Below are 57671 nucleotides of genomic sequence, written 5' to 3' on the forward strand. Positions count from 1 at the left end.
TGCCTTTTTCAATTTTATCGATTGTTCCCACAGACCGACTTCCTTCTAAACGAACACGGTCATTTATTTTAAAAGAAACGATTTTTTTCTCTGCTGCTTCTTTTTCAATGATATCTTGTTTAACTTTTTCTTCTTTTTTCTTTTGTCGGATAACCTCTATTTTCTTAACGGCTTCTTTTTTTATCGACTCTTCTTTCTTTTTCTTTTCTTGTATTTTCTTTTTAGATTCTTTCTTTCTCTTAGAATTTTCTATCGCAACAAGCTTTAAAAACTCAGCAATAAGATCTTTCTTTTTATTGTTTCTAAAGAATTTATCGGCTAGATCATCTAATTTCTGACCTAAATAAATATGTTTTTGATTACTATCATATAATTCTTGAAAGCCTTCTAATTTTTGCTGAACTCTGGTATTGATTTCATCTAACTTTTGTTGTTCTTCTTGAGCTTTAAGTTCTTTCTCTTTTAAGTTAGAAGTAGTTTTAGCTAGCTTAGATCGTTCTTGTTGCAACTTAGCAATACTCTTATCGAATCGTATTTTGCCGCGTTCTACTTTCTTTTTAGAACGATTGATTAAGCTGTAAGGGATACCGTTTTTTTGGGCAACTTCAAAAGTGAAAGAACTACCAGCTTCTCCTAGATGCAGTTTAAATAAGGGCTCTAATGTTTTAGAATCGAATAACATATTTGCATTGCTAATCGCTTCGGTTTCTTGAGCCATTTTTTTAAGGTTGGCATAATGCGTAGTGATGATTCCAAAAGATTCTTTTTCGTAAAAAACTTCTAGAAAAGTTTCCGCTAAGGCACCTCCCAGTTCTGGATCACTACCTGTACCAAATTCATCGATTAAAAAAAGTGTCTTATCATTACACTTTCTTAAAAAATGCTTCATGTTTTTTAAGCGGTATGAATAGGTACTTAAATGATTTTCTATACTTTGATTGTCACCAATATCGGTTAATATCTTATCAAAAAAGCATACTCGAGAATATTCGTGAACCGGAATTAATAAACCAGACTGAAGCATAATTTGCAATAATCCCACCGTTTTGAGCGTAATACTCTTACCTCCTGCATTAGGTCCAGAAATAACTATTATTCTATTGTCTTTTGATAACTTTATACTTTGTGGATATGTATTTTCATTCTTCTTTTTATTATTCAAATAAAGAAGCGGATGATATGCTTCCTTAATATCTAACTCTCTTTCATTGCTCAATTTTGGCAATACCGCATTCATAGATTTGCCATATTTTGTTTTGGCAGCAATAACATCTATATCGCTCAATAGGTTTTGATATTCGATGAGCAGTGGACGATATGGTCTAATAATTTCGGTAAGCTGCTTTAAAATGCGATTTATTTCTTCTTTTTCGTCGTATTCTAAATTATTGAGTTCACGAGAGTACCTTAATGTATTTTCGGGTTGCATATAAATGATGCTTCCCGTTTTAGAAGTACCTAAAATTGACCCTTTTACTTTTTTTCGATACATCGCATTTACAGCGAGAACCCGAATGTTATCAACTACAGATTCTTTTATATCATCTAAGTATCCATAACTTTGGTATTTAGATAAATCGCTTACAAAACTAGAATTGATTTGTGAGCGAACGCTATTAATAGACCTACGTATGCTTTGTAAGAGGGGAGAGGCGTTATCTTTAATTTCTCCAAATCTATCGATGACTAACTCTATACCTTCGATTATTTCTTTGGTAAATTCTACCTCGTTAGTAGTCTTGTAGAGCGTAGGGTAGATTTCTTTATATTTTCTAAAAAATAAAATTTGAGCGTTTGCTGTTTGAGAAATAGCAGCAATACGTCTAAAACCTAGTAGTTCCAAACTACTATCTTCTATGGTAAGAAATTTTATTTCATTAAAAATAGGATCAAATCCGTGATTAGGGATTTTAGCCTCTTGCAAATCTGAAGAAAGATATTCTTGGGTTTGATGTAACGCAAATACGGTCTCTTCTTTAGAAGTGAAAGGTTTTAGATTTAATGCTTTTTCTTTACCTAAATTGGTAATGCAATATTCTTCAACTTGACTACAAACTGTAGTAAATTCTAAATCTTTTAAAGTCTTTTCTGTAATTTTTATCATAGCAATTTTCTACTTTCGTAGTAAGGCAAATTTAACGATAATTTTATGAAGGTAAATATCCATGACAGCTGGAAAAATCAATTAAATGAAGAATTTGAAAAATCTTACTTTAAAGATCTAATTTCATTTGTAAAAAATGAATATCAAACTGAAATTTGTTATCCAAAAGGAAGTGATATTTTTGCAGCTTTTGAGTACTGTCATTTTAATGATTTAAAAGTAGTTATCTTGGGGCAAGACCCTTATCACGGAGTCAACCAAGCGAATGGCTTATGTTTCTCTGTAAAAGATGATGTAAAAATGCCACCTTCTTTAATTAATATTTTTAAGGAAATTGAACAAGATGTTGGTCAACCATTTCCAAGTACTGGAAATCTAGAAAGATGGGCTAATCAAGGCGTTTTACTTTTAAATGCCACACTTACTGTTAGAGCTCACGAAGCAGGAAGCCACCAAAAGAAAGGTTGGGAACAGTTTACAGATCAAGTTATTTCAAAGATTTCTAAGAATAGAGAAAATGTAATTTTCTTGCTATGGGGAGGCTTTGCTAAAAAGAAGGTTAAACTTATAGATACTAAAAAGCATCATATTTTAACTTCTGGACATCCTTCACCCTTAAGTGCAAATAGAGGATACTGGTTCGGAAATAAGCATTTTAGTAAAACTAATGCTATTTTAAAAGAAATGAAGCAAAAACCAATAAGTTGGTAACTACTTCACTTCGTATTTCTCTGTATCGATATTTTCATTTTTATTTCTACTGAATAAAAACAAAAAAAGATTAATAAGAAGAAGACTAAATAACACAATTGAAAATATAAACATACCTAAGTTCTTTATCTACTAGATGTAAAAAAGCTGCAAAGGTTGCGTTTATTTTATGATTTATTAATACAAAAGTAATATTAAGTTGTATTTTTTATTTAACCTATTGATTTACAAATGCTTTCGAAATTAGATTTTTGAGTAATTAGATTTAAATCTTCCAATTGATCTTGAATAATTTTAACTTCTTTAGAATTTATTTGCTTTTGACTCCATTCCGTTAGGTCTAACCATTCTAAAATATCTTCTTCGTTTTGCTGATAGTTCTTAGCCAACTGTGTACTTATTTTAGGGATGCTTTTAAAGTCTTTAGTAATTCCGTTAAGGGTATTCAGCATATTTTTTAAATCTGAAGAATTATCAGCAATAAAATCATCTTTACTAACAATAACAAAACATGGCCAAGGAGTAGGACAGTCTGTTATTCTTCTAAATGTACCGTTATCTACCAGTGGTTTTGTTGTAAAATGCTCCCACATAAAATATTGAGCATCATCGTTAGGCAAAGCTTTTACAGCACCTTCAAGGTTTTTTACTACTTCAAATTTTAGATTTCGAGTATCCCACTTTTCATTTTTAGCGTTTACATAAGTCATAAGGTGAGAACCAGAACCAAATCTGCTAATAGCAGAAGTTGTGTTTTCTAATTCATTCATATGCTCATAATCAGACTCTGCTGCGACATGAATTCCCCAAATAAGTGGTGTAGCTATATATTCTTGAATGATTTTAAAAGGTGCTCCATCTTCAATTTCTTTTATGATACCCTCGGTTAAAACAAGCGCAACATCTATCTCATCATTGTGCAAGGCTCTACTTAACTCTCCTGTTCCTCCGTAAAAATCTTGCCAAGTAACATTTATGTTTTGTTCTTTAAATAAACCTTTTTTTAAACCAATATGCCAAGGGTAATTAAAATGTTCTGGTACACCACCAACTCTTATTGACTTCATGCGGAATGCTTTTCTTTTAAATATTGATAAATTTTTGCTTGAGAATTAATTTTCTCGTCTCCTTTTTTAACTTTTACATATTCATTCGCTTCAGAGGCATCTTGTATTCTTGCTTTTTGGTTATCCTTTAATTGTATTTCAAGAATATCCTTTAATTCCTTAAATATTTGTTCATCCATAACGGGAGCAAGAACTTCTATTCTTCGGTCTAAATTTCTTGTCATCCAATCTGCACTTCCAAAATACATTTTTTCCTCTCCATTATTATGAAAAAGGTAGATTCTACCATGTTCCAAAAAGCGATCTACAATACTTGTAATATATATATTTTCACTAATTTGAGGTAAGCCTGCGATTAAGCAAGTAAAACCTCTAACTATTAGTCTTATTTTTACACCACTTTCACTCGCCTTATATAAAAGATTAATGATCTCTGGATCTTCAAGACTATTCATTTTTGCAGTGATTTTAGCTTCTAACCCTGCTTTAGCATAATCTATTTCTTGCAAAATAAGTTTTGTGAAATCTCTTCTTGTATTAAAAGGCGAAATTAACAAGTTTTTAGCTCTAGGGATGATAAGATCCCCCTCTAAAACCTTAAATACTCGTTCTAATTCTTTGGTGATTTTTTTATTTGCAGTAAATAATCCGTGGTCACAATAAATTTTACTGGTTTCACTGTTAAAATTACCTGTCCCAATATATGCGTATCTTAATTTTTCTCCATTTTCTATTCGTTCTACGAAAAATATTTTTGAATGAACTTTTATTTTTGGATAACTATAAATAACTTTAGCTCCTTTCTTCTCGAATTTTCTTCCCCAAGTAATATTATTTTCTTCATCAAAACGAGCTTTCGCTTCAATAAAAACGGTCACTTCTTTCCCTTGTTCTAAAGCTTTTAGAAGCGATGTAGTAAGTTTAGACTCATCGGCAACTCGGTAAAAAGAAATTTTAATTGCGGTGACATCATTATCATTTGCTGCTTTTTCTATAAAATTTTCTACATAAGAAAAAGACATATAAGGAAAATGAACTAATAAATCCTTTTCTTTAATTGAAGCAAAGTAATCCTGAGAATTTTCTAATTCGCGATGCGGAATAGGAGATAGAGGTTCAAATTTTAAACTTTTATTATCGGAAGGATTTGGGAAACTGAAAAAATCACTAAAATTATGATACCTTCCTCCAGGCATCATATCTATTTTTCCTAAACCTAAATGCCTTCTTAGTTTTTTCTGAAAATCTTTTGGCATTTGGGCATCGTACAATAAACGTGTAGGTTGCCCATCTGTTCGCTGAGCTAAAGAATCGTAAATCTTTTCAGCTAAAACACCATCATATTGATCATCGATATATAACTCTGCATCTCGAGACATTTTTATCTCATAAATGCCTGTAACTTCTTCATTGGGAAACACCGATGACATTTTATAGCGAACAATATCGTCTATAAATGTGATGTAAAAATCTTTCTTAGAATTAAATGTATAAAATCTACCGTGATCGTTTAATGGAATATTTACAAAACCTACTTTTTCATTTTCTTTGAAAGTCACAAAAAAATAAATCGTATTATTTTCAATAAAAATACGTTTCTCCTTTTCAAAATCTACAATTTGAGGCTGCAGAGATTTTTCAATATTATTTTTATAAAATGTATTTATTTCTTGTTTTTGGTCGGCAGAAAAATCCGTATCATTTATAAGATGAATGTTGTTTTTTGCTAATTCAGGAATAATCTGATCGTGAAAAATTTCACCAAACTCTTGTTGTTGTTGAGAAACTATGCTTAGAATTTGTTTTACTTTTTTAGAAGGTTTTAAGGCAAGCTTTTTACGTAAACTCTTTTTAATTCTTTTAATTTGCCTAAGTTGTGATACCCTAACCCTAAAATACTCATCTAAATTAGAAGAAAAAATAGCTAAGAATTTTAATCTTTCATAAAGCGGATTATCTTCATCTTCCGCTTCTTGTAAAACACGTTTATTGAAGTTTAACCAATCAAGATCTCTGTGTTTTAGATTATTAAATTCTGGGTCTAGCATAGATTATAATTTCTTCAAAACTACAAATTAAGCCCTCCTTTAGCGGCTAAAGTTCTGTTAAATAAAGCCTATTATATAGTAGCCATTTTGTTTAAAGTAAATATAATGAGGTCTTCTACGGCTTGTAAAGGATCATTACTAAAATCTCCAGTTTCTCTATTCGCTATAATTGCATTCATAGATAGCGCTCTGTGACCTAATAGCTTAGACATACCGTAAATACCACTTGTTTCCATTTCTAGATTAGTAATTTTATAATCTTGATACTTAAAACTGGTTAATTCATCTATAAAATTTTCATCTTGTAAGCTTGCTCTCAAAACACGGCCTTGCGGACCGTAAAAGCCAACGTTTGTACCTGTGATTCCTTTAAAAACCTTTTCATCTTTTGTAAAGTGATTTAAAAGGGTTTTACTAGAATTTACTACATAAGGTGTCGCTTTATGTGGATGTAAATTTAAGTGTTCTTGAAGTTTATTGGCAATACCTTTCTCTAAGAATTCATCACTCTCGTAATAGTATAGGAGTCCATCAAAACCAATCGCTTTTTCTGACGCTAAAAAAGAATTTACAGGAATATCTTTTTGAATAGATCCCGATGTTCCAATTCTTACAAAAGTAAGTTGTTGGTGTTCTTTTTTGATCTTCCTAGTTTCTAAATCTATATTTACTAAAGCATCTAACTCATTAAAAACAATATCTATATTATCAGTACCAATACCAGTTGAAACTACCGTTATTCTTCTGTTTTTATAAGTTCCCGTTTGGGTTTGAAACTCCCTTTTTTGGGTTTTAAATTCAACATTATCAAAATGTTTTGTAATGCTATCTATACGGTCTGGATCACCAACCGTAATGATGTAATTAGATATGTTTTCTGGTTTTAAATTAAGATGATATATACTACCATCTGGATTTAATATTAGCTCAGATTCTTTAATCATATTTATAATTTTAATAGCTTATGAGAGTCTTTATTGTAGAGGAAATCATATTTATAGGCTCCACCAAAAACCATATTATCCTTCATCTCTCTATAAAAGTTTTCTTCGTTATTTATAATAGACATTCCCTTCTCATTGAGAATTAACCTATCTTTTGTGTAGACCGTAAAATTACTTAACTTATCAATTAATTTTTGCATTTGTAAATCCCCATAACCATAATAGCCTTGATATTGTAAGCTATACCCTAACCATTGATGGGCAGAAGTAATATGGTAGTTATTTATTAAATTTAAAAGATTTTCTTCTAATACATTTAATCCTGTTGTAGCGTTAGGAAATCGTTCTAAATGAGCCCTTAGACAACTTGATAAATATTTAAAATTAGAATCTTTGCTAAGTAAGGGAACTATTTTTTTTGGATTTTTTTCGTTGTAAAGCGTCCAAATATGTAAAGCAAGCTCTATATCATCTTTTGTTAGTAAAATACGATTCTCGTATTCTTGCTTAACTTCTTCGGAAGTTAATTCGGCTAGACCTTTCAATTTGTTTTCGCCTTTAATTCTTCCGCTACAGATAAGGTAAATAGGAATATCAAATTCTAAATCGGATAACAACTGAATAGCTGCCAGCATATTCATGTGACAAAACAGATCATATTCAAACCACAAGTTGATTTCAGAATATTGATTATTTTCAAGAATAGAAAATTGAGATATAAATTTATCTTCATATTCACTTGGCGGAATATGATAATACTTAGATAAAAAAGCTTTTCTAACTTCTTTAAAACTTGAAGTATTAAGATGTATTTCTGTAGGTCCCTCGCAAAGCATCTCTCTCCAAACGAATTTTTTTCCGTTAAGGTTTAGATGAATTAAAGAGGTTAAAACACTATCACCATTTATGATATGTAGTGTACGAGAATTATCCACCAACGCGCTTTACTTGAAAGCCCTTTTCTTTTAACATTTCCATAATTTGGGGACGATAATCACCTTGAATAATGATTTGCTCATTTTTAGTAGATCCGCCAACACCTAGAGTTGTTTTGAGGTCTTTAGCTAAAATTTTAAAATCTTCATCGGCTCCTGTGTAACCTTCAATGATGGTAACAGGCTTACCTTTTCTTTTTTCATATTTGCAAATAAGCGGATCGTCTTGTAACCAAATTCCGTTTTGGTCCTCCTCATGATTTTCTGGTTCACTGACTTCGTGATCTGGAAAAAGATTTTTTAACTGATCTTTTAAATCCATAATTACTATGCTTTATCTTCTTTAATCAAACCTATTTCTACCAATCGCTGGTGTAAAAATTCTCCGGCAGTAATATCTTCATATTGCTTAGGGTGATTTTCATCAATACACTCTTCTAAACAATCTAATTTCATTTCACTACGAGGATGCATAAAAAATGGAATTGAATACCTAGGTTGTGACCATTGTTCTTTTGGTGGGTTGATCACACGGTGAATAGTTGATCTCAATTTATTATTGGTGTGTCTTTCTAACATATCACCTACGTTTATCACCAATTCGTCTTCTTCAGGAATAGCATCAATCCATTCTCCATCTTTTCTTAATACTTGTAAACCGCCAGTAGAAGCACCCATTAACAGAGTAATAAGATTAATATCACCGTGAGCTCCAGCTCTTACTGCGCCTTTAGGTTCTTCAGTAATAGGAGGGTAGTGGATAGGTCTTAAAATACTATTACCATTACTCGCCCAATGATCAAAATAGTTTTCGTCTAAATTGATATATAAGGCTAATGCACGAAGAACATAAATTCCTGTTTTTTCTAGCATTCTATAAGCTTCCATCCCGGTTTTATTAAAGTCTTTTAGCTCTTCAACCTGAACGTTTTCTGGATAATCTTCTATTAAATTTACATCTTCTGAGGGTTCTTGACCAAAATGCCAAAATTCTTTTAGATCGCCCTCTTTCTTTCCCTTAGCATGCTCTTTCCCAAAAGAGATATAACCTCTTTGTCCGCCTAATCCTTCGATTTCGTATTTCTCTTTAGTCTCTAAAGAAAGATCAAAAAAGGACTTTACTTCTTTATAGAGTTCACTTACAAGATCATCGCTTAAAAAGTGGTTTTTTAAAGATACAAAACCTATTTCTTCATAAGCTTTACCAATTTCGTTTACAAACTTTTCTTTACGTTTAGGATCATCAGACAAAAAATCTGAAAGATCTACACTTGGTATATTATTCATTGACATATGTATTCAAATTCTGGTTATCTAACAAAGTTAATTAAATTCTTTCATTCTTTTATAATTACTCAGTTATAACATAAAAAAAGCTTTTATAAAATATTTATTTTTAAAATTATTCGTTTTTAAAATAAATCTATTGTTGATGAAAATTATATATAAAAAAGTCTAACGTATAATTTAATTCTTTTTAAATTTGATTAACTAAAATGTAATTATAAACTATGCTTCCCGAAATAAGTTATTCTTCAACTACCTTAGATTCTAATCAACTTACTCAACTTTTCTTTAAAATGCTAAAACCTAGGCTTATTGAAGAAAAAATGCTCATTTTACTTCGTCAAGGGCGTATTTCTAAATGGTTTAGTGGGATTGGTCAAGAAGCTATATCGGTAGGAGTAACCAGTTGTTTGTTCCCTGATGAATATGTACTTCCCATGCATCGTAATTTGGGAGTTTTTACTGCTAAAGAAGTTCCGCTTCATCGCTTGTTCTCTCAGTGGCAAGGGAAAAAATCTGGTTTTACTAAAGGTCGTGACCGTAGTTTTCATTTTGGTACTCAAGAGTATAAAATTATAGGAATGATTTCGCATTTGGGTCCGCAATTAGGTGTAGCCGATGGCATCGCTTTAGCGCATCAATTCCGTAAAGAAAAAAAAATAACAGCTGTATTTACAGGTGAAGGAGGGACAAGCGAAGGTGATTTTCACGAAGCTTTAAACATCGCATCTGTATGGGATTTACCAGTGTTATTTTGTATAGAAAATAATGGATACGGATTATCAACTCCTACAACAGAACAATATAAGTGTGAAAATCTTGCTGACAGAGGTGCTGGCTACGGAATTGAATCTCATATTATTGATGGTAATAATATCATTGAAGTATATACTAAAGTTAATGAGATTGCAGAAAGCATGCGAGAAAACCCTCGACCTATTTTAATTGAGTTTAAAACATTTAGAATGCGAGGGCATGAAGAAGCAAGTGGTACCAAATATGTTCCGCAAGAATTGATGGATTTTTGGGAAAAGAAAGATCCTATAGAAAATTTTAAAAAGTATTTATTGTCAGAAGGAATCTTAACGGAAGAAAAAATAGCACACCAAGAAGACTTAATAAAGGCAGAAATTAGTGCACACCTTAAGATGGCTGATGATGAAGAGGTAATTTCTTCTACTGTAGAGAATGAGATTAAAGATGTATACCAACATTTTAATTTTACACCTACACTCCCTAAAACATCACAAAAAGAAGAAGTTCGATTTATTGATGCTATTTCTCAAGGTTTAAAACAATCTATGCAACGCCATGAAAATCTAATTCTCATGGGGCAAGATGTAGCAGATTATGGAGGGGTTTTCAAAATTACCGAAGGTTTTTTAGAAGAATTTGGTCGTGAACGTATAAAAAACACTCCTATTTGTGAATCTGGGATTGTAAGTACTGCCATGGGATTGTCTATTAACGGAATCAAATCTGTCGTAGAATTACAGTTTAGTGATTTCGTTTCTTCAGGTTTTAATCCTATTGTGAATTACTTGGCAAAAGTACATTACCGATGGAATCAAAACGCCGATGTTGTTTTAAGAATGCCATGTGGTGCAGGAGTAGGTGCAGGACCATTTCATAGTCAAACCAATGAAGCTTGGTTTACAAAAACTCCCGGATTAAAAGTTGTTTACCCTGCTTTTCCATACGATGCTAAGGGTTTGATGGCTACTGCGATTGAAGATCCTAACCCTGTACTTTTCTTTGAACATAAAGCCTTATATAGAAGTATTCGTCAAGAAGTACCAGTAGATTACTATAGCTTACCTTTTGGTAAAGCGGCACAGCTTAGGGAAGGAGATAAAGTAAGTATCATTACTTATGGAGCGGGTGTTCATTGGGCGATTGAGGTTTTAAATAAAAACTCTCATATTCAGGCAGATTTATTAGATTTAAGAAGCTTACAGCCTTTAGATAAAGAAGCTATATTTAATTCCGTAAAGAAAACAGGGAAAGTGATTATTCTTCAAGAAGACAGTTTATTTGGAGGGATTGCTTCAGATATTTCGGCGATGATATCAGAAGAGTGTTTTGAATATCTTGATGCTCCTGTAAAACGAGTAGGGAGTTTAGAGACCCCAATTCCTTTTTCAAAAAATTTAGAAGATCAATATCTCGCTAAAGCGGAATTTGAAACAGAACTAGAAAAACTAATAGCTTATTAATCCCTCAACTTTTAGGTGTTTTTTAACAAGTTTTCGTTAATTTTTCTTAATTCTAAATTTTTAACTGAAGTTCATAATTATTTTTGAACTCATAACAACCAAATATTAATTATGAAAAAAACAGTTTTATTGCTTTTAGTAGCTATCGTTGCAGTTTCTTGTGGTACTACTAAAATTGAAAGACAAGCAGAAAGAACCTTTAAAGGAGATTGGACATTAACTAGTATTACTTATCCAAATAATTCTGGATTTGTAGACGTTACTTTATTCCAAGATGCTTCATCTAAATGTTTTACCAATTCTAGTTGGAATTTTGTATCTAATAATAACCAAGGTAGCTATATGCAAAGCGGTTCTGGTTGCGATACAGCTATGAGAGAATTTGTATGGTCTGTACAAGAAATAAATCAAACAACTGGTCTTTATAACTTTACACTTAAAGTGCTAAAAGAAGGAGAAAACGCAAGAAAAGTAGATACAGGTTACCGACTAAAATTAGCAAGTCTAAGCGAAAATAACATGACTTGGGAACAAACTGTTTCTTATGAAGGAAAGCCATTCTTAATTAGAATGGAATTTATTAAAAGCATTAACCAATAAATCTCAATAAAAATTATGAAATACGTAAATAAATCTCTAGCTCTAATTGTCGCAGTTGCTTTTCTTTTAACTGGGTGTGACGCTATAAAAAATGCTAATAATACTCAAAAAGGTGGTGCCATTGGTGCCGGTGGAGGAGCTGTAATTGGCGGTGTAATAGGTAACAATGTAGGTGATGGAAATAATACTGCTTTAGGTGCCATTATAGGTGGTGTCGTAGGTGGTGCTGCAGGAGCTTACATTGGTAATAGAATGGATAAGCAAGCACAAGAAATTGAGAATGAAATCCCTGGTGCCGAAGTGACTAGAGTAGGAGAGGGAATTAGTGTAACATTTGATGAAAATAGTGGTGTTTACTTTGATACCAACAAATCTGGTGTAAATGCAAAATCTCAAGAAACTTTAAATACCCTTATCGGAATTTTTAAAGAATATCCTAATACAAACGTATTAGTTGAAGGACATACAGATAATACAGGAAGTGAAGAATACAACCTTACTTTATCGAAGAAAAGAGCACAATCTGTAACTGATTACTTAACCTCAAGCGGTCTTTCTTCTGGAAGATTTACTACCAAATGGTACGGAGAAACTCAGCCAAAATATGATAACAATACGGTTGATGGAAGAGCAAAAAACAGAAGAGTTGAATTAGCTATTGTTGCTAATGAAGAACTTAAAGAAGAAGCAAAGCAACAGTCAGGGAACTAGTAGTATATAAATTTTATTTTATCATTAAAACCCACTCATTATATGAGTGGGTTTTTTGTATCTAATTGCTTTATTTAAATTAAATGAACTCCTTTAAAATATTACTAAGACAGTTAAATAGAAATTTTTGATTAAATCTATATACGTTATAGCTTTATATTAACAAATCTTGTTTTGGTTGATCTTAAAAAGTATAAATTTTTAGAATAATATGAAACTAATGGTCAATAAAATTAATACTCTTAAAGTTTGGGGATCTTAATTTAATATTATAAAGAACTAAAATTAAAGTTGAATGCATAAAAAAGGTCTTGTAATTAACTACAAGACCTTTTCTTAATTAAATATGCGTTACAACTAATGCGTTTGCATTTTCTCTTTTCTCTTTTGAAGCTGAGTTTTTATCTCATTTGTACATTTACTAATTGCCATATCAAAATTCTCTTCATTTGCAGAGGCAAATACTAAAGGACCTGGTAAACTTAGTTTAATTTCACAAATTCTACCTTCATCTGTTGATGATGAATTTTCAGTTTTAAAGTAAACTTCAGCACCAACTAAAAAATCAAATCTGGTTTTTAATTTATTAATTTTTTCTGTTACAACTTCTTCTAAGCGTGTACTCGCTTTTACGTGTACATAATTAAAATTTATATCCATAGTTAAGTTTTTTGTTACCTCTAAGATACATCTATAATGACATTTTTCCTAACTATTTAATAGTCTTTTAGTAAAAATTTGGTAATAACCGAGAGATACTATTTCTTTTCAATTTCTCCAGTATCTGGCTTAAATAGCTTAGATATGTCGGCTGTTTTGCTAGCTTGTAAAGCTTTTTCTCCTCTAATAGCAATAGGATAAACAAGCGTCTCTGGGTGATTTTCTAAAACCTTCATTGCATCGTGATCTTCTAAACTCACTTTAGTATCGCCATACTTATTTTTGAAAGTAGGATGATCTTGCTGTATTAAATCAAAAACATTTTTACCAAGCATTTCTGCAATTTCTGCCCACTCGGTTCCTGTGATTTTAGTCTCTTTTAAATCTATCGTTAAAGCCTTTGCATCTGAAGCTTCGGCTTGTGCTCTACATTGTTTACCCAATTCACTATCAGAATGGAATAAAACGAGTAATTGTCTTTCACTTTTGGCTAGTATGCTCATATCCATATTTTGTGTTTTATCTACAATAACGTAGAAATCTTGTATCTTTCCTAAACATTTATAATACCATTAAGATTTAATTTTTACCTAAATAATATTTTAAACCTAAATTAAAGTTGTTAGAGTAGAAATTTTCTAACGTATAAAATTCCGCATTAGCGTTAATATAAAATCTAGAAGTAACAGGAAGTTTTAGATTACCAATGTAACGCTGAAAACTATCTGAGTAAGTATCTATAAAAGCGCTAGCATCCAAATTCAATTCAATGCCTGTAGTTTCATTTTTTAAAGTGTAAGTTAATCCCAATCCTCCAAATAAACGTTCTTTCGTACTCCAATAAGGATATCCATCTTCTCTGTTAGTGTTTCCTAGCGTACCCGAAATTTCTGAATAGGGTGTAAAGCTATGATCTTTTTGCCATAAAAAGCTTTTACTAAATTTTCCCGTAAGTGTTGCATCTAAAACTCCGTCACTGTAATAATTGGTTTCTAAGTTAGCAATGCCTGTATAATTTTTCTTTAGTGTGAGTTCTTCATAAATATTTAATTGAGTCTGATAAATATTTAAACTATAAGCTGGTCCGGTTATAGCAGGCTGTACTAATAATTGAGCAGAACTGTATAAACTATCTTTGGCGTAACTTACATTTACAGAGGCCATGACAAAAACGTCACTTTTTTGATCTATTTGCGCTCCTAAGCTACCGCTATAATTTATTTTACTATCTCTTTCTTTTCTTTTAAAAGAATATTCTGCTCCGTATAAATAATGATTAATATCTTCTGGATGGTTAGTTTTTAATTGATAAGCATTAAACTGAGTTACCCCAATTTTATGAGTATTTAAATTTCTATCTCTAAACCCATAAGCTAATTTATTACCCAATGTGGTGGGTTCTAACCTGTCGGCTACAAGAACCGATGTTGTTTCTATAAAATCATTTTCATTTTTAATCACTTCCCGCTTTATTTTTTTTGTTACTTGAGGGTAGAATAAATTGGGGTAATTCTTTAAAAGGAACTTTTGGTTTTTGGTAGAAGCATATATAACATCCTTATTTAAAAGTTGCTGGTACTTCAATTTTGTAGGTGAATCTGGTAAATCATTGACCCATTTCCAAGCGTTTACTATATCTCCTTCTCCTAAATAATAATCTATAAGCATAACATTTGCTTTTGTTTTATCTGGATTAGTGTCTTCCATAGATTTTATCACCAATTCTATAGCTTCAATATTTCCTAATTCTTGATACCAAATAAGTTGATCAATTACATAAAAATCTTCTACACAATTAGACCACTCTAAAGCTTTTCTATGAGTTCCTGTTTCCGCGAAAGCGTAAGCTATATCTTGTTGAAGCGAAGGGGATAGCTGTAAAGTACAAGGCTTTTTATTAATAAGCTCCCGCAGTGCTTGTCTAGGTTTGTTATAAAGTAAATATTCTACATATTTAGAATAATTGGTTTCTTTTAAGAAGTCAAATTCTCCCGTTTGAATACGCCAATTTTCAATATTTTTTTCATCAATTGTAGTGCATTTAGACCAAGCAACTGCCTTTGTATATTCTTCCTTATCGGCGTAAAGCCAAGTGATATTTTCTGCTAAGAATGAATAATTTTTAGCACAAGGAGAAAGCTCTTTTATAAGGTCTAAAAATGCGGAAGGAAAATTATAAGAAAGTTCATCTAATAAATTTTTCGTCTTATTATGCTTCGAACTATCTTTTAATAAATTGGTTATACTTAAAATTGAGATTGGTTGATCCTTGTAATAAACACCAAAATTTGCCAGATAAGTGAGTTGCAAAAGGATATTTTTAGGGTATTTATTTAGCTGAAGCGGAAGCCATACTTTTGCTTCCTCTTTATTGGGAAAAGCCTCTTTTTCACTTATAGAAATACTAACGTTTATTAACTCTTTACTGGGACCAAAGTTTTGTAATTGGGTATGTAAAGTTTCCCAAATTTCAGAACTTTTACCTTGCCACCCTAAATAGGTATATAAATCTAATAACTCTTTTGTTGAGGCTTTTTTAGCCTTTAATGTTTTTTTAAGGTGATAAATAGCTAAGGGTACATTTCCTTCAGCTAAATATTTTTCGGTTAAAGTTTTATAGTTATTTTCTTGACTGTAGAGATTTTTACTTTTAAATGCTAAATACTCTTTATAAAGCTTTAATTTTTTACTTCTTTTTAATTGCCTTGGCGGAAGTTTTAACTGAGCATTAGACGTTTTAATTTGAAATAGAAATCCTTCTAAAAAAGGAGTCTTAGAAAACTGCAGGTTATTATTTTTGAGAAAATGTTCTGTTTTGGCAGTGTTTTTCCTTTTTACATAATTAAACCAATATTGATCATTTTCTAAAGTTTCTACATTGCTTACCAAATGAAAATCTTTACAAATTTCTCTATTATAAGATTGTTTTTGCCAATCTTGAGTATTCATCGCTCCTTGGTGAACAGTGACAAAATCTAAAAGTGGAAAGACGCCTTGAATTTCTTTTAAATAATTTTCGAATCTAGGAAGTAAACCAGGAGAGCCGTCTTTAGAAATTTTCCATCCGTAGTTTTCTTTATTTCTATATTCATAATTTCCTGCAGCAGCTATACCGTCTTCGCTTTTAATTTGATAAACATCATCTGGATGAATAAAGTGATTCCATATTCCCGTGTATAAAAAAAGAGATTGCGCATTAAATTGTTCATCCCCATCCATTACATAACCGCTAGAAATTCTAGGAAAATTATAGAAATGATCGTTATAAGGTTCTACAGCAAACTCTCTATCACCCCCTTCTTTAAAATTTCCTAAATAAAGACTACAATTGTATTTGATCGATTTAAAAGCATCTTCCAAAGCCTGAAAACCAATACTATCTATTGTGTTTGAGGGAGGTACATAAGTGACAGGCAATTTACCATATCTACTTCCTTTCCATCTTTTTTTAGCAGTTTTTAAACCTAACTCCATATATTTTTGGTTAGGCCAGTCAGTTTTTACCAGAGATTGATGATTATAACCATGCAAAGCAAGTTCGTGACGGTTACTTTTAAACGACTCCATTAAAATATCAGAAGTATATTTTTTGATTCCATTTTTTTCTGAATAGGACAACTCCCATTCCGAAAATAAAAAAGGAGGTTCAGTTTTGTTACGGTAATCAAAGCAGACGTAAGCAGAATAATCTAATTCATATTTATCTGCTAAAGCAAGCATATCTGGCCACCATATTTTATTATAATATTGTTTTTGAGTAATTCCCATTTCAGTTTTTATAGGTTCACTCAAAATAGGGTAGAGCGGTGCAGGAAAATCGTCTAAAGCAATGGTTGCTACATTCGCAATGGGATAAGCGATATTTTCTAATCCGCTAAGAATGGCTGCAAAAAGTAAACCGCGATCTTGCTTTTCTAGTTCTCCATATTTATTAAAAAGAATAACATTCCCTGTACTCAGTTTATTCTCCACAATGACTGGATAATTATCATCGTTAAATGCTGTAGCTAAAACAGCAATGTTATCGTTGAAACTTGTTCTTGTAAAACCAACGTGAGTTTGTCTATTATTAGTCTTTTTCCCTTTTAAATTAGGTAAAAAATTAGTTTTAAAATGATATCCTAGAGCCGATGTGTTATAGGTTAATTCTCCCTCTTTTTTTATTCCGCTAAGGTATTTTAGATGCTTTGAGTCATCTAAAGTAGCAAATACCACTGTTCCTCCATTTTCTATAAAAGCAATGGTTTTCTTTATGGCTTGTTCAGAAAAAAATTCTGTATCAAAAAAAACAAGAACTCTTAATTGTGCGGGTATTTTTTCTGCTGAATTATATTCGTTACCCGTAATAAATCGATGTGGAATTTTAGCATATTCTAAAGTTTTTGAAAATTGCTTACTTGAAAGTAAGTTTTTCTTAGAGGAGCTATTTTTTACAAATGCGACCAAAGGGCTATTAATAGATTCTAGATCTGGTAAGAAATCTTGATCATTCTGATCTGCTTGGCAACTTACTAAAAAAGAAAGCGTAAAAAGAAAAATAAATTTGTAAGCTATATAAAATTGCTTCATAAGTTCTAAAAAAGTAACTCTCTTACGTGAGACTGTTTAGGTTCATTTATGATTTCATAAACGCTTACTAAACTGTTTTTATAAAATATACGAATATTTCTCCCTCTTTGTTTTAAAGTTTGTAAAGCTTTTTCTATTTGAATGCTGTTTTCTCGATCTTTATAATCAAATACCAAGATACTTTTAGGAGGTATAATGTCAGGATTGTTTCTTAGATAAATGAGATTTTCTTTGTTTTTAAAATATTCTAGATCTTGGTTTAAGTATTCTGAAAAAAAGTAATTATAGGTAAGGAAAAAATGATTTCCCATACTAATTACTTTAGTTTGCTCATCGTTTACCACTCCATAGGAATAGGGCAAAAGATCATTTTCAATCTTGTCATAGGCGGCTAAAACTTGTTCATTTTTCACTTCTTTTCTAAAAGGAATTTTTGCAATAGTATCATCATATAAGGAAAAAAGAACCATTCCAATTATCGATAAACTTAGCAATAACTTTACAGCGATAAATTCTCTCTTAGGTTTCATTATAGTTTCAAAAAACAAGTTAATAAAGTAGAAAAAAATACCAGCCATAATAGGAATAAAAACCGTTAAAGCTTGATTTAACAAATCTAAATCGATAAAATCTACTTTATATATTGCGGCTAAGAGTAATAAATCCAACTGAATCAATAATATCAATATAAGACTCCATTTTTTTATGTTTTTTACAGCAAAAGGTAAAACTAATGCAGTTAAACTACAGGCGAGATATCCATAAATTAACAATAATTGGTCTATAGGAACTGCTAATTGCGGAGCGTAAGTGTAAGTATTGTAAGCATAAATATTAGAAGCTATAAAATTGAGAAAATCTTGCCCCAATACTATACTTGCTATATAATGCATTAAAAATATAAAAACGGCAGAAATGGAATAGGCATAAAACGATTTTCGAATGTATACATCTTTATACCTTAACAAAAAGCTTAATAAAACTATTGGGAATAATACATAGATCGCAACAAAGAGATTTATTAAGAAGGTGGCAGTAAAAATGTAAATCATCCATCTAAAATAAGTTGATATTTTTCCTTTCAGTATTTTAGGAGAATGAATAAACAGGATAGCGGGTAAACCGATTATTAAAGCTAAAAACACAGATTTATGCATAGTAGATAAATCTATATTAATAGGCAGAAACATATAAAAAAATATAAAAAATAAGCTTGAACTTAAGGCAGGAAAGAAAGACCTATTAAAAGATCTATAGCAAAACCAAAAAATAACTAAAGCTAGAATTGCTACTTCTATAAGTCCAAAAGATTCTAAGGCAATACTATCACTAAGTCCTGTAAGAGTTCCGTAAAGGTTAATTAATAAAAATTCTCCTGTCATGGAACCAGAATGAAAAAACCACACTTGGTCAGAAAGGTATTTCATTCTAGACAAGTCCTTATACCAAATGTCTGATAAAGCATAACGATCGAATCTATAAAAATATAGCCGTGAGAAAAAACCTAAGATTCCCATAAAAAAACCTATACCTATTTGCCAGTAAATATGAGTTGTACTTAGCTTCTGCTTAGGATTTTTAGAAGTTTGTAAAGCCGCACGTTTCTTCTTAATTTTTTTAAAATTGATTAGGGGTTGCCTATTCTCAATTGTTTTTACTATATAAATTAAAGATCTGGTCTTTATTATTTTTAACTGAGTTTTTAAAGGACTTTTTTTATTTAAATTTAAAAAAATAAGAAGCATAAAAACCCAGATAATAGTTAGCAGTACAAATGAATCGTAAGCATTTAACTGAGTAAGGAGAAAACCTGTAATAATAATTACACTCAAAAAAGTAACCAGCCTTGGGATTAAATAATCAAACCCAAATTGAGATTGCTTTTTTGCAGAAACAATCGTTTTTACCACAAATATGATAAGGCAAAAACCAATGATTCTTAAAGCACCAATAAATACAGATTCTAAATATAGCATGACATTAATCTAATGTTTTGGGTATATCTTGTAAATCTATATTGCCAATAAAATACGGCCAGCCTGTTGGTTTTACTCGTTTAGCTACTTTTTTATATAAAGATTTAGTAATCGCATATTCTATTAAAATGACAGGGATATTATATTTCTTATGAATACTTTTCAGCTCACTTAGCATTTCTAGAAAATCCTTTTCTTTTCTAAGTCTATAATTATTTTTATCAAAATCGTAATTGGTAGCAATAGACTCAATAGCTATAAAATCTATATAAGGGTTGGTTTCCTCCGTAATCAGTAACCCCGCATTTTGCATGAGTTTTTTACTGGGATATAACTCTTTTATTTCCTTTAGAAATTGAATAAGACTCTCTTTTTTTTCGGGAGTTGGACCGTAAATAGTGTAATTGTCAATATTATCTAAAAACATGCCATCATACCCTTGTTCTTCTAAATTGTAAATAAACTCTTTCTTTAAGGCTACATAAGTTTCTTTGTTTTCAATATCGATGACGTAACTGTTCCAGATTTCATTTTTTTGTAAAACATAGGGTTCAATTTTATTATAAAGAATCCCATCTTTATTTGCTTCTCCTAAACTAATGTAAGCAAATACGTAAGTGTTGTTTTGTTTTAAAATATGGATATCTTCTCGTGAGAAATGTAAAGATTCTACAATCACATAAGTGTAACCTTTTATTTGTTCGGGATAAAAATCGCCGTAACAAAATAGTACTTTTTGTTGATCGTTGGTTTGAGCGGTACTCAATTTAGGAAAACTCCAAAAAGCCATAAGTATGAATATAATTTTAATATGCTGCATAATAATAGTAATCTAAATTTTTAAAAAATTTCTTAGTGGTCCTGAAGGTTAACACCATAAAAACAAATGAGCCAACCATCATGCCTATAACACTATATTCATAAGATAATATTCGGCTTAATAAAGCTCCTATGACCAAGTTAATGACAAATGCTACTATAAGCGAAATAAGAGGTTTTTGATGCTGATTTAGAGTATATAAATATAATACGTTCAACATTCCTAAGGTAAGAAATAAATATCCAAAACCTCCTATTACACACACTTTGAGACTTAATGTAGACAATTGCTCATCAAATCCTGCTTTATAGCCCCAAGGTTGAGTAATTATTAAATATAAAAAAGCAGCTATAATGATACTGCTGATAAAAAATGTTTTTAACTGATTTTTATAGAGTTTATATAATTTAGAATTAAACTTTTCGATTTCTTGATATTTCAACTTTCGTTGATAATACTCCATAAACCGATTGAAGGATACAATACTATATTCCAATACTCCAGCTAGTAAGAAGAATACCAAAATGGCCAAATCCATACCAATTTCATAATCTTTTTCATAATAAATAATATACGGTAAATTGGTGTTTAGAGTAGAAGACCAAGCTATAATTCTATCTAAAAAAACGAATAAATACAAGAGAATACCGTAAAAGAAATAATCAAAATTGCGGTAAATAGCCAACATGATTTTTGGCTTCTCATTCGTATAAGCTTCTTTGTTTTCTATGGTTTTTTTAAAGAAGTAATTAAGGTAAACAATGGCTATAGTTATAGAGACTAAAATTCCTATCCAATGGATAAAATAAACATGTAATAGTGTAAAAAAGTATAATAATAAGCTGGTAGCTGATCCAGAAAGAATTGAAACGCTAATCATCCAGCGTTGCTTAATCGTGTATAATGGTGCAATAAATAATAGCAAAGCTCCTATGAAAAAAGCATATACAAATACTATTAAGAGGAATAAAAAAGGATATAAGTGAATAAAAAAATTAAAGACCAATGCGATTATAAACAGAAATAAAATAGATTTGAGCCCCATTTTAATAATTCCTAATACGGCATATTTGGTCATATGAAAATCACTATTATACCAGTAAAAAGAAACCTGTTTTCCTATTACTTGTACAAAACCTCCAGTTGTTATTAAACCTAAAATAACACCCAATACTACTGCTGTAGATTGAAGTCCATTAAAACCGTCATAAGTCCATAGAGAAAAACCAAAAACGATAATGGTAAATATTTGAAAAAAAACTGGGAATAAATGAATAAGTCCAGTGCTATAATCTTTAATAAATAACTTGTTCCTTACAGTTATGTAGCTAGAAACTCTAATTATTTCCTCGTCTTTTTGTTCTAATTCCTTTTGTTTACTGTTTTTTAGATTGGCATAAGCAGGGGAGTCAAGAAGCTCAAAAATGTAAATAGCTAAAGCTAAAATAGAAGAGTAACCATAATCTTCTTTTACATCGATATCTCTTATTCCTAAAGATTCAATCGTTGCCGCAACTGCAAACTTATTAACGGGTTTTCCGTTAAGGTCTTTAATTTGCTGAATTAAATCTTCTAAATTTAGACTTGGATTACTCATACTCTTTCTCTACAGCCTAATTGATCATAAATAAGTTCATATTCATCTATAAGGTTTTCTAAGGTAAAATGTTCTAAAACTCTATCTCTACATTTTAATCCCATAGAAGCTCTTAAGTTCTCATCTTTCAATAACTTAATAACAGCTTCCCCAATTTGTTGATAGTTTTTGGGTTTACAAATAATTCCTGTTTCTTTATTTAAAGCTTCACTCACACCTCCAACATCTGTAGCTACAACCGGTATCCCACAACTCATAGATTCTATTACCGTGTATGGAAAACCTTCAGAAATAGAAGTTAAAATAGAAATATCTCCTTCAGGAAATATTAAATGCGGATTGCTTTTAGGTCCCATAAACTTAAAGTTATTCTCTAAATCTAAATCTTTGATCAAACTTTTACAAGAACTTGTATATTCTGGTACCGCTTTATCATCTCCGTAAACGAGAAACTGTACTTTCGGGATTTCTTTTACCACTACAGCGCAAGATCTAATCATTGTGTGAATGTCTTTGAGGTCAAACACTCTTGCTAAAGCTACTACCGTGGGAGGCTGATTTTTTTTCTCAGGAAGATCTATAGGTTTAAAAACATCTTTATCTACAGCATTATAGATCACTTTAAGTTTGTTTTCATCTGCTCCGTAAAGTTTTTGCCATTTTTGATTGAATTTATTTACCGAAGCAATAACTTCAGATTTATGGTAAGCCAGTCGAGCAATGGTTTCAGAAAATTTAATCAGTAAATTCTTTAAAAAATAAGGATAACCCGATTGATTGATAGCCAACAAACGCTCTCTTATAAAAACGCCATGCTCTGTCACCATAATTTTAGAACCATGCTTATAATGGGCAATTAAAGCAGGAATAATCGCAAAACCGCTAATGGTTAAATGGCAAATATCTACTTTAGGAACATCGACAATAGCCAACGGAATTAAAAATCTATAAATCCAACGAAGGCCAATACTCAAATCAAATAGAGTCGCATTGGAGTTTCGTTCTTCAACAATAGCTTCAGATAAAATCTTTACGTAAGTGTCCCAAGTAGGTTGACTTTGCATCGTTTTCTTAAAGTCATAATCTTCAAAATATAACCAAAGCTCAAAAAACAAGTTATCTAAAAGCAGCATATCTTGCTCTTCGCTATAAATAACTTCTAACAACGCCTCAAAATAAGGAATAAAACGTTCGGTTACCACCTCATCAGAAGTCCATTCTTTTCTCCCCACCGTTTTATAATACTCATCGCCATAACTTATATAATCATAAGGTTCATCTGGCGTCCATAACGGAACTTGTATAATATCTTTTATATTCGGACTTAATTCATACTTGGGTTTACTTTCAAACACCGCGTTGACTGAATACAAGTAAAAATCGGCATTTTTAATTTTATTACAAAGCGTTTGGCACCAAGTAGAAACACCACCTCCGTTAAACGGAAAAGTACCTTCAGCAATAAGCATCACTTTGTTTTTCTTCATAAATGAAAATAGTTAGAAAGAGTAAAGATATAATACTTAACGTAAACCAATAGTTTTGAGTTTTTAATTATTAACGGTGTTGGTGCAAACATTTCGTTTAACTTTGCAAAAAAAAGAAGAAATGAATACATTTTTAGAATTAGGAGTAGATAGTAACTTAGTTAAAGGCTTAAAAGAACTAAATATCATTAACCCAACTCCAATTCAAGAGGAAGCGATTCCTTTATTATTAAACAGTGAAACCGATTTTATTGGTTTAGCACAAACGGGTACAGGTAAAACCGCAGCTTATGGTTTACCTATCTTACAAAAAATTGATACCGAAAAACCACAAATACAAGCGCTAATATTATCTCCTACACGAGAGTTGGTGCTCCAAATAAAGAAGCAGCTTTTTAAGTTTACGAAATACTCCGATAATAAAATCTTTACGGAAGGGGTTTATGGGGGAGAAAAAATAGACATTCAAATTAGAAATCTAAAACGTCCTACACATATTGTAGTCGCTACACCAGGAAGACTCGTAGATCTAATGGAACGTGGAGATATTAAATTAACCAACGTAAAAACTCTCATTTTAGACGAAGCCGATGAAATGTTGAGTATGGGTTTTAAAGACGATTTAAATAAAATTTTAAAGCAAACGGGTAGACAAAAATCAACTTGGTTATTCTCAGCTACGATGCCAGAAGGAATTCAGCAGATCGTAAAAAAATATATGTCTCCTCAAGCAGCGCGTGTAGAGACTAATAAAAAGTCGATTATTAATGAAAATATTACTCATCAGTTTATAAGAGTTTCAAGAGATACCAAAGACTCAGTTCTTATCAATCTCCTAGATTCTAGAAAACAAGAACGCGGGATTATTTTTACCCGTACCAAAGCTAATGCACAGCAAGTGACCAAGCTGCTTAAAGAGGAAGGATTTTCTGTTGAAGCCCTAGAAGGGAATATGCAGCAAAAAGAACGTGAAAAAGCTATGCGTGCCTTTAAAAATGAGAGCATCCAATTTATGGTTTCAACCGATGTTTCTGCTCGTGGGATCGATGTTCAAGATTTAGGTTTTGTAGCTCATTATCAATTACCAGATCAACTAGAGTATTATACACATAGAAGTGGTAGAACGGCAAGAGCAGGAAAAACAGGTTTTTCTATCGCTTTAGTTCTTCCTCATGAAATAGAGTTGATGAAAGAAATTTCAAAAAAATTAGATATTAACTTCGTTGAAAAGAGGTAATTCTTTTATTGAAGTAATGCATTTTAAACGTATGAAAATCAGGAAATTATTTTTAGTTTCCTGATTTTTCTATTACCGCCAAAGCTAAACGAATACTATGGTATGGGACTTGCTCTTCAAAATACTCATAGTAAGGTTTTAGACCCTCGGGTGATTTTAATTCCGCTTTAGCTTTTTTAATTTTTTGTACCACTTCTTGAGTCACATAATTATAGATAGGGATGTCTTTCCCTTCGGCATATAATTTTGCTAAGTGAGAGTAAATGGTAGTTTCGCTTAAATTTCTTTCTTTAGAAATTACTGCTATAGATTTTTTTTCTTGTAAAAGCTTAAGGGTTTTAAGGTAAGTATCTCCTTTTTTCTTTTTCTTCTTAGGTTTAGATTTAAGATACTCTCTTACTACAGCAATGAATTCGTTTCCGTAAACTTCTAGCTTACGCTGACCTACACCACTAACTTTCACAAATTCGCTCTCACTTAGGGGACGTTCTCTTTCAATTTCTTTTAAGGTAGCATCATTAAACACTAAGTAAGCGGGTATGTTCTCTTCTAAAGAAATTTGATAACGCAATTTTCTTAAACGTTCAAAAAGACTATCTGGCTTAGATTTAGTGGTCTCTTTAGCCGCTTTTTGTTGCTTTTCTTTTTGTTCTTTAAGACTTTGTGGTTTAGTTAAAAATACCTTCTCTTTTTCAAATAATACCTTTTTAGAAAATGCCGTGAGTTGTAAACTATTATGAAGATGAAAAGCAATCTCACAATATCCTTGATTGATTAACTGAGTTAAATAATGCTGCCAGTCTCTCCAAGAAATATCACTTCCAATGCCATAAGTTTTTAATTGTTGGTAATTCTTCTCTAAGATGACTTGGTTTTGTGCTCCTCGCAATACATCGATCACAACTCCTGCTGGAGCCGCTTCTTTAAGCCTTGCAATGCTAGAAAGTAGTTTTTGTGCAATCACCGTCCCGTTAAAAAATTCTGGAGGATTTTTACATACGTCGCAATTTCCGCAGTTTTCCGCTAATAATTCTCCAAAATAACCCAATAGTATTTTTCTTCTGCAATCGGTAGCTTCAGAAAATTGTGTCATCCGGTCTAATTTCGCATTTTGTAATTCCTCATTACTCGCACCTTCGGTAAAACGCCTTAGCTGAATTACGTCTGCATACGTATGAAAAAGTAAAGCGTGGGAGGGAAGTCCGTCTCTTCCAGCTCTTCCTATTTCTTGATAGTAGCCTTCCAAATTTTTAGGCATATTGTAATGAATCACATACCTAACGTTAGATTTATCGATTCCCATTCCAAAAGCAACAGTAGCACAAACCACTTTAGTTTTATCAAAAATAAAATCTTCTTGAACCTTAGATCGTTGCTCAAAGTTTAAACCTGCATGATAAGCGGTAGCTTCAATACCTTTATTTTGGAGTTTTTCAGCTAGAGTTTCGGTTCCTTTTCGGCTTAAGCAATAGATAATTCCCGATTCTCCTTCTCTTTTTTCTACAAATTGAAGTATTTGTGCCACTCGATTAGTTGCTGGTCGCACTTCAATTTCTATATTTTTTCGATCAAAAGAACTGATAAATTGTTGGGCATGCGGAATGTTTAGCTGTTTTACAATGTCTTGCCGCGTAGCTTTATCCGCAGTAGCGGTAAGTGCAATAATAGGAGTTTCTGAAAAAGTTTTCTTTAAGAATCCTAATTGTTGATAGGAAGGCCTAAAATCGTGACCCCAAGATGAGATACAATGCGCTTCATCTATAGCGATACAGTTAAAATAAATAGGTTTTAAAATGTCGCTCAAGGCGGAAAGACTCTCAGGCGCTACATATAAGAGTTTTAATTGTCGCTCATAGACTTGCTTGATAATCTCTTGCTGTTCCTCACTACTCTGACTGCTATTAAAATAGGCTGCAGCAATCCCGTTTGCTTTTAAACCATCTACTTGATCTTTCATCAAGGCGATTAAAGGGGAAATAACCAATGTAGTACCTTCTAATAGTAAAGAGGGAAGTTGATAGCAAATAGATTTACCACCACCCGTAGGCATAATAACCAGAACATCTTCCTTATTTAAAACATGTGTAATAATATCTTCTTGCTGACTTCTAAACGTGTCATAACCGAAGTATTTTTTTAAAGTAGGATAGAGTTGTTCTTTATAGGTTTGGGCAATCATAAAAATATAGAATAAGATTGCAAAGTTAGCTAAAACAAAGCGGATACATATAAAAAAAGCGTCTTCTAATAAGAGACGCTTTGCTTTTACTTAAAACTGGAGTATTTAGTTTTTTGTACTATGATCTTCTTCCAAATCATTGTTATTACCACCTTGACTGTAAATATCGTTTTCTTCATCTTTTAACCCAGTAGTTCCTCTGTTTTTCTTTGCTTTATCTGAATGAGGAACATCTAGATCTTTCCCTTCAAAATCTGGCTTTCTTTTGCGATTTCTTAAGACTTCATCGTCACCACCATCGGTATGCACGTTTTCATTATTTAAACGTTCTTTTTCTTGTGGTGTAATTTCACTGTTGTAATCCTCTGGCTTATTGTTTTTAGTCTTCATAGTTTTTTATTTTTAAATTACAGAAAACTCTATGTATCGTCTTAGACTTTAACTTCCTTTAACAGCAAAATCTAAAGAGAACTTTAATAAGATTTCTAGACATCTTTGAGGTAAAACCCGTAATTTTGATAAGCAATTACCTTTTATATTTAAATGTCTAAAAATGATCCATACGCAGCTTTGCGTTATAAAGAATTTAATATTTTTTTACTGGTAAGGTTTGCCATGGTTTTTGCTTGGTCCATGCAATTTATTGTGATAGAATGGGAGGTGTATAGCATTACTAAAAATCCGCTTTCACTAGGAATCATTGGTCTTATGGAAGTTATCCCTGCTGTTTCTTTGGCTTTATTTGCAGGACATATTGTAGATCAAAAGGAAAAGAAAAAGTTACTTTTCAAGTGCCTATTTGGTTTCTCGGTCATTAGCATAGGCTTATTTCTTTTAACCTGGCCTAAGATCATTTCGGGCTACGAACAAAACTATATACTATATGCTATTTACGGATTGGTTTTCCTTGGCGGAATTGTTCGCGCTTTTATGGGACCTACGATCTTTTCTCTATTTTCATTAATTGTTCCTAAAAAAGTATACCCCAACGCAGCTACTTGGAGTAGTTCGGTTTGGCAAATGGGGGCAGTTCTAGGTCCGGCATTAGCAGGTTTCTCCATACATTGGATAGGCGTTCATTGGTCGATGTGTCTTATTTTTGGATTTTCATTAGTGGCCTTAATCGGTTTATCTCAAATTTCAACAAAACCTATCTTAAATCCTAATATTGGAGAGAATGTATTTAAAAGTCTTCGGGAGGGAGTAAAGTTTGTTATTAATACCAAAGTAATTCTTGGAGCTTTAACTTTAGATATGATTGCCGTACTTTTTGGAGGAGCAGTAGCTTTATTACCCGTTTTTGCGCAAGATATTCTAAAAGTCGGACCCGAAGGTTTTGGAGTTTTACGGGCAGCTCCAGCGGTAGGTGCATTACTCACTATGTTTACATCAGCTTATTTTCCTTTAAATAAAAATGCAGGATTAAAACTCTTATTAGCCGTATTTTTATTTGGAGCAAGTATTGTTACTTTTGGAATGTCTAATATTTTCTGGATCTCTGTAATGGCTTTATTTTTTAGTGGTATAACCGATGGGATATCTATGGTAATTCGCCAAACCATACTTCAATTGAAGACACCAGACCATATGCGAGGGAGAGTGGCGTCAGTTAATTCTATGTTTATAGGCTCTTCTAATGAATTAGGTGCTTTTGAAAGTGGTCTAACTGCAAAACTTATGGGAACGGTAACCGCAGTGGTGTTTGGAGGGACAATGACTATGATAACGGTAGCAAGTACAGGAGTTTTCTTTCCTAAATTAAGAAAATTAGATTTACAAAAAGATATGGAAGATCATAATAAAAACAATATGTAAATGAGTAAAATAATATCTCATGTAGAAAAAATAATATCCCTTTCCGATAAGGAAAAAGAAGAATTTCTTAGCATTTTACAACACCTTAGCTTAAAAAAGAAAACACTTCTAATCAGGCCTGGAGAAAAAGTAGAACACGAATATTATATCTTAAAAGGAAGTTTAATCGCTTATTATCTAGACCAAAACGATAACCAACATATCATTCAATTTTCTATAGAAGACTGGTGGATTAGTGATTTTGAAGCTTTCTTTAAAGAAGAACCTGCAAAGTTATACGTACAGGCAAATGAAGATTGTGAACTTCTAGCCATTCATAAAGAAGCTTTAGAAACGCTATACCAACGCATACCCTCGTTCGAAAGATTTTTTAGAATAAAAACTACAGGTGCGTTTGTATCCTTAAGACAACGTATTTTATCTTCTTTACAAAAAAACAGTAAAGAGCGCTATGTAGAATTTTGTAAACAGTATCCCACTATGGAAAAACGTTTCGCAAACTATCACATTGCTAACTATTTAGGTATTAAAGCAGAAAGTTTAAGTCGCATTCGTAAAGAATTAGCATAGATTAACATTTTTTAACGCTATCACCTAACTTAAGTCAACCTCAAAAACAGGTTATTCTTCCTAAATTTGTCTGAAAAAAAAATTGACTATGAAAAAGATTTTATTTGTACTTACAAGCAACGATAAATTAGGAGATACAGGGAATAAGACTGGTTTTTGGATTGAAGAATTTGCAGCTCCATATTACATGTTAAAAGATGCAGGTCATGAGGTAACTTTATCATCACCTAAAGGGGGACAACCTCCTATAGATCCAAGTAGTGAATCTGAAGATGCCCAAACAGAAAGCACAAAACGTTTTTATAACGATAAAGAGACACAAGAAACTCTTTCTTCTACACTTCAACTTTCAGAGGTAGACCAAAAAGATTACGATGCTTTGTTTTATCCAGGCGGACACGGAGTTTTATGGGATTTGGTAGAAGATAAAGATTCTAAAGAAATTATAGAAAGTTTTTACAACAACAATAAGCCAGTCTCTTTTGTATGCCACGCTCCAGCGGTTTTAAAAAATATTAAAAATTCTAACGGTGAACCCTTAGTAAAAGGTAAAAAAGTAACTGGGTTTACGAATCAAGAAGAAGATGCGGTTCAGCTTACTAACGTTGTTCCTTTCCTTTTAGAAGATATGCTAATTGAAAATGGGGGAGAGTATAGTAAAATTGAAGATTGGCAACCTTATGCCGTTCAAGACGGATTGTTGATTACAGGTCAAAATCCTGCATCTTCTGAAAAAGTAGCCGATTTACTTATGAAAACTTTAAGCTAAATGAAAAAACAAGCATTATTACAAGATTATAACCTTAACGGATTAAAACTACCTAACAGAATAGCTATGGCTCCCATGACACGGAGTAGAGCTACTAATCCAGAAAAAAAAGCTACTGCAGATTTACAAGGTGAATATTATAAACAGCGATTCTCTGCTGGGTTGTTAATTACTGAAGGATCTCAAGTCTCAGAAGAAGCTGTAGGCTATGTAAATACGCCTGGTATTTATTCTAAAGAGCAAGTAGAAGGTTGGAAAGAGGTGACGCAAATGGTACACGAAGCTAACGGAAGAATTTTTATTCAACTTTGGCACGTAGGTAGAATGTCTCACCCAGATTTTCATAATGGTAAAAAGCCCTTATCTGCTTCAGCAATTAATCCCAACTCGCAATCATATACTCCAGATGGTTTTAAAGATACGGTAACACCTAAGGAAATGAGTTTAGAAGATATTAAAAGAACTATTAAAGATTTTGCGAACGCAGGAAAAAATGCGATGGATGCAGGCTTTGATGGGGTAGAAATTCATTCTTCTAACGGATATTTATTTCACCAATTTTTTAATGCCACTTCCAACACGCGAGAAGATGAATATGGAGGAAGTATCGAGAAAAGAGCTAAATTTTTGTTTGATGTTATCGATGCAATGAAGGAGGTAATGCCAGAGCAAAAAATAGGATTACGTTTAAATCCCTCTCTTCACGGTATATTTGGAATGGAAATGGACGAGGAAACTATACCTACTTTTGATTATATTGTATCAAAATTAAATAACTATGATTTAGCTTATCTACACTTATCTGAACCTTTTAACGATGTATCGGAAGTTCCTTATGCCATAGAAGAAATTGCAAAACACTATAGACCTTTATATAAAGGAACTTTAATGATTAATGCAGGGTTTGATCAAGAAAAAGGAAATAAAGTTATTGAAGATGGTGATGCCGATTTAGTAGCTTATGGTAAACCTTACATTTCCAATCCAGATTTAGTAGAGCGTTTTGAAAAAGGTGTAGAACTATCCAAATGGGATGAAGACACTTTTTACGTTCCTGGTAAAGAAGGTTATTTAGATTACGAAACGAAAGCAAGAACATAAAAAATAAAATTATGAGTCAGGTAAAAGCATACGGTGCACAAGATAAAGACGCCGATTTAAAACAAATAGATATTGAACGTCGAGAAGTAAAAGACAAGGACGTTAAAATACAAATTACGTATTGTGGGGTTTGTCATAGTGATATTCACACCGTAAGAAATGACTGGGGAGGTTCTAAATATCCAGTAGTTCCCGGCCACGAAATTATAGGTAAAGTAGTAGAAGTAGGAAACCAAGTTTCTAACTTTAAAGAAGGAGACTTAGTAGGTGTAGGTTGTATGGTTGACTCCTGTAGAGAGTGTGATCCTTGTAAAAATGACCTTGAACAATTCTGCGAGAACGGAATGGTGGGAACCTATAATGGAAAAGATAAACATTTGGGAGGTCATACCTTTGGGGGATACTCAGAGATGATTGTGGTAGAAGAACATTTTGTGCTTTCTATTCCAAAAAATTTAGATGAAAAGGCAGTTGCACCATTATTGTGTGCTGGTATTACTACCTATTCGCCATTACGCCATTGGAATGTACAAGAAGGAGACAAAGTTGGAGTAATTGGCCTTGGTGGATTAGGACATATGGGAATTAAATTAGCACACGCTATGGGAGCTAAAGTGGTTATGATCACTACCTCTCCAAAGAAAGCAGAAGATGCGAAAAGATTGGGTGCAGATGAAGTACTTATTTCTAAAGATGAAGAGGCTATGAAAAAGCATGCTAATTCTTTTGATTTTCTTTTAAATACAGTTCCTGTAAAACATGATATTAATCCTTACTTAGCCTTATTAAAAATTGATGCCACAATGGTGATGGTAGGGGCAATAGAGCCTTTAGAGCCTATGCACGGTGGAAGTTTGATTATGGGTAGAAAACGTGTAGCCGGATCTTTAATTGGGGGGATTAAAGAAACCCAAGAAATGTTAGACTTTTGTGGGGAACACAATGTAGTAAGTGATGTAGAAGTGATTGATATGCAGAATATAAATGATGCTTACGAGCGTGTAGTAAATTCTGATGTCAAATATCGTTTTGTTATTGATATGGAATCGCTAAGAAACTAGTGATATTTCATTTTTAATATTTTAAAATAAAAAGAGGCTATTTATAAGGGGTATACTTTATGGACAGTCTCTTTTTTTACCTCGACTATTAAGGAAAATGTAAGGGAGACCTTAGATTTTTTTGTAGTTTTAGGCTAAAATTATAAAATGCATATTCATCACCTATTAAGCGAAAACTCGGTCGCCAATACTTTTATTAGTGAATTAAGAAATGTAGAGGTACAAAAAGATCAAATGCGCTTTCGCAGAAATATAGAACGTGTAGGAGAAATTTTAAGTTACGAACTTAGTAAAAAACTATCCTACCAGCCTCAAACTATAACAACTCCCTTGGGAGAATCTAGCCTTCAAACGATTAAAAATGAGCTGGTAATTTGCTCTATTTTAAGAGCAGGTTTGCCTTTACACCAAGGCTTACTTAATTATTTTGATAAAGCAGAAAATTCTTTTATTTCGGCTTACCGACACCATCCCAATAATGATGATGAATTTGAGATTAAAGTAGAATATTTAGCTTCTCCTTCGTTAGAGGATAAAACTTTAATTTTAGCAGATCCTATGCTAGCTACGGGTCGGTCTTTTGTAAATGTTTTTAAGGCGCTAAAGGATGTAGGCCAACCTAAAGAAATTCATTTGGTTGCTGTAATTGGTGCAGAAGAAGGTATTCAACTTTTAGAAAAAGAGTTTCCAGAGCATACCCATTTATGGATCGCTACTATAGATCCGCATTTAAATGATAAAGGATATATCGTACCAGGTCTTGGCGATGCTGGCGATTTATGTTATGGCAGTAAAATGCAACATTAATATGGATTATTTTCAGCAGGAAACCGAACGCTTACGTTTTAGAAAATTAACCGAAAATGATATTTCCAGCTGGGCGGAATTTTTCGTGAATAACGACCGACTACAATTCTTTAATTTTGATTTATCTAAAAGTAAAGAAACCTTAGCGGAAGAGTGGATTCAACTTCAGTTAAATAGATATAAAAACGAGCAATATGGTCATTTAGCAGCAGAACTTAAAACCGACGGAACGCTTATCGGTTTATCTGGAATTCTTCCTAGAAAACTTAAAGGACAACAAGAATATGAAGTTGCTTATTCATTAAAACCCGCTTATTGGGGTAAAGGTTATGGCACCGAAATGGCTACTTGTATAAAAAACTTTGGTTTTAAGAACTTAGACACAAAACGTTTAATTTCTATGATATCTATTGGAAATCAAGCTTCTATTCACGTAGCTCAAAAGAACGAAATGTCGCTTCTTTTTAATACCCACTATCAAGGTGAAGAGGTACACGTATACGGCGTAACCCGTTAAAATTCTCTGGATATTATTAGTTATTAAATTGATTTTTATACCCTAGCAACTAAAATTACTTAGAAAACAGCCAGAATGCTGTGAAATACATTACTTTTGCAAAAAATTGAGTTTATGAGTTCTTTTGAAGATTTAGATCTATCCAAACAATTAGGTTATGCTATAGAGGATTTAGGTTTTACACAACCTACACCTATTCAGCAAGAAGCTTTTCCTGTTATTCGATCGGGTAAAGACGTTGTGGGTATTGCACAAACCGGTACAGGGAAAACTTTAGGGTATATGCTTCCTATACTACAAGATTTAAAATTTTCAAAACAAGTCAACCCTCGCGTAATGGTATTAGTTCCTACACGAGAATTGGTTGTTCAAGTCGTAGATGAGATTCATAAATTTGCAAAGTATTTAAATATTAGAGTGTTGGGGATTTACGGAGGCGTAAATATGAATCCTCAAAAAGAAATGCTATTACAAGGCTGCGACATTATTGTAGCCACTCCGGGTAGATTGTATGATTTGGCTTTAGCAAGAGCAGTTCAACTAAAATCAGTTAAAAAACTGGTGATAGATGAGGTAGATGTAATGCTAGATTTAGGCTTTCGTTTTCAACTCAAAAACATTTTTGAATTGTTGCCAGAAAAAAGACAAAATATCATGTTTTCGGCAACGATGACCGAAGAGGTTGATGCGTTAATGGACGATTATTTTGTTTCGCCGCAGCGTATTGCTATCGCTTTAAGCGGAACTCCCTTAGATAATATTTCCCAAAGCGTTTATGCAGTTCCTAACTTCTATACCAAACTTAATTTAGTATCACAGCTTTTAAAAGACAAAGAAACCTTTCAAAAAGTATTGGTCTTTGTTTCTAATAAGAAAAGTGCCGATAGAACTTTTGATGTTTTAACGGAAGAATTTCCAGATGAAGTGTGTGTAATTCACTCTAACAAATCTCAAAATTACCGAATTAGATCTATTCGCCAGTTTGATGAAGGAGACAATAGAATTTTAGTCACCACCGATGTGATGGCTCGTGGAATTGACCTCCATCAGATTTCTCATGTAATCAATATCGATACACCTAAGTATGCCGAAAATTATATGCACCGTATTGGTAGAACAGGACGTGCAGAGAAGGAGGGACGTTCAATTTTATTATATACCGAAAAAGAACAGGAAGATAAAGAAGCGATTGAAGCTTTAATGGATTATCAAATTCCTGTAGAAGAGTTTCCAGAAACGGTAGAGATCAGTAAATTACTAACTCCAGAAGAAAGACCGTTTATAAAGGAACATAACAATCCGCATAAACCCATAGACGGAGAAGAGCCTGGAGCGAGTTTTCACGAAAAGAAAGAGAAGAACCAAAAAACCAATCAGGGTGGTTCTTACCGTAGAGAAATTGCTAAAAAATATAAAAAACCTAAAACTCGAGGGGATAAAAACTATAACAGACGTAACAAAAATAAACGCAGGTAATGGAGTCACAACCTAATAACCCTCTACATGGGGTAAAATTAGCCACTATTGTAGAGTTTTTGGTGGATCATTATGGCTGGGAAGAATTAGGCGAACGCATACACATTAACTGTTTTCGGTCTAATCCTACGGTAAAATCTAGCCTCAAATTTTTAAGGAGAACTCCTTGGGCACGAGAAAAAGTAGAGAATCTTTATTTAAGAACCATCAAGAAGTGATAATTCCGCTTAAGCGAATAAAGTTTAAATCCGTTTTACCAACTACTAAGGGCTATCGTAAAGTCTTTTAATTCTATTAAAATCTAGAGGTTTTTGGATAGAATAAAAATAATTTAATTGCCATTCTTGCGTCTTTTGAGCTTGTTTATTATTTGCAATATCCCATATAGGATAGACTCTAAAGCCTCTTTTCCCTTCCTTTAATGGAGAAGAAACTATGCCTTTTTTAATTAATACAGACTTAGGAAATACAAATTGCCCTAATTCATTTTCCTTTTTTACGTTTACTATATAATAATCAAAAGAAGAAGTGTTTTTTATAGGTTGAGTAATTCCTTGTCTATTCCTTTCCCAAAAGCTTACGAACTGTCCTACCTTTTTAGGAGTTATTTTACCGCTTCTACTAATAATATTCTTTTCATTTAACCTAAACCGGCAAGCATCATATTCCTGACTTTCTTGTTCTATTTCAAAATCTAAAATTTCGTAGTTTATAAAATCATAAACTAACGACTTTATTTGAGATAAATTTTTATTCATAGGTAAGTTGACTAATTAGATGATTTAGTGGTTTCCATAAAATGTAAAATTTCGTCATAACGTTTACTCCAAGGCCAGATGTACTGAAGAACCATAGGAACGTGTTTTTTCTTTAAAACGATCTTCTTTAAATTAGGTTGAAACTCTTCTAACTTATTATAAAAATCTTGATTAGCTTCTATGATAGACAAATAAGACTTGCCCCCCCAATACTGTAAAATAGGAGGCGTGTTTTTACTAATGTAATTTATAGGTGATGCTTTTTCCCAAGTGTTGGGATGGTTACTCCAAGTAGTAAGGTAATTATTCTCGCTCGTAGGCGGATTTTTTTGCAAGTATGAAAACATATCTAATCCTGCAGCATCATTTAAAATTATACCAGAAATATCATTTTGATCTATTCCATATTTTGGGTTCATCACCGCTAATGCTACCAAATGTCCACCTGCAGAATGTCCTGTTACGTAAATTCTCTGAGGATCACCTCCATAATTTTCTATATTCTTTTTAACCCAATTTATATTTTTTGCAATTTCTTGAGTCATCTTCTTATAGTTTGCTTTGGGACTAAGTGTATAATCTGGTATAACGCTAACCACACCTTTTTTAGCGAAATTTCTTCCTAAAAAGCCATAAGTTTCTTTTTTTCCGCTATTCCAGTTTCCACCGTGTACAAAAATAAGAACTGGATGTAGTTTTGTTGTTACTTTTTTAGGCTGAAAAATATGAGAAGTTAAGTCTGTGTTTTCAGTAAGGACATAAGGAACATTTTTATGCTTTGTGACAGCACAACTAGAACAAATTAATAATAGGATACCTAAGAAATAAGAAAATAGACGCATAAAGTAAAATGAGAAAGTCAATATTCAAGCTGCTAAATATAAGATAAAAGCATATCTTATATTTCTGAAAATTAATATATGTCTCAATTTATAAAAATAGCTTTTGGTGGTGGTTGTCATTGGTGTACCGAAGCTGTTTTTCAAGCTTTAAAAGGAGTTGATAAAGTAGAACAAGGTTTTGTAGCATCAAAAGGAACAAATGATTATTTTTCTGAAGCAGTTATAGTTCATTTTTCTCCTCATATAATTTCGATAGAACAATTAATTGAAGTTCATTTAACGACCCATAAAAGTGAATCTAAACACAGTATGCGTCATAAATATAGATCGGCTATTTATACTTTCGATTCTTTACAAGAAAAAGAAGCTAAACGATGTCTTTCAAATTTTAAAAAACAAAATCCTAAAATCATTACAGAGGTGTTGCCTTTTAGTAGTTTTAGACCTAGCCGGGAAGAAATACAGAATTATTATTTAAAAAATCCTCAAAAGCCATTTTGCCAACGTTATATTTCTCCGAAGTTAGAAAACTTAGAGAGAGGTTTTAAGAACCTATTGAGTAAGAAATGAGTATGTAAGAATTTAGCTCTTTAAGATGAATACCAGTCAATTATGAAAAATTATATAATTATTTGTTTTTTACTTTACGGATTCTTTAGCCATGCCCAAACTGACATAGAAAAACAGGTGGTTGGTGTTTACCAAATAAGGCAAGGCCCAGATGATTTTCGTATGTTTATTATTTTTCCAGATCACCGTTATGTTCTTGGTTATTTTGGTGGGATGCAAAAAGGAACTTGGAATATAGAGGGAGAGGCATTGATTCTTACTCAATCTCCAGAACCTGCTTTTGCACTTTACGGAAGAAAAAGAGCCTCTTTTAAAGATAAAACCAGCATCAGGTATAATGTAGAAGCTTCTAATCGAGTATTGGTCAATTGGAAGTCATCTAATGCACATAATTATTATGCTGTTTTCAATGAGAATGCAAACTGTTTTAGTTTTCCCTATATACAGAAACTAGATAGAAATATAGAAAATATATACGTAACCTCATTAGGAAACTTATATAATGATGAAATCTCCCAAAAGGTAAAAATTTTTCATTTTAAAAATCCAAAAAAATATAACGAATTGCTTTTGGTGAATTTATCATCTCAATATATTACTAGTAATCAACTTAGGGCTTTGTTTAAAAATGATAAATTATATTTTGGTCCAAACGATGAAGGAATTCCTAAAAAACCGATAGAAGATCTATCTCAGGATGATGAAGCATTTATAAATCAATATTCAAAAACTTCGTTATTTAAGGATGAATTGAATAGAGGAGAAGAGCTATTTCCTTATACAGAAAATCCAACATTAGAAGAATTAGAAGTTTTTCATCGCATATATGTTCATGAAAAATTGATTATGGAGGCTCCAAAAGCAACAGAAGCTCCTTTATTTATAGCAAAATGTGAAAATAATTAAACCAAATAAAATCAACAAAGTGCCTGAATGTAAGCCCTTAGCACACAATTAAATAGGTTTTAAATTGAGATTCTAACTATATTTGAAAATAAATGAAAATAATAGTTAGATATCCAATTAAATGCATCATATTTGTCAATAATAAATAACAATTTTTTAATTACATTACAATGAATAAAGGAACAGTAAAATTCTTCAATGACACTAAAGGTTTTGGATTTATCACTGAAGAAGGTGCGGACAAAGATCATTTTGTACACGTATCAGGATTAATCGACGAAGTTCGCGAAGGTGACGAAGTTGAGTTTGATTTACAAGAAGGAAATAAAGGTTTAAATGCAGTAAACGTTAGAGTTCTGTAATATATATCTCTTTAAGAAAACGAGTAAAGCCCATCTTTTTAGATGGGCTTTTTTTATACCTCCCATTTACACGTAAATAAAGTTAGGTTTTACTTCACATTACTTTAGCAAAACATTATGAAGGTCTCACAGTACGTTTTGCTGCTTAAATTATATTTTAGAAACTCTAATCAGATGAAGTCTGTAACGGAGATAAAATATGATAGATCTTAAAAAAAAACCTCAAATTCATGCTAATATTCTAGAGACTTCTGGAAATACTCAACTTCTTCAACTCAAAAAGTGTTTTAAAAACAACTCTTTTAATGTTTATGGAAAATTAGAATTCTTAAACCCTAGTGGAAGTATAAAAGATCGTATTGCTATTCATATTTTAGAAGAAGCGATGAATGAAGGTTTTATCAATAAAAATACGACTATCATAGAGTCTAGCTCTGGTAATATGGCTTTAGGGTTAGCTCAAGCTTGTTTATACTTAGGTTTAAAACTAATGGTGGTGGTAGATCCTAAAATTAATAACCACACCGAAAAATTATTAGAAACTTATAAAGTTAATATAGTAAAGGTAAACACTCCAGACCCCAAAGGAGGTTTTTTAGGAGCCAGGTTAAATAAAGTAAAAGAATTATTAGCAGAAGTTCCTAATAGTTATTGGACCAACCAATATGGAAACTTAAACAACCCTCGAACTCATTACCAAACGATGAACGAAATTTGCGAAAGTCTCGACCATCAAGTAGATTATCTTTTTTTAGCCACCAGTACCTGCGGAACGTTAATGGGATGTGCAGAATATATTCAACAACACCAATTGCCTACTAAAATTATTGCCGTAGACGCTAAAGGGAGTGTATTATTTGGAGGACAACCTGGCAAGAGATTGGTTCCTGGTCACGGAGCAGGGGTTCCTTCTCAGTTTCTAGATATTTCCAAAATTACAGATCACACCGAGGTTACAGATTTAGATTGCATTAAAGGCTGTTGGACTTTACTTCAACAAGAGGCCATTTTATGCGGAGGAAGTACTGGAGGAGTGATAGAAGCTATCCATAATTACAGTCCGTATATTCCTGAAGGGAGCAATTGTGTTATGATGCTTTGTGATCGAGGAGATCGGTATTTAGATACCATTTATAACAAAGAATGGATTTTAGAAAATATTGAGGAAGCAAAAAATTTAGATTTTATAAATGAATAAAGTGAAAAACCAAAAGCAAGTTCCATTTCAAGTGGCTATTATAGGCTTTGGTCCTAAGGGGTTATATGCTTTAGAGCGGATTATTGCAGAAATTCAGCATACCAAAATTACCAGACCTCTTGAAATTCACCTTTTCAATAAAACATCTTTTTTCGGTTCGGGAGATGTTTATAGATCTGATCAGCCTTTGTCATTATTAATGAACTATTCAAATCATAACATTCAATTTAAACATCAAAAACCACCCTTTCTAAAAACCAATACTTTTCAAGACTTTTTACCTTGGTTAGCTAAAAAGACAAATCAAAAAACCGAAGAACTTCAGTATAAATATGCTCCAAGGGCTGTGGTAGGGAGTTTTTTAGAATATTGTTTCCAATCTTTACTAAAGTTACTTCCTGAACATGTAGAAGTACAAACCCATATTGCAAGTGTTATAGATGTAATTCCGGTAGAAGAAAAATATGAGATAGTTACTCAAGAAGGAAAAACACCCCCAACTAAAGTCGACAATATCTTATTTACCACAGGTCATTTTTGGAACCGACAGCAAATAAAACCAAGCAAAAAAACGTCTTCGTTTATAGATTTTATTTATCCCGTAACACAACAACTCTCTGGTATACCATCCACTGCAATCGTTGGAATAAAAGGATTAGGACTTACTTTTATTGATGCGGTTTTAGCCTTAACGGAAAATATCAATCCCTTATCTGATTCCGCTTCAGCGAAGAATGCATGTAAGATAATACCTTTCTCTAGAAGTGGGATTCCTATGATTCCTCGAACAGGAGAGCCAGATCGAGATCGAGAATTAAAATTTTTTACGGAAGAAAAATTATCTCCGTTTATAAACGGAAAAAAAGCCGACTTTGAAAAAGATCTCTTGCCTTTACTAAAACAAGAATATACCTATGCCTATTATGAAACCGCTTTTAAAATTAACGGGTTTTCAATAGGAGGTTTTGAAAATTATACCGACTTAGAAAAACAAATTACCCTATTTCATAAAAAACATCCTGAGGTTGAAAAATGGAATTGGGATAAGGTATTTTTTCCTTTTTCAGAATTGAGAGAACTAACACACGATCACGTCTGTGACTATATAGAGCAAATGTGTAAAGAAGCTACTTTAAAAAAAGGAAGTTCTCCATTAATGGAAGCCATTGCCGTGTGGAGAAAGGTAAGTCCGCTTTTTAATAAAATTTATAGTTTTGGCGGACTTACAGCCGAATCTCAAGAGAAATTTGACCGTGTCTACTTTGGATTGTTCAACAGGTTATCTTACGGTCCTCCTGTGGAAAACCTGCTTAAAATATTAACTTTAGCTAAAAATAAGGTCATAGATTTCAGTTATGCTCGTTCTCCAGAAATAGTGACTTTAAAAGATGATAAAGTTTATAAAATAGTTAATCAAACTTCCTCAACTACTATAGATTTTCTTATCAATGCCACCATCCCAAGAGCAGCAGATAAAAAAGAAAAAGAAGGTTTATATAAAAATCTAGTTCAAAGAAAACTTGTTACTGAATTTATAAATAGACATGAAGGAAAATATTCCACAGGTAGTGTCTACATCAATAAAGAAGGAAAGATAATAAATTCACAAGAAGAGGTACAACCTAACCTAAGTTGTTACGGGACCCCTACAGAAGGGATTACTTTTGATAACGATACCCTTTCTAATTCTCGAAATAATTTTAGCGAGTATTGGGCTAAATCCATCATCAAACAAATAGCTAACTAAACGAACTGTAAATGAATTACGTAAAAGGAAATAAAGAAAATAGCTTAACTCCAATCACTTCGGGTTGGATAAAAGAAATTTTAGAAAATAAATCTCTACTTGACGAATTAATGAGTACCTACGGTTCTCCCATCAATATTCATCACTTACCGAGTTTTGTCAATAACATTAAAAAATTTCAGCAAGTTTTTAAAACTAAACAAGTAAATGCTCAGTTGTTCTACGCCCGTAAAGCCAACAAATCTAAAGGTATAGTCAAAAAAGCTTTACAAACAGGAATAGGAGTAGATACTGCTAGTTTTAAAGAATTACAGCAATCTATTTCTTTAGGTGGCAAAACTGATACCTTGGTATTGACGAGCGCCATAAAAACCAAAGAACAAATAGAACTAGCCATAGATCAACAAATACCTATTGTTTTAGATAATAACGATGAATGTAAACTTACTCAGCAAATTGCTCAACAAAAAAATGCAAAAGCACTTATTGCGATTAGAGTTAGTGGTTTTATTGTTGATGGAGAAAAATTATATAGCCGATTTGGATTTGATATTGAAACAGTAAAAGAATATATACTCCAACATTTCGTAAAAGATAAAACTTATCATTTGTTAGAACTCACAGGGCTGCATTTTCATTTAGATGGGTATTCTACTCATCAACGAGGAATAGCTTTACATAGCTGTTTAGATTTGGTGGAAGAATTGAAAGCACACCACTTGATTATTAGGTTTATCGATATGGGGGGAGGCATTCTTATGAATTATCTAGAAAAGGAGGAAGAATGGCTTTCTTTTAAAGAGCAATTGAAAAATTCCGTAAAAGAACAAAAGGAGAATTTAACCTTTAACGGAACAGGATTGGGCTATGAAATAATTAATGGAAAACTAGAAGGAACCTTAAAAACATATCCTTATTTCAATAAAATTAATAGTCAACTATTTCTTGAAGAGGTACTAAATAATAAACAGCATAACAGCGGTTTAGAAAATTACAAAAGGACGAATCAACAACAAGTTCAATTAAGGATTGAACCAGGAAGATCGTTATTGAATCAGGTGGGGATTACGGTGGCCAAAGTATCTCATCGCAAACAAGATGCTAAAGGTCAATGGTTGGTAGGTTTAGAAATGAATATGAGTCAGATGCTTAGTTCTAGTGCCGATTTTCTCCTAGATCCGTATATAATTTATCAAGATGAAATTGGAGATCATCACGAAGAAGTAAAGGTATATTTTACGGGAGCTTATTGTTTAGAGCGTGATATTTTACTAAAAAGAGCTATTCAGCTTCCAAAATTACCCGCTATTGGTGATACGATAGTATTTGTAAACACTGCAGGATATATGATGCATTTCTTTGAAACCGAAGCCCATTTATTTGAATTATCAACCAATCTAATTTATGAGAAAACTCATGAAGTTCCACAAACAAGCGATTTTATAGATGATAATTTAATCTAGTAAATCTGATTGAGCCTTTCTATTATTGCATGAGAAAGGCTCAACTGGAAATCTCCATTTTGATATAAAAACTTTTCGCTGCTTAAAGAGATAGTAACCTTTTTTTTCTGAAGATGTATGTATTTACCGATTAAGCCTTAAAATTCATAATAAACCCAATTCCCAATAAAAGTGTCATTATCTTTGGCAAAAAATAAACCATGTCAAAGCAGTTTTCAGCCTTAGGAATTCAAGATGGAATTCAAAAAAGTTTAGTCGATTTAAAGTTCTCTGAACCTACCGATATACAAACCAAAACAATTCCTCATATTCTCAACCAAAAAGAAGATTTGGTGGCCGTGGCAAAAACAGGAACGGGGAAAACTGCAGCCTTTGGTCTTCCATTATTGCAATTGGTTGAAGTAAACAACACGCACATACAGACTTTAATTCTTGCTCCGACCCGAGAATTAGGTCAGCAGATTTATAATAACCTAGTTTCTTATGCTACTGCAAGTCCAGAAATAGAAATTGTTTCACTATGTGGAGGAATACCTATTAAACCTCAAATAGAGCGTTTAAAAAGTACCACACACGTTGTAGTGGCTACTCCTGGACGTTTATTAGATTTAATTAAGCGAGAAGCAATCCAGCTTAATAAACTTCAACATTTAGTGCTCGATGAAGCCGATGAAATGGCTAGTGCGCTAAAAGAAGAGTTAGAAAATATATTAAAGGAAATTCCAAAACAGAGAAGAACCTTCCTTTTTACGGCGACGATGCCAGGTTATATCAAGCAATTGGTACAGAATTATATGTCGAAACATGTAGTTCATCTTGAAGCAAATATGGAAACCTTGGGACATCAAGGCATAGACCATCAATATGTCGTGGTAGAACCTATCGAAAAATTAGAAGTTTTACTCCATTTTCTAGCAACCAAAGAAGTGGAACGCGGAATTATATTTTGTAAAACGAAAGCGGCAGTGAATAAATTAGCTAAAAAACTGGCTATTAATAAGTTTTCTTCGGGCGCATTGCACGGGAGTTTAGCACAGCCCATTCGAGATCGGATTATGGGACAATTTAGAGAAGGACATATAGATATTTTAGTGGCAACAGACTTAGCCGCTCGTGGTATTGATGTGAAAGAGATTTCTTATGTGGTGAATTATCATTTGCCAGATGTCTATGAAACCTATGTACATAGAAGTGGTAGAACGGCTAGGGCAGGAGCAAAAGGATTATCTCTAAGTATTATTCAGCAAGAAGAAGTAGAAGAAATTCCAGATTTTGAAGATGAATTAGGTTTGGTTTTTACTGAATTTAAAAAGGCAGATGCTCAGAGTATTGAAGAAAACAATACTTTATTATGGGCAAAGAAAATTTTTAAAACAAAACCTAATCGTGAAGTTTCAGAAGATTTTAAAACAAAGGTAAAAACCATATTTCACCACCTCACTAAAGAGGAACTGGTTGAAAAAATATTGGCTTATCATTTAGCAGAATCTAAAAACTCTATCTCAACTCCCGAAGAAACTAAAAAGAACAAAAAGCATTAATTCTTATGGCAAATAACATTAAAAATCAGCAAGAGATTTTAGCTAAGCTAAATATACATGTCCTTAATCCTATGCAGGAAGAGGCGGTTTCTGTAATCGAAACTTCTAAAAATACCATTTTATTATCGCCTACAGGAACAGGGAAAACCTTAGCTTTTTTACTTCCGTTAATGGAAACTTTAGATCCGCATTTAGAAGAAATTCAAGCTTTGATTTTAGTACCTTCAAGAGAATTGGCTATCCAAATAGAACAAGTAGTACGTTCTATGGGATCGGGCTATAAAGTAAATGCGGTGTATGGAGGCAGACCTATGAGTAAAGATAAGATTGAATTAAAACATAATCCTGCTATTTTAATCGGCACACCGGGAAGAATTTTAGATCATTTTATGAGTGATCGTTTTTCTAGAACCCATATTAAAACCCTTGTTTTAGATGAATATGATAAGTCTTTAGAAAACGGTTTTGAGGAAGAAATGAAGGGGATTATCAATGAATTGCCTAGTTTAAATAAACGCATCTTAACTTCAGCAACACAAGGAGTTAGTATTCCTAAGTTTGTGCAGTTAGATAAACCGAAGGTGATCAATTATTTAACTGAAAAGGCCAGTGCCAAATTAACACTTCAAACGGTTGTTGCTCCCGATAAGAGTAAATTAAATACCCTTTTAGAATTATTACAGTATGTAGGGAATGAACCTGGAATTATCTTTTGTAATTTAAAAGATAGCATCTCATTCGTGAGTTCTTTTTTAGAACGGCATAACGTAAATCATGCGTGCTTTTCTGGAGGAATGGAACAAAAAGATAGAGAGCGTGCGTTAATTAAATTTAGAAACGGAACATGTCAAATCTTAGTAGCTACAGATTTGGCGGCTAGAGGAATAGATATTCCCGAAATGAAATATATTATTCATTATGAATTACCTATTCACGAAGAAGAATTTACACACCGTAACGGAAGAACCGCACGGGTAAATGCAAAAGGAACCGCCTATCTTATTAAATGGGAAAAGGAATCTTTACCAGAATTTATTAAAGGTAGTAAGAAAGTAGATATCTCTAAAAAAGCCCCTCAAAAAGCTCAGTTTTGGGAAACTTTATTTATTTCTGGTGGCAGAAAAGATAAAATTTCTAAAGGAGATATTGCAGGATTATTCTTTAAACAAGGCGGATTAAACAAAGATCAATTAGGAGTCATCGAGTTAAAACAAGATTGTACGTTTGTTGCAGTCCCTTTGAGTATTGCAGATGAATTGGTTGATAAATTAAACAACACCAGATTAAAGAAAAAGAAGGTTAGGATTTCAGTTCTTTAAAATAACTAAGGCTTATGCAATCATTTTCCTTATTTGAAGATCTAAACATAGCTTCGTCTAAAAATATTATATTTTATAGAAGAAATAAGAGCTATATTCGCGCTTTGAAAAAATAAGCTATGCAAAATAGGAGTGAAGAAGAAGTGAACATGTTAAGTCAAGAACAAATTGATGCTTGTATAGCGGTATTAGAAAACCTTAATGCCGATACCAACCAGATTTTTGAAATCCCAAAATCACAAAGAACTGCTCTTATAAAAGCGGCAGGATTGCTCTCTAGACCTAGTCGAGAAGAATTTTCACGTCGAAAAAAGGATGCAAAAAAGGCAGCAAAGCGCAAGCAAGCTGCTCGTGATAAATGTGCTCGCAAAGAAACAGGTATTAGAAGCGCAAGAGAAGCACATGTTTTTGTAGCACCAAAATTGTTAGCTGCAGCAGATCTAGAAAATAAGGAAAGCCTAGAACTACAAACACCTAGAAACTGTTATGTCTGCAAGACTTTATTTACAAAATTGCATCATTTCTACGATACCATGTGCACAGAATGTGGTGATTTTAACTATGCTAAACGCTTTCAAACGGCAGATGTAGATGGACAAGTGGCTATCATTACCGGTTCTAGATTAAAGATTGGTTACCATATTACACTTATGCTATTGCGTGGCGGGGCAACGGTTATTGCCACCACCCGTTTTCCCGTAGATTCTGCCATTCGGTTTTCTAAGGAAGAAGATTTCCATCAATGGAAAGATAGATTACATATTCACGGATTAGACTTAAGACATATCCCAAGTGTGGAGATTTTCTGTAATTATATGGAGCAGAAATATGATCGCTTAGATATTTTAATTAATAATGCAGCACAAACCGTAAGAAGACCTGCCGGTTTTTATGCGCATTTAATGCATAATGAAGAACAACCGCTAGAGAATTTACCTATATCTGTTCAGGATTTATTAGCAGATCATTCCGATTGTTTAACTGAATTAAAATCTTTTTCAACTGGCGCTTCTCCCAATAAAAATATGCCTGTCACTTGGCACGGACCAGAACCAGGGATCGGATTAAGGGCTTCGGCTAAATTATCTCAAATTCCGTATAGTTTTGATAATTCTTTAGTAGCGCAAGAAGTGTTCCCTGAAGGAGAATTAGACGCCGATTTGCAACAAGTAGATTTAAGAAAAACGAATTCTTGGCGTTTAAAACTTGGAGCCATTGAAACTACCGAAATGATTGAAGTACAATTGGTCAATTCGGTTGCGCCATTTGTATTGTGTAATCGTTTGGCAGAATTGATGAAGAAAGAAAACACAGGTCAAAAGCATATCATTAATGTTACGGCGATGGAAGGGAAGTTCCACCGTTTCTTCAAAGAATCACGTCATCCTCATACCAATATGGCGAAAGCTGCATTAAATATGTTAACCCATACCGCTGCTGGCGATCTAGCAAAAGACGGAATTTATATGAACGCCGTAGATACAGGCTGGGTAACCGATGAAGATCCAGCAGAATTAGCGAAAAGAAAACAAGAATTACACGATTTTCAACCTCCGCTAGATATTGTAGATGGAGCTGCTCGCGTAATGGATCCGTTGTTTGATGGAATCAATACAGGGAAACATTGGTGTGGTAAGTTTTTAAAAGATTACAGACCTATAGATTGGTAATCGTATTTTGTTCTGCTGAACCTGTCCGAATCGAATTATTAATTCAGGCGGACTTGATAAACTACGTTGAATCTGCGATTTCAGCATCTCAAACTACTTTTTATTACCTGACGCATCTTTAAAATATTCTTTCATCTCTTTTACCGTTTTCCTAGCTGTTTTTCCCACTCCATAAATCGTTGCCGAGGCAAAACCAGTCCAATTTCCATAACCGACTAACCATAATTGTGGTTCTTTTATAGATCGAGTAGCTACTGTCGCTATCTTATTAGTATCTATGATATCTAATGACTCTAAATGGCTTAAATTAGCTTTAAAACCCGTACACCAAATCACGGCATCATACTCTTCTTTTGTTCCATCTTCCCAAATAACTCCGTTTTTGTAAAAAGAGGTAAAGGGACGCTGGTGCTGAAACACGCCTCTCTGAAGTCCGTCACGTACACTTTCTACTTGAACAATATCACTTAAGGAAACCTTTTCATTTTGATTCGGACTCTTTTTGCCACCAAAGAAACGTTCATTGGCTTGTTTAAAAAGATAACGACCGTCAATTTCTTCAGGTAAAAATACCGGCGATCTAAGTGTGATCCAGGTCGTTTTAGCCACTTGAGATACTTCTGCTAGAATTTGAGCTCCAGAATTTCCACTACCTACGACCAATACTTTTTTATCTTTTAAATCCTCAGGATTTTTATAATCAACAGAATGAATTTGTTCTCCCTCATATAAATCACGATCTGCGTAGTTAGGAATAAAAGGATTCTTGGCAGTACCCGTGGCACTTACAAGAGTTTTACTAAATAGGGTTCCTTTATTCGTTTCTATCTTAAAGTAGTCCTTTGTTTTGGCAACTTTTTTTACAAGAGTATTTCTTTGTATTGGAAAATCATAACGTTTCTCATAGGCAGCCATATAATCGATAAACTCCTTTTTAGTGGGGTATTCTTTTTTAGTATCGGGCATCTGCCAACCCGATAGAGAACTGTAGGTGGATGGAGAGAATAACTTTAAGCTATCCCAAGTATGCTGCCAAGCTCCTCCAGGACTTTCTTGATCATCTAAAATTAAATAGCTGAAGTCAGTCCGTTTTAAAAAATAGGCGACAGAGATTCCTGCTTGTCCGCCTCCTATAATTATAATATCATATAATTTATGACCCTTATATTCTGTCATATTTGTAGTTTTATTAATTCGAGTGAATGTAATTCTTAAGCCTATTTAAAAGAGTTAAACCCTTTTTATAAGCAAGGTAACTACTTTTAATTACAATTTTGTAAGCTTATGAATGAAAGAAGTATTACTTCCGTAGACTTTGTGAAGATCTATTGAGAAAATGGAATAGGGCAAAGCGCCAATTTTGGGTAGATTTATTTACTGATGATAAAGGTTTTTTTTAGCATATTAAGAGGTAAAAGCCTCTGCCTAAAATAATTAAATTAATAAAGCTTTTCTTAGCTCATCATGTAAAATTATCACGTACTTTCGCGCCCTCAAATAAATGTTGAATATGAAGCGTATAAATGAATATAAGAAGCTCTTTGGAGTGGAAAAAGAAATTGAATTAAAATACTTAAAAAAAAGTTACCGTAATTTGGTAAAAGAATGGCATCCAGATAAATTTCAAGATAGCGATAAAGCAAAAGAAGAAGCAGAGATTAAAAGTCGAAAAATAATTGATGGGTATCACTTTTTAGTAAGTATCGCACCAGAAACTATTGCGGCTAATTTAGATGCATACACAGAAACCATTACTAATTCTGGAATTGCAGATTACCAGCATAAAGGTTTATTGCTAGAAATTACTTTCTTAGACGGAAACACTTACGAGTATTTTGGAGTAACCAAACCTATGTACATTAAAATGATTAACAGTAATAAATTGAATCGTTTTGCAAAGCGTTCTATTTATCCAAAATATACATATAGAAAATCTAAACGTACTCAAGAAGAGGCTTAGTATATCCTAAAAAACCTACTTAGAAAATTCTAGCTAGGGTATTTTTTATAGGAAAAAGAATTAAAGAACTATTTGTTTTCCACAAATAGTTCTTCTTCTTTTAGTTCTTCAATAAATTTCTTACTAAACAATCTAATACCTTCTTCGATAAGGTAATCGCTATCAAAAGCTTGTTTTAATTCGATGTTTATTTTCCAAATTAAATCTTCCTCCAAGTCTCTTTCACAAAGACAATACAAATTTGAAGCTACTTGATGAACTTGAAAATCTTTAAATCCTTCCTCTTCCGAATAGATGTTTTTGTTCTTCATTAAGTCTTCTTCAAAACTTGCAAAAAACTCATTGTAATACCGTACGATGCCTGAATCGGAATCTTTTCCTTCAACGCCAACTACTTTCGTGACCAATACAGCATCAAATTCATCAGATTTTAATTCGCTAATGAGAGGTTTCCAAGCTTCTATATTTTCGGGTACTTCTAGAAGGTCGTCTCCAAAAAATGCTAAACTTCCCGTAGCTTGAATTCCTTTTTTGTTTAATGCGGTAGAGAGTTTACTTTCAAAAGTAGTTCTCACCTCTAGACTATTGATCATCCCAATGACTAAAACTTTATGAAATTTCTTTTGTTGAGTCTCCGGTTTACGCCAACTGCTAATTTCTTTTGTAGAAGAGCAAGAAGAAACAAGGAATAGTAAGGCGCTTAAAAACAGGTAAGTGAGCGTAATTTTTTTAGTCATTTTCTTGTTTTTTAGTTATAGGTTGTGGGTCTTTACAAAAATAACCATTCCGACAAGAAAATTATAATAAAGAAATGCTAATGTCTAGTTCTGTATAGCATTAGCACTTATTGTGCATCATCTTATTTATGAAGATTTCCCGATGTAAAGGATCAAAAACTATGACGCTGTTCTTCGGTTACCGAAGCATTCAGTAATTGGTTGTAGGTTCGAATACGATTAAAATCTCCCGTAATTTCTTCTGCGACAGCGATACCAGAAATCCCCGCTGCTAAAATATCTTTGACATCGTCTATTAAAATATTACCCGTGCCAATAATGGGAGTTTCGGTTTTTAAGACATCGGTAATGGCCGTAAACCCGTTCATACCTAAAGTCGAATTGTTTTCTTTTGTCGTTGATTTAAATGGTCCTAAAACTATATAATCAACTTCTTTGCTCAATAAGAATTCACATTCTTGTATGGTGTTCGCTGTACCTGCGATCATTTGCCAAGTATGCAAATGCTTTCGCAAAAAAGGATAGGTGGTGGTTTTCGTGATATAAACTCCATCTGCTTTGATTTCTTTAGCAATTTTATAGCGATCTTCAATGATGAGTCGTGTTTGAAAGTGAGAAGTGGTCTCTCTAGCTTCTTGGGCAAGTTTTAAAAATTTCTTATCGGAAATTTTAGGAATTCCTAATTGTACTAACTCTATACCCGATGTACAGGCATTTTGAATGTTTTCTAGGTATTCTTTGGGAGAATGACCTTGAATTATATAATGCAATTTTGGAATCATAAAACTTTTTACTACTAATTAGAAATGGAATTTAAATGCTAATACTTTTTGAATATTCCATAAAGTTAGACTCAAAACGTTTTAACTTGGGAGAAATATTTTCTGAATAAAGTACATATTGACATTTTCTAATCATTCTGGTGATAGATAACATCGCAGCATAAGCAGATTGAGGTACCAGAAATTCGGCGTCATCTACACTAAAAATTTTTAACTGTGAGGTATTGACTCCGTTTAACAGAAATAAATTATTTAAACTCTTAGGGGTGGAAATTAGGATATCTATTCCCATCATAATTTCAGATTTTTGTAAATCTACGTGCATTTTTTCATGACCTACATAGACGCGCAAAGAATTGTGTTTGGTATATTTTAAGAAAGCATCGTACATCTCCATCGCTTTTTCTTTGTCTTTTACTAAAACAATAGCTCTTGGTGATGTTCCCACTGCTTCGCATTTTAACCTCTGCAACGTTGTAATAATAAGCGTAGTCGTTTTCCCGCTTTCTTTGGGTGCAGAACAATATAAATTAGATCCGCTTTTGATCACAGGAATACTCTCTGCCTGAAAAGGAGTAGGCTCCGTAATTTCTAGAGATTCTAGTTTATAAAGTATATCTGAATGTAATTTTTTAAAAGGCTTAGGAAACATGAAATGGTTATAGGATTACAAATTATATTTTTCGAAACGCAAATATACTTACTATGGATGATTTAAACAGGAGTAGTTTCTTTTTCTATTTTTATTAAAAGAAAAAGCTTAACATTAATCAAAAAATGGATGATCAAGATGCTTTCTTCATGACCTCATTTTTAGAAGGCTCTGCCATTTGAGCTCTTATTTGCTTAATGGTAAGCGTGCTCCCGTCATGACTCCATCCTGGAGGACCAAAAACATACATATACTTATGACGCCAGTTTTTTGATTTTTTCATATCGTTCCAAATATCTTTGTATTCGTGGGTTAAAATCACAAACAAATTAAAAGAATTGGGTGGTTTAGAGACGCCAAATTCGATATCAACTGATTCATCTAATTCTTTCCACGTCCCGAACATGCGATCGAAAGCATTTAAAATACCCCCGTGATTTTTATCCATGTATTCCAAATTACGCGCGTGGTGTACTTGGTGCATGGTATGCGTATTTAAGAACTTCTCTATAAATCCCATTTTTTTAATATATTGGGTATGCAGTTGAAATTGCCAAAGCGCTTCTATTCCTAAACATACGATAAGCATTTCTGGCGGAAAGCCAATCATCACGATCCACACATAAAAAAAAGGCTTATAAAATATGGTAAACCAACCGTTACGAACCGCGGTACCTAAATTAAAATTATCTGAAGAATGATGAACAATGTGTGCCGCCCATAAAAAACGGACCATATGATTTTGACGGTGAAACCAGTAATAAGAAAAATCATCTAAAAGCATACATGCTAACCATACATACCAAGCATAACCAAATGATTCATACCCTAAGATATTAGTACGAACACCATTTACCATAGGGTTAAATAAGTCATACGCAAAATTAAAGATTAAGATGACCGATACGGTTTTTAAAAGCGCTCCGAGTATGGCAGAACCTACTCCTAGGGATAAGCTAGATCTTAGATCTTTCCATTTATAAAGTTGTTTGTTGTCAAAAGCTTTACTGTAAGTAAGTTCTATAGCTATAAATGCTAAAAAACAAGGAACTCCATATACTAGGGGGTTCGTAAAATCCATTTATGAGTAATTTTTAGGGGTACTAATAATGAGTAATCTCCTATTAATATAATATTTTTCGCAATGTACATTTTATTTTATCCTAAAACTGAACTCTAGTAAAATCTATACCCTTAGAACTTCTTTAAATTCATACAATGTATCATGGTACGGTTTAGTTCTAGGTAAAAAATGAGTAACGTAAAAGAAGAGAACCTATTTAAAATTTTCTAAAAACCTTAAGCTTAATTCAAGGACATTACTGTTACTAATGGCTTTACATAAAAAGGTATAAATGAATTCTTTTTATAAATTATAAAGCACAACAATATTCAAAAAAAAACCAAGTTTATATTTTTTTATACTTTTAACAATTCTTAGCGGAAGAAATAAAATATTCACCTTTTTAAAGAAATGCTATCTTTTATTTCTGCTGATATAAATTATTTTGAAAACCTTTGTTTAGCCGATTCGAAAAAACTCATGAAAAAAGAATGCTGTAATATTAATGAAGTTGTACAAGAGTTTTACAATTACCTAAAGTCGTATGTATTAGGAAAGGTGAATGATAAAACTTTAGCCGATGATATTGTGCAAGAGGTAATGCTAAAGCTTATCGAATCTCACCAAAAAAATAAAGAGGTAAAAAATATTAAAGCTTGGCTTTTTCAGGTAACTAGAAATACCTTATACGATTATTTTAAAAAGAATCATTTAGAATTTAATTTAGATAAGGATTGGCACCTTGAAGGTGATCTCGATTCAGAATTGTCTAAGATTCTCGTTTCAGATTATGTAATACCCATGATTCAACTTTTACCTAAGGTGGATGCTCAGCCTTTATTGATGGGTGACATCGATAAAATTCCACAAAAAGATATTGCACGCCAATTGGGATTAGAATTATCGGCTACTAAGATGCGTATTCAACGAGCTAGAACTAAATTAAGAGCTTTATTTGTAGAGTGTTGTCATGTAGAATACGATAAACAAGGTAATTTTATCGGCTGCACTATAAAAACTTCTTGCGAACCTCTTCAACATATCTCTGAAGATTTAAAAAATAAAACTCTATAAGCTACTGGTTTAAAAGGATTTATTAATTATTTCAAAAAATAATTAGGAAATCATGTGTCTTTTCTTCACTGTTTCAGACTTCATATAAACGTTTAATTATAAAAACAAATATGATGACTACTGAAATTAAAATTTTACATTCTTCTTGCTGTGCAAAAGGATCTCCTATTAAACAACAATTAGAAAAAATTGCTCTGGCAAATAATTTAAGTTTAGATATTGAGGAACTTTCGGAACTAGAAGACACCATGGTTTATGGGACTATGTCTTTTCCTTCTATTGTAATTAATGGCGATGTATACGACTACAAATCATTTCAATCTGATAAAGATATTGTTGCGGCCCTAAATGATGAGTCATGGAAAAGCTAACAGAATATCTTTCAAATTTTTCTGATTATATCGTATATGGTACTTTAAGTTTAGAAAAATCGGGATTATTTGCATCGGCCCTTCAGTATTTTATTTCGACCTTTATTTTAATATCATTATTGGTCGTTTTGGTCACCTATGTAATGGGGATGATTACAAGTTATCTCCCTATGGATAAAATACGTGTGTATTTAGAACGCAATAAAAAATCTGGCATAGGTAATATTCTAGCTTCTATATTGGGAGCTATCACTCCATTTTGTTCTTGTTCCTCTATTCCTTTATTTGTAGGAATGATGCAAGCTAGGATTCCGTTAAGTATAGCCTTATCCTTTTTAATTACATCTCCTTTAGTTAACGAAATAGCGATCGTTCTTTTTTGGGTCTCTTATGGATGGAAAGTAACCCTTATCTATATTTTATCTGGAATTATATTAGGAATTATTGGTGGAATTGTATTAGATAAGATGGGAATGTCTCAGCATGTTGCAGAATGGCTTAAGCAACTAAAACCTGCAAAAAGTAATACCACAACCGATACACGATCGATAGCACAGCGTTTTCCCGAAATTCATAAAGAAGCTTTAAGTACGCTTAAAAAACTAATTCCCTATATTTTTATAGGAATAGGGATAGGGTCATTTATTCACGGTTATGTACCACAATCTTTTTTTGAAACATACATCTCTGCTTCTAATCCTTTAGCGGTGCCTATTGCTGTTATCATAGGCATACCCTTATATATTGATGCAGTAGGAGTATTACCCGTGGTAGAAACCTTAGTGGATAAAGGAGTTCCCTTAGGTACTGCTATTGCTTTTATGATGGGATCTATTGGTTTGTCATTACCAGAAGCTTTATTACTTAAAAAGGTAATGCAAAAGAAACTTATAATCGCTTTTTTTTCCGTTATCGGAATTGGAATGATCATCTCGGGATACCTCTTTAATCTTATGTTTTAAATTATGAAATCAATTTTATCATCCATTAGTGCTGTCTTTGTAGCCTTAATAGCTTGTAGTTGTTGCGTCGGACCTTTAATGGCTTTAGCCGGAATGCTAGGTGCAAGTGTATCACAGCTAGTCTGGTTGGCAACAATTAAACCCTATTTGATCGCTTTTAGTTTAATCGCGATTACTTATAATCTTTATCGAGCCTATTTTCCTAATCATAAAGAATGTTGTTCGGTAGAAGGGGATAAGCCTATAAAAAAACTCCATAAAGAAGAGAGAAAAATATTTTCATTTTTAAACTCAAAAAGATTTTTATGGAGTATTGCGATCCTTACTATACTCATATTACTATTACCCTATATTATTAATTAAAACTCAAATCAAATGAAACATTTAAAAACTATTAACCTTATTATATTTATGGCTATGCTTCTTATTACTTTAAACATTGAAGCACAAACCCAGGTAAAATCTAATACAAAATCTAAAGTTGTACAGAATAATAGTATTCAAAAGAAATACAAATTAAAAGGCTTTAAACAATCTTGTTGCACAGGAATTGTAGCTTACTCTCTAAGTAAAGTAGAAGGCTACTTAAAGTCTGAAGCAGACGTAAAAAATCAAGAATTAAGAGTTTGGTACGATACCTCTATATGCACCGAAAAACAAATAAAAGAAGCCATAAACAAAACTCCTTATAAGATTATTGAGTAAAAAAGTAAGGACAGTAATTGAAAAAAGAAGCTGTCTAAAAGTAATTTAAAGCATCCTTTTTTAAATTTATAATCAGACTAGAACCTGAATCAATTTTAGAAAGATGAAATTTTACTTTTTAGATGGTTTTTTTCTATTTAAAAATAATAATTAAATGTTGTATCACATGTTTTAAACACCAAGCTTAACCTACAAATCACAGAAAGAAAGACCGCCAGAACTAAACTAAGAATTATTCACATTTTTGGCAACGGTAATTTATTTTGGGTAGGTAACTACTTCTCCTTTAGCTATAAAAACAAGAGCGTCAAAGTTATTCAGTAATTTTGTCTTGTTGTTTGGTAAATTAAAAATATACATATCATTAAAAACTTTATTTGTCAATTCTACATTTTCTGATATTATCTTTTTTGCATCAAGAAAGTAATTTTTTTCAAGGCTAGGCAAAAGAGACAAAACATTATTACTTTTTCTTCCAGCTTTTATGATTTCTTTTTCCTTTCTTTCAGGTAATCTAATTGAGCCAAAAGCAATATGATAAGAACTATTGGGATTTTGTTCTCTAAATTGATATCCCATAGTTTGTCCTTTCATTAATTTGCTATTAGATTTTGACATATGGCCATTAGCAAGCCAAACAATAAACTTTTTATTAGGGTTAGTTTTAATCAAAAAGTCAAGGTTTTTAGCCATTTGTTTATCCCTAATAGTTATTAAATTCTTATTTGATAAATTATCTTTTACTGTATAAAGTTCAATCGTACTTTCAAAGCTTTTTAAAATTTGATGCCAAAGCTTATTGGATTTAATTATTTCATTATTTTGAAGTTCTAAAGTATATTTTTTTAAAAATTCTACTTCTTTTTGAGATAACTTTTTTCTACTATCATATTGATTACTAATAATTAATTTAGTAAGTTTTATGAATTCTTCGTTTAGTTCAAAATTACTTTCTCTAAGAATTGATGATAGTTTTTCTGTAAAATTTTGATAAGAAAATCTTGAGTATAATTTGTTGTCAAATCCCCAAATTGTGACATTATTTTCTTTAAGAAATACGAAAAGTTCTTTACATTGATTAGATTCACTCCACATTTTATATAAATTACGCTTTTCATGTTCAAATAATAAAGCAAAAAAATCACTTTCAAACGCAATATCCTTGTAATCGTGTTCAATTACCAAATATTTTACAAATTCAATTTTAGCAAGAAAATCTGAACCGCTATAATGAACCGCTTCCCCAAGAAATACAGTTTGTTTTTTATTAATATTTAAGTCTATCATTTTTTTAACTTCAACTGTCAACAATTCATTTATTGAATTTAATTCATAAACATTTTTCTTGATTTGAGAAGAGGTAATTTGATTTAAAAAAAAGAATATTGAAAGTAATACTGATTTTCTCATAATTGTCGCTAACGTATTTACAAAGTTTTTTTTGCAGATTGTAGGCTCTTAATTTAGCAAATAAAAAATGAATAGGAGATCCAAAAAGACCTATGTAAGTAGGGGGGGGGGAACCAAAAAATTTATTATATCTGGTGTTGGCAAAGTTTTTTTCAGTTATACTTTTCTTTATTGGCTATAGATTAAGGTATTGAGATAGATAATGTGTATTTCAAATTTAATGTAGAAATAAGTTTTTTTTCAGTTGTTTAGTTGATTAGGTTTTACAAATGGAGCAATTCGATTCTCCAATCAACTTCCCGTTTTTATTAAATT

Annotated in this window: 54 protein-coding genes (2 of these 54 cut by a window edge); 29 read left to right on the forward strand and 25 right to left on the reverse strand. The window is 32.4% G+C overall.

The window, feature by feature from the left end; translation table 11 throughout:
* On the reverse strand, positions 1-2104 hold the 5' portion of the coding sequence (locus LX95_RS04245; protein WP_111540195.1) for an endonuclease MutS2. The gene continues 80 nt to the left of window position 1, outside the view; 2104 of the gene's 2184 nt are visible here — the first part of the coding sequence; the start codon lies at positions 2102-2104; the stop codon falls past the left edge of the window.
* 45 nt (positions 2105-2149) lie between these two features.
* Between LX95_RS04245 and LX95_RS04250 the strand changes: the two genes are divergently transcribed.
* Positions 2150-2815: a uracil-DNA glycosylase gene (locus tag LX95_RS04250; RefSeq protein ID WP_111540196.1), complete on the forward strand. Its 666-nt coding sequence runs from the start codon at positions 2150-2152 to the stop codon at positions 2813-2815.
* Positions 2816-3027: 212 nt separating this feature from the next.
* On the opposite strand, the gene LX95_RS04255 is transcribed toward LX95_RS04250, so the two are convergent.
* The 6 genes from LX95_RS04255 to LX95_RS04280 form a co-directional block, all read right to left on the reverse strand.
* Complete coding sequence (locus LX95_RS04255; RefSeq protein WP_111540197.1) at positions 3028-3882, reverse strand: substrate-binding domain-containing protein; 855 nt, start codon at positions 3880-3882, stop codon at positions 3028-3030.
* A complete protein-coding gene (gene ppk1 / locus LX95_RS04260) occupies positions 3879-5930 on the reverse strand; it encodes a polyphosphate kinase 1 (RefSeq protein ID WP_111540198.1) in 2052 nt (683 codons plus the stop codon). The genes LX95_RS04255 and ppk1 overlap by 4 nt, the downstream gene beginning before the upstream one ends.
* 71 nt (positions 5931-6001) lie before the next feature.
* Positions 6002-6874 carry a nucleoside phosphorylase gene (locus LX95_RS04265; RefSeq protein ID WP_111540199.1) on the reverse strand — a complete coding sequence of 291 codons (873 nt, stop codon included), beginning with the start codon at positions 6872-6874 and terminating at the stop codon, positions 6002-6004.
* A gap of 2 nt (positions 6875-6876) precedes the next feature.
* The gene (locus LX95_RS04270; RefSeq protein ID WP_111540200.1) at positions 6877-7809 is read right to left on the reverse strand and encodes a DUF1835 domain-containing protein; all 933 of its coding nucleotides are present in this window, start codon (positions 7807-7809) and stop codon (positions 6877-6879) included.
* Positions 7802-8131 carry a translation initiation factor gene (locus tag LX95_RS04275; RefSeq protein ID WP_111540201.1) on the reverse strand — a complete coding sequence of 110 codons (330 nt, stop codon included), beginning with the start codon at positions 8129-8131 and terminating at the stop codon, positions 7802-7804. Before LX95_RS04275 ends, LX95_RS04270 begins: the two co-directional genes overlap by 8 nt.
* A 5-nt stretch (positions 8132-8136) precedes the next feature.
* A complete protein-coding gene (locus LX95_RS04280) occupies positions 8137-9096 on the reverse strand; it encodes an isopenicillin N synthase family dioxygenase (protein ID WP_111540202.1) in 960 nt (319 codons plus the stop codon).
* Positions 9097-9320: 224 nt separating this feature from the next.
* On the opposite strand from LX95_RS04280, the gene LX95_RS04285 reads away from it, so the two are divergent.
* The 3 genes from LX95_RS04285 to LX95_RS04295 all read left to right on the forward strand — a co-directional run bounded on the left by LX95_RS04285 (position 9321) and on the right by LX95_RS04295 (position 12623).
* Positions 9321-11312 (forward strand): alpha-ketoacid dehydrogenase subunit alpha/beta, encoded by a 1992-nt coding sequence (locus LX95_RS04285; RefSeq protein ID WP_394340388.1) that lies wholly within the window; start codon positions 9321-9323, stop codon positions 11310-11312.
* Between the two features lie 111 nt (positions 11313-11423).
* Complete coding sequence (locus LX95_RS04290; protein WP_111540203.1) at positions 11424-11912, forward strand: lipocalin family protein; 489 nt, start codon at positions 11424-11426, stop codon at positions 11910-11912.
* 15 nt (positions 11913-11927) lie between these two features.
* On the forward strand, positions 11928-12623 hold the full coding sequence (locus LX95_RS04295) for an OmpA family protein (protein WP_111540204.1): 696 nt from the start codon (positions 11928-11930) through the stop codon (positions 12621-12623).
* A 357-nt stretch (positions 12624-12980) separates the two neighbouring features.
* On the opposite strand, the gene hpf is transcribed toward LX95_RS04295, so the two are convergent.
* From hpf to pelF, 7 genes are all read right to left on the reverse strand, one after another.
* Positions 12981-13283: a ribosome hibernation-promoting factor, HPF/YfiA family gene (gene hpf / locus LX95_RS04300; protein ID WP_111540205.1), complete on the reverse strand. Its 303-nt coding sequence runs from the start codon at positions 13281-13283 to the stop codon at positions 12981-12983.
* 98 nt (positions 13284-13381) lie between these two features.
* A complete protein-coding gene (locus LX95_RS04305; RefSeq protein WP_146240736.1) occupies positions 13382-13786 on the reverse strand; it encodes an arsenate reductase family protein in 405 nt (134 codons plus the stop codon).
* Positions 13787-13862: 76 nt separating this feature from the next.
* On the reverse strand, positions 13863-17852 hold the full coding sequence (locus LX95_RS04310) for a DUF2194 domain-containing protein (protein WP_111540207.1): 3990 nt from the start codon (positions 17850-17852) through the stop codon (positions 13863-13865).
* Between the two features lie 5 nt (positions 17853-17857).
* Entirely contained in the window at positions 17858-19828 is a 1971-nt protein-coding gene (locus LX95_RS04315) for a hypothetical protein (protein ID WP_111540208.1), read from the reverse strand.
* A 4-nt stretch (positions 19829-19832) separates the two neighbouring features.
* The gene (locus LX95_RS04320; RefSeq protein WP_170116576.1) at positions 19833-20618 is read right to left on the reverse strand and encodes an endo alpha-1,4 polygalactosaminidase; all 786 of its coding nucleotides are present in this window, start codon (positions 20616-20618) and stop codon (positions 19833-19835) included.
* A 16-nt stretch (positions 20619-20634) separates the two neighbouring features.
* Positions 20635-22245 (reverse strand): exopolysaccharide Pel transporter PelG, encoded by a 1611-nt coding sequence (pelG, locus tag LX95_RS04325; protein WP_111540210.1) that lies wholly within the window; start codon positions 22243-22245, stop codon positions 20635-20637.
* Positions 22242-23732: a GT4 family glycosyltransferase PelF gene (gene pelF / locus LX95_RS04330; RefSeq protein WP_111540211.1), complete on the reverse strand. Its 1491-nt coding sequence runs from the start codon at positions 23730-23732 to the stop codon at positions 22242-22244. Before pelF ends, pelG begins: the two co-directional genes overlap by 4 nt.
* Positions 23733-23853: 121 nt before the next feature.
* Here pelF and LX95_RS04335 point away from each other — a divergent pair, with 121 nt between their 5' ends.
* Complete coding sequence (locus LX95_RS04335) at positions 23854-24969, forward strand: DEAD/DEAH box helicase (protein WP_111540394.1); 1116 nt, start codon at positions 23854-23856, stop codon at positions 24967-24969.
* Positions 24970-25021: 52 nt separating this feature from the next.
* Here LX95_RS04335 and recQ read toward each other — a convergent pair whose 3' ends face one another.
* Together recQ and LX95_RS04345 are read right to left on the reverse strand one after the other, a co-directional pair.
* Complete coding sequence (gene recQ / locus LX95_RS04340; protein WP_111540212.1) at positions 25022-27148, reverse strand: DNA helicase RecQ; 2127 nt, start codon at positions 27146-27148, stop codon at positions 25022-25024.
* Between the two features lie 105 nt (positions 27149-27253).
* Positions 27254-27538, reverse strand: coding sequence for a hypothetical protein (locus tag LX95_RS04345; RefSeq protein ID WP_111540213.1), 285 nt, complete (start codon positions 27536-27538; stop codon positions 27254-27256).
* 153 nt (positions 27539-27691) lie between these two features.
* On the opposite strand from LX95_RS04345, the gene LX95_RS04350 reads away from it, so the two are divergent.
* The 9 genes from LX95_RS04350 (at position 27692) to LX95_RS04390 (ending at position 35482) form a co-directional block, all read left to right on the forward strand.
* A complete protein-coding gene (locus tag LX95_RS04350) occupies positions 27692-28963 on the forward strand; it encodes an MFS transporter (RefSeq protein WP_111540214.1) in 1272 nt (423 codons plus the stop codon).
* Positions 28964-29533: a Crp/Fnr family transcriptional regulator gene (locus tag LX95_RS04355; RefSeq protein ID WP_111540215.1), complete on the forward strand. Its 570-nt coding sequence runs from the start codon at positions 28964-28966 to the stop codon at positions 29531-29533.
* An 88-nt stretch (positions 29534-29621) separates the two neighbouring features.
* Positions 29622-30302, forward strand: a complete 681-nt coding sequence (locus LX95_RS04360) for a type 1 glutamine amidotransferase domain-containing protein (protein ID WP_111540216.1) — start codon at positions 29622-29624, stop codon at positions 30300-30302.
* Complete coding sequence (locus tag LX95_RS04365) at positions 30303-31403, forward strand: alkene reductase (RefSeq protein ID WP_111540217.1); 1101 nt, start codon at positions 30303-30305, stop codon at positions 31401-31403.
* A gap of 11 nt (positions 31404-31414) precedes the next feature.
* Positions 31415-32464 carry an NAD(P)-dependent alcohol dehydrogenase gene (locus LX95_RS04370; RefSeq protein ID WP_111540218.1) on the forward strand — a complete coding sequence of 350 codons (1050 nt, stop codon included), beginning with the start codon at positions 31415-31417 and terminating at the stop codon, positions 32462-32464.
* A 147-nt stretch (positions 32465-32611) separates the two neighbouring features.
* Positions 32612-33271 (forward strand): uracil phosphoribosyltransferase, encoded by a 660-nt coding sequence (upp, locus tag LX95_RS04375; RefSeq protein WP_111540219.1) that lies wholly within the window; start codon positions 32612-32614, stop codon positions 33269-33271.
* Between the two features lies 1 nt (position 33272).
* On the forward strand, positions 33273-33788 hold the full coding sequence (locus tag LX95_RS04380) for a GNAT family N-acetyltransferase (RefSeq protein WP_170116577.1): 516 nt from the start codon (positions 33273-33275) through the stop codon (positions 33786-33788).
* Positions 33789-33902: 114 nt separating this feature from the next.
* Positions 33903-35264, forward strand: coding sequence for a DEAD/DEAH box helicase (locus tag LX95_RS04385; protein ID WP_111540221.1), 1362 nt, complete (start codon positions 33903-33905; stop codon positions 35262-35264).
* Positions 35264-35482 carry a VF530 family protein gene (locus LX95_RS04390; protein WP_111540222.1) on the forward strand — a complete coding sequence of 73 codons (219 nt, stop codon included), beginning with the start codon at positions 35264-35266 and terminating at the stop codon, positions 35480-35482. Before LX95_RS04385 ends, LX95_RS04390 begins: the two co-directional genes overlap by 1 nt.
* 45 nt (positions 35483-35527) lie before the next feature.
* Here LX95_RS04390 and LX95_RS04395 read toward each other — a convergent pair whose 3' ends face one another.
* Together LX95_RS04395 and LX95_RS04400 are read right to left on the reverse strand one after the other, a co-directional pair.
* A complete protein-coding gene (locus LX95_RS04395) occupies positions 35528-36022 on the reverse strand; it encodes a MepB family protein (RefSeq protein WP_111540223.1) in 495 nt (164 codons plus the stop codon).
* Between the two features lie 11 nt (positions 36023-36033).
* Entirely contained in the window at positions 36034-36864 is an 831-nt protein-coding gene (locus LX95_RS04400; RefSeq protein WP_111540224.1) for an alpha/beta hydrolase, read from the reverse strand.
* Between the two features lie 78 nt (positions 36865-36942).
* Between LX95_RS04400 and LX95_RS04405 the strand changes: the two genes are divergently transcribed.
* The 9 genes from LX95_RS04405 (at position 36943) to LX95_RS04445 (ending at position 47640) form a co-directional block, all read left to right on the forward strand.
* Complete coding sequence (locus LX95_RS04405) at positions 36943-37434, forward strand: peptide-methionine (S)-S-oxide reductase (protein WP_111540225.1); 492 nt, start codon at positions 36943-36945, stop codon at positions 37432-37434.
* A 42-nt stretch (positions 37435-37476) separates the two neighbouring features.
* The gene (locus LX95_RS04410; protein WP_111540226.1) at positions 37477-38340 is read left to right on the forward strand and encodes a hypothetical protein; all 864 of its coding nucleotides are present in this window, start codon (positions 37477-37479) and stop codon (positions 38338-38340) included.
* Positions 38341-38510: 170 nt separating this feature from the next.
* Complete coding sequence (locus LX95_RS04415) at positions 38511-38702, forward strand: cold-shock protein (protein ID WP_111540227.1); 192 nt, start codon at positions 38511-38513, stop codon at positions 38700-38702.
* 199 nt (positions 38703-38901) lie between these two features.
* Positions 38902-39900, forward strand: a complete 999-nt coding sequence (gene sbnA / locus LX95_RS04420; RefSeq protein ID WP_111540228.1) for a 2,3-diaminopropionate biosynthesis protein SbnA — start codon at positions 38902-38904, stop codon at positions 39898-39900.
* On the forward strand, positions 39893-41647 hold the full coding sequence (locus LX95_RS04425) for an FAD/NAD(P)-binding protein (RefSeq protein WP_111540229.1): 1755 nt from the start codon (positions 39893-39895) through the stop codon (positions 41645-41647). Before sbnA ends, LX95_RS04425 begins: the two co-directional genes overlap by 8 nt.
* An 11-nt stretch (positions 41648-41658) precedes the next feature.
* Positions 41659-43110 carry an alanine racemase gene (locus LX95_RS04430; RefSeq protein WP_111540230.1) on the forward strand — a complete coding sequence of 484 codons (1452 nt, stop codon included), beginning with the start codon at positions 41659-41661 and terminating at the stop codon, positions 43108-43110.
* A 200-nt stretch (positions 43111-43310) separates the two neighbouring features.
* The gene (locus tag LX95_RS04435) at positions 43311-44651 is read left to right on the forward strand and encodes a DEAD/DEAH box helicase (protein ID WP_111540231.1); all 1341 of its coding nucleotides are present in this window, start codon (positions 43311-43313) and stop codon (positions 44649-44651) included.
* A gap of 5 nt (positions 44652-44656) precedes the next feature.
* Positions 44657-45970 carry a DEAD/DEAH box helicase gene (locus LX95_RS04440; RefSeq protein WP_111540232.1) on the forward strand — a complete coding sequence of 438 codons (1314 nt, stop codon included), beginning with the start codon at positions 44657-44659 and terminating at the stop codon, positions 45968-45970.
* A gap of 119 nt (positions 45971-46089) precedes the next feature.
* Complete coding sequence (locus LX95_RS04445) at positions 46090-47640, forward strand: SDR family NAD(P)-dependent oxidoreductase (protein WP_111540233.1); 1551 nt, start codon at positions 46090-46092, stop codon at positions 47638-47640.
* 93 nt (positions 47641-47733) lie between these two features.
* On the opposite strand, the gene LX95_RS04450 is transcribed toward LX95_RS04445, so the two are convergent.
* Positions 47734-48816 (reverse strand): ArsO family NAD(P)H-dependent flavin-containing monooxygenase, encoded by a 1083-nt coding sequence (locus LX95_RS04450; protein ID WP_111540234.1) that lies wholly within the window; start codon positions 48814-48816, stop codon positions 47734-47736.
* A gap of 334 nt (positions 48817-49150) precedes the next feature.
* On the opposite strand from LX95_RS04450, the gene LX95_RS04455 reads away from it, so the two are divergent.
* Positions 49151-49600, forward strand: coding sequence for a KTSC domain-containing protein (locus LX95_RS04455; protein ID WP_111540395.1), 450 nt, complete (start codon positions 49151-49153; stop codon positions 49598-49600).
* Between the two features lie 68 nt (positions 49601-49668).
* Here the strand turns inward: LX95_RS04455 and LX95_RS04460 are convergent, their stop codons facing one another.
* The 4 genes from LX95_RS04460 to LX95_RS04475 all read right to left on the reverse strand — a co-directional run bounded on the left by LX95_RS04460 (position 49669) and on the right by LX95_RS04475 (position 52852).
* Entirely contained in the window at positions 49669-50337 is a 669-nt protein-coding gene (locus LX95_RS04460; protein WP_111540235.1) for a hypothetical protein, read from the reverse strand.
* 152 nt (positions 50338-50489) lie between these two features.
* Entirely contained in the window at positions 50490-51119 is a 630-nt protein-coding gene (locus tag LX95_RS04465; protein ID WP_111540236.1) for a thiamine phosphate synthase, read from the reverse strand.
* A gap of 31 nt (positions 51120-51150) precedes the next feature.
* Entirely contained in the window at positions 51151-51771 is a 621-nt protein-coding gene (locus LX95_RS04470) for a DEAD/DEAH box helicase (protein WP_111540237.1), read from the reverse strand.
* 133 nt (positions 51772-51904) lie between these two features.
* Positions 51905-52852, reverse strand: a complete 948-nt coding sequence (locus LX95_RS04475; RefSeq protein ID WP_111540238.1) for a sterol desaturase family protein — start codon at positions 52850-52852, stop codon at positions 51905-51907.
* 462 nt (positions 52853-53314) lie between these two features.
* Between LX95_RS04475 and LX95_RS04480 the strand changes: the two genes are divergently transcribed.
* From LX95_RS04480 to LX95_RS04500, 5 genes are all read left to right on the forward strand, one after another.
* Positions 53315-53908: a sigma-70 family RNA polymerase sigma factor gene (locus LX95_RS04480; RefSeq protein WP_170116578.1), complete on the forward strand. Its 594-nt coding sequence runs from the start codon at positions 53315-53317 to the stop codon at positions 53906-53908.
* 113 nt (positions 53909-54021) lie between these two features.
* Complete coding sequence (locus tag LX95_RS04485) at positions 54022-54279, forward strand: thioredoxin family protein (protein ID WP_170116579.1); 258 nt, start codon at positions 54022-54024, stop codon at positions 54277-54279.
* Positions 54267-55241, forward strand: a complete 975-nt coding sequence (locus LX95_RS04490) for a permease (protein WP_111540241.1) — start codon at positions 54267-54269, stop codon at positions 55239-55241. The genes LX95_RS04485 and LX95_RS04490 overlap by 13 nt, the downstream gene beginning before the upstream one ends.
* A gap of 3 nt (positions 55242-55244) precedes the next feature.
* Positions 55245-55604, forward strand: coding sequence for a hypothetical protein (locus LX95_RS04495; protein WP_111540242.1), 360 nt, complete (start codon positions 55245-55247; stop codon positions 55602-55604).
* A gap of 12 nt (positions 55605-55616) precedes the next feature.
* A complete protein-coding gene (locus LX95_RS04500; RefSeq protein ID WP_111540243.1) occupies positions 55617-55946 on the forward strand; it encodes a heavy-metal-associated domain-containing protein in 330 nt (109 codons plus the stop codon).
* A gap of 258 nt (positions 55947-56204) precedes the next feature.
* Here LX95_RS04500 and LX95_RS04505 read toward each other — a convergent pair whose 3' ends face one another.
* Positions 56205-57356: an erythromycin esterase family protein gene (locus tag LX95_RS04505; RefSeq protein WP_111540244.1), complete on the reverse strand. Its 1152-nt coding sequence runs from the start codon at positions 57354-57356 to the stop codon at positions 56205-56207.
* Positions 57357-57612: 256 nt separating this feature from the next.
* Positions 57613-57671 carry the end of a sigma-70 family RNA polymerase sigma factor gene (locus LX95_RS04510; protein WP_111540245.1) on the reverse strand. It continues 466 nt past the right edge of the window, so 59 of the gene's 525 nt are visible here — the last part of the coding sequence; the start codon falls outside the window, past its right edge; its stop codon occupies positions 57613-57615.

Origin of the sequence: Mesonia algae, assembly GCF_003253545.1 — a bacterium.
Lineage (GTDB): Bacteria > Bacteroidota > Bacteroidia > Flavobacteriales > Flavobacteriaceae > Mesonia > Mesonia algae.

Excerpts from the sequence above, each read along its gene's own strand:
- LX95_RS04250 (WP_111540196.1), top strand. The coding sequence starts at position 2,150 with ATGAAGGTAAATATCCATGACAGCTGGAAAAATCAATTAAATGAAGAA.
- LX95_RS04255 (WP_111540197.1), bottom strand. The coding sequence starts at position 3,882 with ATGAAGTCAATAAGAGTTGGTGGTGTACCAGAACATTTTAATTACCCT.
- ppk1 (WP_111540198.1), bottom strand. The coding sequence starts at position 5,930 with ATGCTAGACCCAGAATTTAATAATCTAAAACACAGAGATCTTGATTGG.
- LX95_RS04265 (WP_111540199.1), bottom strand. The coding sequence starts at position 6,874 with ATGATTAAAGAATCTGAGCTAATATTAAATCCAGATGGTAGTATATAT.
- LX95_RS04275 (WP_111540201.1), bottom strand. The coding sequence starts at position 8,131 with ATGGATTTAAAAGATCAGTTAAAAAATCTTTTTCCAGATCACGAAGTC.
- LX95_RS04280 (WP_111540202.1), bottom strand. The coding sequence starts at position 9,096 with ATGAATAATATACCAAGTGTAGATCTTTCAGATTTTTTGTCTGATGAT.
- LX95_RS04285 (WP_394340388.1), top strand. The coding sequence starts at position 9,321 with ATGCTTCCCGAAATAAGTTATTCTTCAACTACCTTAGATTCTAATCAA.
- LX95_RS04290 (WP_111540203.1), top strand. The coding sequence starts at position 11,424 with ATGAAAAAAACAGTTTTATTGCTTTTAGTAGCTATCGTTGCAGTTTCT.
- LX95_RS04295 (WP_111540204.1), top strand. The coding sequence starts at position 11,928 with ATGAAATACGTAAATAAATCTCTAGCTCTAATTGTCGCAGTTGCTTTT.
- hpf (WP_111540205.1), bottom strand. The coding sequence starts at position 13,283 with ATGGATATAAATTTTAATTATGTACACGTAAAAGCGAGTACACGCTTA.
- LX95_RS04305 (WP_146240736.1), bottom strand. The coding sequence starts at position 13,786 with ATGAGCATACTAGCCAAAAGTGAAAGACAATTACTCGTTTTATTCCAT.
- LX95_RS04310 (WP_111540207.1), bottom strand. The coding sequence starts at position 17,852 with ATGAAGCAATTTTATATAGCTTACAAATTTATTTTTCTTTTTACGCTT.
- LX95_RS04315 (WP_111540208.1), bottom strand. The coding sequence starts at position 19,828 with ATGCTATATTTAGAATCTGTATTTATTGGTGCTTTAAGAATCATTGGT.
- LX95_RS04320 (WP_170116576.1), bottom strand. The coding sequence starts at position 20,618 with ATGGCTTTTTGGAGTTTTCCTAAATTGAGTACCGCTCAAACCAACGAT.
- pelG (WP_111540210.1), bottom strand. The coding sequence starts at position 22,245 with ATGAGTAATCCAAGTCTAAATTTAGAAGATTTAATTCAGCAAATTAAA.
- pelF (WP_111540211.1), bottom strand. The coding sequence starts at position 23,732 with ATGAAGAAAAACAAAGTGATGCTTATTGCTGAAGGTACTTTTCCGTTT.
- LX95_RS04335 (WP_111540394.1), top strand. The coding sequence starts at position 23,854 with ATGAATACATTTTTAGAATTAGGAGTAGATAGTAACTTAGTTAAAGGC.
- recQ (WP_111540212.1), bottom strand. The coding sequence starts at position 27,148 with ATGATTGCCCAAACCTATAAAGAACAACTCTATCCTACTTTAAAAAAA.
- LX95_RS04345 (WP_111540213.1), bottom strand. The coding sequence starts at position 27,538 with ATGAAGACTAAAAACAATAAGCCAGAGGATTACAACAGTGAAATTACA.
- LX95_RS04350 (WP_111540214.1), top strand. The coding sequence starts at position 27,692 with ATGTCTAAAAATGATCCATACGCAGCTTTGCGTTATAAAGAATTTAAT.
- LX95_RS04355 (WP_111540215.1), top strand. The coding sequence starts at position 28,964 with ATGAGTAAAATAATATCTCATGTAGAAAAAATAATATCCCTTTCCGAT.
- LX95_RS04360 (WP_111540216.1), top strand. The coding sequence starts at position 29,622 with ATGAAAAAGATTTTATTTGTACTTACAAGCAACGATAAATTAGGAGAT.
- LX95_RS04365 (WP_111540217.1), top strand. The coding sequence starts at position 30,303 with ATGAAAAAACAAGCATTATTACAAGATTATAACCTTAACGGATTAAAA.
- LX95_RS04370 (WP_111540218.1), top strand. The coding sequence starts at position 31,415 with ATGAGTCAGGTAAAAGCATACGGTGCACAAGATAAAGACGCCGATTTA.
- upp (WP_111540219.1), top strand. The coding sequence starts at position 32,612 with ATGCATATTCATCACCTATTAAGCGAAAACTCGGTCGCCAATACTTTT.
- LX95_RS04380 (WP_170116577.1), top strand. The coding sequence starts at position 33,273 with ATGGATTATTTTCAGCAGGAAACCGAACGCTTACGTTTTAGAAAATTA.
- LX95_RS04385 (WP_111540221.1), top strand. The coding sequence starts at position 33,903 with ATGAGTTCTTTTGAAGATTTAGATCTATCCAAACAATTAGGTTATGCT.
- LX95_RS04390 (WP_111540222.1), top strand. The coding sequence starts at position 35,264 with ATGGAGTCACAACCTAATAACCCTCTACATGGGGTAAAATTAGCCACT.
- LX95_RS04395 (WP_111540223.1), bottom strand. The coding sequence starts at position 36,022 with ATGAATAAAAATTTATCTCAAATAAAGTCGTTAGTTTATGATTTTATA.
- LX95_RS04400 (WP_111540224.1), bottom strand. The coding sequence starts at position 36,864 with ATGCGTCTATTTTCTTATTTCTTAGGTATCCTATTATTAATTTGTTCT.
- LX95_RS04405 (WP_111540225.1), top strand. The coding sequence starts at position 36,943 with ATGTCTCAATTTATAAAAATAGCTTTTGGTGGTGGTTGTCATTGGTGT.
- LX95_RS04410 (WP_111540226.1), top strand. The coding sequence starts at position 37,477 with ATGAAAAATTATATAATTATTTGTTTTTTACTTTACGGATTCTTTAGC.
- LX95_RS04415 (WP_111540227.1), top strand. The coding sequence starts at position 38,511 with ATGAATAAAGGAACAGTAAAATTCTTCAATGACACTAAAGGTTTTGGA.
- sbnA (WP_111540228.1), top strand. The coding sequence starts at position 38,902 with ATGATAGATCTTAAAAAAAAACCTCAAATTCATGCTAATATTCTAGAG.
- LX95_RS04425 (WP_111540229.1), top strand. The coding sequence starts at position 39,893 with ATGAATAAAGTGAAAAACCAAAAGCAAGTTCCATTTCAAGTGGCTATT.
- LX95_RS04430 (WP_111540230.1), top strand. The coding sequence starts at position 41,659 with ATGAATTACGTAAAAGGAAATAAAGAAAATAGCTTAACTCCAATCACT.
- LX95_RS04435 (WP_111540231.1), top strand. The coding sequence starts at position 43,311 with ATGTCAAAGCAGTTTTCAGCCTTAGGAATTCAAGATGGAATTCAAAAA.
- LX95_RS04440 (WP_111540232.1), top strand. The coding sequence starts at position 44,657 with ATGGCAAATAACATTAAAAATCAGCAAGAGATTTTAGCTAAGCTAAAT.
- LX95_RS04445 (WP_111540233.1), top strand. The coding sequence starts at position 46,090 with ATGCAAAATAGGAGTGAAGAAGAAGTGAACATGTTAAGTCAAGAACAA.
- LX95_RS04450 (WP_111540234.1), bottom strand. The coding sequence starts at position 48,816 with ATGACAGAATATAAGGGTCATAAATTATATGATATTATAATTATAGGA.
- LX95_RS04455 (WP_111540395.1), top strand. The coding sequence starts at position 49,151 with ATGAAGCGTATAAATGAATATAAGAAGCTCTTTGGAGTGGAAAAAGAA.
- LX95_RS04460 (WP_111540235.1), bottom strand. The coding sequence starts at position 50,337 with ATGACTAAAAAAATTACGCTCACTTACCTGTTTTTAAGCGCCTTACTA.
- LX95_RS04465 (WP_111540236.1), bottom strand. The coding sequence starts at position 51,119 with ATGATTCCAAAATTGCATTATATAATTCAAGGTCATTCTCCCAAAGAA.
- LX95_RS04470 (WP_111540237.1), bottom strand. The coding sequence starts at position 51,771 with ATGTTTCCTAAGCCTTTTAAAAAATTACATTCAGATATACTTTATAAA.
- LX95_RS04475 (WP_111540238.1), bottom strand. The coding sequence starts at position 52,852 with ATGGATTTTACGAACCCCCTAGTATATGGAGTTCCTTGTTTTTTAGCA.
- LX95_RS04480 (WP_170116578.1), top strand. The coding sequence starts at position 53,315 with ATGAAAAAAGAATGCTGTAATATTAATGAAGTTGTACAAGAGTTTTAC.
- LX95_RS04485 (WP_170116579.1), top strand. The coding sequence starts at position 54,022 with ATGACTACTGAAATTAAAATTTTACATTCTTCTTGCTGTGCAAAAGGA.
- LX95_RS04490 (WP_111540241.1), top strand. The coding sequence starts at position 54,267 with ATGGAAAAGCTAACAGAATATCTTTCAAATTTTTCTGATTATATCGTA.
- LX95_RS04495 (WP_111540242.1), top strand. The coding sequence starts at position 55,245 with ATGAAATCAATTTTATCATCCATTAGTGCTGTCTTTGTAGCCTTAATA.
- LX95_RS04500 (WP_111540243.1), top strand. The coding sequence starts at position 55,617 with ATGAAACATTTAAAAACTATTAACCTTATTATATTTATGGCTATGCTT.
- LX95_RS04505 (WP_111540244.1), bottom strand. The coding sequence starts at position 57,356 with ATGAGAAAATCAGTATTACTTTCAATATTCTTTTTTTTAAATCAAATT.